Raw genomic sequence first — 57,671 nt, 5'->3', positions numbered from 1 at the left:
GTTAAATGACCGTCCGGTGAATACTGCGTGTGTGAATTTTCCTGGCGCCGCAGCGATTTTCTCAATGGCATCAGAAATTCGGCTAAATTGGCCTGTTTTTTGCTTACTTACAGAATCGAGAGCGCGGCAGAGCCGTGCAAATTTGAGAGGAGGACTTACTATGAGTACCCAATCCCCGAAAAGAGTAAAGCCCTGGCAAGCCCTTTTGATGCTGGCAGTCGGCATCGCCGTCATCATCGCAGGACTATTGGTTCTGAAGGTCAACAACCGCATCGTTCTGGCTCTGGACGGCGTCATTATGTGCGTGATGGCCGTCTGCTTCGGCATTCCCTACGGCGAGCTGCAAAAAGGTGTGAAAGACACCATCGCATCCATGATTGTGGCCATGCTTATTCTGCTGGTTGTGGGCGTTCTGGTAGGCACCTGGATGGCTTCCGGCACGGTTCCGGTGATGATCTATTGGGGCATGAAAATCATCACGCCCGGCCTGTTCCTGCCGATTACCTGTATCCTCTGTACGTTCATGTCTACCCTGGCGGGCACCTCCTGGGGAACCCTGGCTACCGTTGGCATTGCCTGCATGGGCGTAGCGCAGGGACTGGGCGTGCCTCTGCCTGCTGCCGCGGGCGCGGTGGTGGTCGGCGCCTTTTTCGGCGATAAGATCTCCCCGCTGTCCGACTCCCCTGTGATCACCTCTACCGTCTGCGATGTTCCCATGATGGAGGGGATTAAACACGCCCTCATCTCCACCGGCCCGGCTTATTTGGTTTCTCTGGTGTTTTTCCTGATCTATGGCCTGCGTTTTTCCGGCGGCACCGTTGGCGGCGAGGTCTATGAGGACATACTCTCCACGGTGTCCGGCAATTTCAGCCTGAACCTCTTGATGCTCATTCCTGTGGTGGTGGTTATTGTTCTGATTGTTCTGCAAAAGCCCACTCTGCCTACGTTCATAGCGGGTATTGCCGTGGGTGCAGTCCTTGCAATAGTCTTTCAGGGCATGGGGCTTACAGAGCTGCTGAATACGATGTATTCCGGCTATTCCATCTCTTCCGGATCTGAGGTTGTGGACTCCATGCTCAACCGCGGAGGCTTTACCAGTATGCTCTCCACCATCGGCCTTCTGATGGCTGCCGGTATTTTTGGAGCGCCTCTGCGTACTGCGGGCGTTGTGGACGTACTGCTGGACTTTGTGCGGAAGGTGGCCAAAAATTCCCGTACAATGGCCACCGGAGTAATGCTTCTGCACGCCCTGTTCTTCTGCATTACCGGCGCCTATTATGTGACCTATCCTGTAATCGGCGATATGACAAAGGATATGTTCCCCGAGTATGGTCTGGACAGGAAAAACCTGATGCGTACCATGCTGGATACCGGCACGGGTTTGGCGCCTCTGGTACCTTGGTCCACAACCGGTTCCTACACAGCCACCACGCTGGGCGTAGCCAATATCGGCTTTGCCGCGTTTGCGCCGATGCTGTGGCTTTCTATTGTCCTGTCGTTTATCTATAACCTCACCGGCATCGGTGTGGCGAAGCTGAAAGAGCAGGCGGAGACAAAAGATTAAGGCGTTGGGGGATGCCTAGGCACAGAACCGGCAGTCCATAACGAAAAGCCGGTTCTGTGCCGCCTTTTTCAGGTATGATTGTCCCCCATGAGGATATTACAAAAAAGACTGCCTCCCTCTTCGGGCGGCAGTCCTGACAAAATGGAGGCAGTTATGGAAAAAATCATTCAGCGATGGTATGACATGATCCGAATCAACTCAGTCAACGGCCATGAGGTCAATTTGGCTGACTACATCGCAAATCAGCTCCGGGCTATGGGGCTGGAGCCCCATTACAGCTACTTCCCCGAGGATGCGGAAAAGAAGGTTCGGCCCTCTGTCTGGACGGTTCTGGAAAGCGGCAGGCCGGGCAAAACGCTGATGCTGATCGGCCACATTGACACGGTGGCCGTTTCCGACAACTGGGATACCGATCCCTTTACGCCCACCCCCGGTGAGGACGGGGACCGGGTCTATGGCCGCGGCTCCATGGACATGAAAGGCGGTCTTGCCGCCATTTTGGAGACGCTGGAATATTACTGTGTCCATAGAGAGGCGTTCAGCGGCTCTGTTATGGCCTGCTTTGTATCTGACGAAGAGGGATTGTCCAAAGGCACCTATCAGCTGGTTGAAGAGGGGATCACCGCGGACTGGGCAATCATGGCCGAGTGCCGCTATGACAATGTGGCCATCGGATTCAGAGGACGGTTCAGCTTTGAGGTCACAGTCCATGGCGTTGCCGCTCACGCCAGCCATTACCCGAATGTAGGGGAAAACGCCCTGATCTCTGGCGGCCGGCTGGCGGCGGCAATCGAGGCCCTTCCCACCCTGAAGCACCCCACCTTGAAACACGGCACCTGGTGTGTGCGCTACATGGAGGGCGGCAATGCGGGAACCCTGGTAGTTCCCGACAGCTGTTACATCTTTGTGGATCGCTATGTGGTTCCCGGTGAGGATGATAAGCTCTGCATTCAGCAAATCCTGAATGCCGCCAAGGAGCTGGGGCTGGAGGGAAAAGTGGACGTGCGGCTAAAGCCCCGCTCTTCCCCGTATATGCGCTCGTTTGCTTTGGAGGAGAGCGACGTTCTGGTTACCACGCTCCAGGCGGCGTTTCAGTCTGTGACTGGAGAGGAGCTGCCGGTGGCCTATGACGCCTCGGTCTGCGACTCCAATATCCTCGCGGTAAGCCTGGGGATTCCCACGGTAACATTCGGTCCTTCCGGCGGCGGGATGCACGCCGATAACGAGTATGGCCACCCGTGGCAGGTCAAAAACTGCGCAGAGATTTACAGGCGCATGGTGACGGAGCTGCTGGGCTGAGGGTCAGATCCGAATCCCTTTTCGGGTCTTGATCCGGGAGATGATGAGATTGCTGTCGACATGTTCGATCCCGGGCAGCGCATAGAGCTTTTCCAGCATGAACTGCTCCAGATCCTGATTCAGCTCCAGCACCGCGTGGACGTGCAGCCTGCCGGAGCCGGTCATCAGATAAATATCCGTGACCGCTTTTTCGGCGCAGAGACTGTCCGCCACAGTCCGCAGATAGGCGGGAGCGACTTGAAGATCAAAAAAGACAGATACATTTCGCCCCATCTTTTCCGGGTTGAGCACCACGCTGTACTGTTCAATAACGCCGCTGCGCTCCAGCGCGTCGATTCGGTTCTTCGCGGCCGTCCGGCTCAGCCCCACTTTCTCCGCGATTGAGATAAGCGATTCGTGGGAGTTTGCGGTAAGCAGTTCCAAAATCTGCTGGTCAATGTGATCTAGGCTGTTTTCTTTCATCTCGTGCGGCCTCCATATTGTATTTGCGGCATGCTCTATGGGCCTATTATATCTTTTTTGCATACAAACCGCAAGATTTCCATCTCCGTTTTCCCTATGGGATGCGAGAAAAGAAATCTGATGTATTCCGCTGAACCAAATCAATAGCAAAAGGAGATCTTTTTTGTGTTTTCCAAATTGTTGGGTATCTATATTCTGTTTTTCCGCATGGGCGCCGTCACATTTGGCGGCGGGTATGCCATGCTTCCCGTTTTGCGGCGGGAAATTGTGCAGAGCCGCCAGTGGATGGACGAAGAGACCATCATGGATTTTTATGCCCTGAGTCAGGGTCTGCCCGGCATCATTGCGGTCAATGTGTCGGTTTTCATTGGATACCGCCGGCACAAGGTGCCGGGCGCAGCGGCGGCGGCCTTGGGAATGGTATCTCCGTGTATTATTATTATCTCTGTAATCGCTTTTCTGCTGGCCGGATTTCAGGATAATATCTATGTCCAATATGCCTTGGCAGGTATTTCGGTGTGTGTGGCCGCTTTGATCCTTGATGCGGTGATCAGCATGTGGAAAAAAGGGGTCAAAGACATATTTGGGATTATTTTGTGCCTTGTGATGCTGATCTTGAGCACGTTTACAAAAATCTCTCCTATTTTGCTGGTTATCGCCTGTGCCCTATTGGGTGTGGCGGCGAAACGGATGAAAAGGGATGCAGGCACGAGGGGGGATGCGGCATGATTTATCTTCAGCTTTTTTGGGAGTTTCTTAAAATCGGACTCTTCGCCGTAGGCGGAGGAATGGCTACCCTGCCGTTTCTCCAGCGCTTGTCGGAATCCAGCGGGTGGTTTCCACAGTCCCTTATTACGGATATGATCGCCATCTCTGAGTCCACACCCGGCCCCATCGGCATCAACATGGCCACATATGTGGGCTGCAACGTAGCCGGAGTCTTGGGTGGGATCACGGCCACATTGGGAACGATCCTGCCTTCCATCGTGATTGTTACTACGGTGTCCCGGTATCTGGAGAAATTCCGCGGCAGCAAAATTGTTGATTCTGCGTTTTATGGACTTCGTCCTGCCGTTACGGGGCTCATCGCCGCTGCAGGCATCAGTGTAGTTCAGGTATCCATGTTTCATATGGATATTTATCAGGAAACCGGTATGATTCTGGACATATTCGACTTTAAGAAGCTGGCCTTTTTCGTAATCGCATTTGCTGCCATCAAGAAGCTCAAACTTCATCCAATCGTCTATATTGCCTGTGCGGCTGTAATCGGGGTGCTGCTAAAATTCTGAATGGGGGAATCAGTAAGGCGCGATACAGCTGGCTGCGGTTCTTTGTGGTCTTGGCAAAGCGGCAGTGTCAGGAATGAAGCGCCAAAGGGAGACCGTCCGCGCTGCAAGGGGTGGCGGCGGGACGTCTCCCTGTGAAAGGCGGTCTGTCTCGGGCCGCCCATCCGCGGTGAAATGCTTGAAATCAAACGTGTGCCGAGCGGGACTTTGACATTATCCAGTTCGGCCAAAGCTACCCGGCGAAACGCCGGATATTATAGAGGCAAATCATGATAATCACACACAGCAAACCGGAAAAAAGATGATCTGTGGCTGCGGCAGAGATTTTCCTGTTCACGCCGGCTCCGATGAGACCGCCCATAATTCCCGCCGAGACCATAAAAAGCAGATATACCCGCGGGAAATCCGGCACGGTCTGCTGGATGCAGGAAGTCAGAAAGCTGGATGCCTGCGAGCACATGATGATGTACAAAGAGTTGGCGGCGGCCTTTTTCGCGTCAAAGGAGAAGGCAAAGTTCAGCACTGCCAGATTGATGGGGCCGCCGCCGATCCCAAGAAAAGCCGATAGCACGCCTAGCAGAGCGCCGATTGCAACGCATGCCGGCGCCTTATAGACGCGGCAGGACGGCGACCGTTTTTTTAGAAATTCATTGTAGAGCAGAGTCGTCAATGTGATAAGCGCCAGAACCAGCGCCTGGACCATCCCCACGAGGCGTTCGTCGCCCGCGGCGGTTTTCAGAGTGTGGAACACGGCGTTGCCCATGATTCCGCCCGCTGCGGCGCCCATGGCCAGCAGGCTTCCGATCCGAAGATCGACCAGGTGGAGCTCCCGCTGCTTGAAAACGGAAATCGCCGACATGGACAAAACCGTCAGACCGGACAGAAAACTGATGGCGCTCACGCTCATGATCCCTAATGCGTCCAGAACCGGCTTAATGATGACCCCGCCGCCGATGCCGCAGATACTTCCGGCCACGGAGGCCAGCAGGCAGACAGTAAAAATGAGGATCGCCATTTGGAATGTCACCTTATGTCACGATACATTTTTCCGTGGGCTTACGGATTTACCACGTTGCTGGGGGCGCCGCTCATGTAGGACTTCACGTTTTCCACGGTGCAGTCCATGATGCGCTGGCGGCTCTCCTTGGCCCCCCAGGACATATGGGGCGTGATGATGCAGTTCTTTGCCTTCAGCAGAGGGTTGTCCCCGCGGATGGGCTCGGTGGATACCACGTCCAGCGCGGCGGCTGCCACCTTGCCGGAGTTGAGGGCGTCCGCCAGGTCCTGTTCCACCACCATCTGACCGCGGCTGTTGTTGATGATGATGACGCCGTCCTTCATCTTGGCGATGTTCTCTTGATTGATAATCCCGGTGTTAAAGGGGAGCAGGGGCATTTGCAGACCCAGTACGTCAGACTGGGCAAACAGCTCGTCCAAAGAGACGTATTCCACACCCAGGGCGTGCGCGGCCTCGGTTTCCCGAGCGTCATAGGCAGCAACCCGCATACCAAGGGCCTTAGCGATCTCGGCGGTATGGATGCCGATGCTGCCGCAGCCCAGCAGGCCATAGGTCTTGCCGGCCAGCTCAACGAGAGGATAGTCCCAGTAGCACCAATCGGGGCAGTTCTCCCACTTGCCCGTGTAGACGGTATCGCTGTGGTGGCCGATGTGATGACAGACCTCCAGCAGCAGGGCAATGGCGAACTGGCTGACGGAGCGGGCCCCGTACACCGGCACATTGGACACGCAGATGCCCTTTTCTCTGGCGCAGGCGGTGTCGATGACGTTGTAGCCGGTGGCCAGCACAGAGATATATTTGATGCCGGGGCAGGCGTCAAAAATCCGGCGGCTGATGGGGGTTTTGTTGGTAATGACGATTTCGGCATCGCCAATACGGGCGATGATCTCCGCTTCGTCGGTGAGGCTGGTGCGGTCGTAGACCGTTAATTCACCCAGGTTGCCCAGGGAATCCCAGCTCAGGTCGCCGGGATTTTCCGTGTATCCATCCAGTACCACAATCTTCATAAACATGCTCCTTGATACCCTTTTTTATAGTCTTTGATGCAAAATTCTTAAAAGCGCGGCTCCGAAAAAGCGGCATACGCCTTCTCCGATGAAGCCTTTTTGCTGTTACACGCCGCTCAGATCATCATCGGCCATGCAGAGATGGACGGCGCCAACCTGGAAGGTTTTAGGCAGAGCCAGAATATTGGGATTGGGGCCGACGTATTTTCTCTTTGCGTCTGCCAGGGCCTCCTCAAAGGTGGCGCGGGTTTTCAGGCCCATGCCGCGGGCGATGCCGGGTTCCTGCGCGCCGACGATATAGATGGCGCTGGTGTTCATCTCGGCGATATGCGCGCAGGACATCATGGAAAAGCCATGGAAGGGATGGAAGGCATTGGCAAAGCGGTACTTGCGGATATACTCCTGGTTGGTGGCAAAGTACTCGCCGTAACGGTTCATGTCAGGCAGGATCTGCATATAGTCATGCTGGAAGAGCTCGTACAGCTCGCGGAGATATGGCCAGCGTTCGTCGTGAAAATAACCGTTGCAGACAGAAGAGCAGATGATGACACAGTTTTCCTTCATAACCCGCTTGTGGCGAATGACCTGAGCGGACAGGGCCTGCATCATCTGGATGGGGTTGGTGCCCATGCCGTTTCCGTAGTGGAAATCCTGGGGCATGCCGAACACCATCACGTCATACTTTTCTTTGGCAAAGGGGACGTAGGTGCGCTTGTTGGCTGACAGCCAGCTGACGGGCTGCATCTCTTTGGCGTAACCGCTGTAAATGGCGATCTGGCGGGAATGGGTGTCCAGGACTGCGTCGCAGCAGAAGAAGGGATGTCCCATCTTCTCCTCCATATACATGCCGATCTCATCGAATTTGGTACGCATGAGGGAGTGTCCGGAGACCGGCGTAAAGTCGGAACGGTGCATGACCTGCGGCACATGATGGCTGGCGATGGAGCGCCAATGGGTGATGCCGGTAGAGCAGTGCTTATAGCCGCCGGAATAGCCGCCGTAAGGATTGCCCTGTGTGTGGCCGATGAGAATGGGGACATCACACTCATAGACGTACTTGTTCATCAAAACAGGGTCGCCGTGGGGGGTTGTGCCCAGATTTACCATATGCGCATAGTCCTCGCTGTCGTGCGAGGTGATCTGGCCGGAATCGTAGAACTCGCTGAAGAGTTCATCGCCCAGGATCTTCTTCATTTCGGACGTGGTCGCCCGGGGATGAAGACCGTTGGAGATCATGAACAGAATGTCCTTTTTCTCCACGCCGGCGGCATACAGCTCACTTAAACAGGCCCGGACGGCGACCTTTCGGTGGCTGGTAGGCTGCACGCCGCCCTTAACAATATCGGGGATGACAAATACCACGGTGCTTCCCTTGTGAGCCAGCCTGCGCAGGGGTTCCATTCCAATGGGATTGCGGATGCTCTCCAAAGTGGCGTTGTACAGAGTATCCCAGTCTTGAGGCAGGCAGGGAGGGTCTTTGACTGTCTCGCCGGGAATGAACACGTCCGTGCGGTCCGGCAAATCGGCGCTCATCAGGCCGTGGCCATACTCAAAATGAAGTTTCATATGCCGTTCTCCTCTGTATTTGGATTGTATTGGGACCTGTCCTCAAAAGACGAAGGTGCGGATTTCCTCGAAAGCCGTGCGTTTGGGTTTTGTGAACAGGTCTTTGCGGCGGGGCGGTTTGCCGTCTCTTCGCACGGCTTGTCCGGCTTGGTCAAAAAAGATTCCCTTTGCTGTCAAAGGTCCAGCCGTACGGCTCTGTCAAGATCTCTAGTTGGGGATTTTGTTCAGCCTCCGCCAGAAGCGCCGTGGAGATCTCGATCTCTGCGATGTGCAGCGTATTGGGAATCCGGACCACGCGAATGCCCGTATCAGCGGTTTTGCCGCATGTATAGACCGCCGCCTTCAGCGCCAGCTCGTCGCTTCCGAGAATCACCGGTATTTTGCCGCCGGCGAGGGAACGGGAGGTAATGGAGTTGGGATACATGGCGTCCAAATCCAGCTTGTCAAACGCCCGCTTTGTGGAAAAATCCGCAAGTCCAATTCCGACCCCGTTGCCGTGGGTCTCGTCGCTCAGGTCCAGCACCACGCGCCGCTGTACGCGGGGTTTTAGTTTCAGGCGGGGGTTTCCGGATATTCCGGTGATGTTCGGGTCCATGCCCGGTCCGCTGAAATTCTTTCCGATCCTGTCGACCACAAGAACATCCAGATTGTCAAACGGGATTTTGGGCATGGACGCCTTGGCCTCCGCCTGAAGACGCTTCTCCCCCTCCGGAATCTCCTCCGCAGAGAGGGCGGCCACCGTTTTGATCCGATCCACGGCGTTTTCAACTGTGGCGATGCCAAAGAGGACGTTGGCGTTTTGCAAAACCGCCGAGCCGAAGGCGAGGACATTGTGGGGCATGTCATCCATGGGGAGCTTGTGGCATATCGCCGCGCCGATATTTTTTCCCAGACCGATGGTCATCATTTTCATGAGACCGCTCTCGTATTCGCCGCGAAAATTGGTATGGGGCTTCACCCGGTTTACAACAACAATGCCGTCCGCCTCTGCGGCATACCGGTCAATATAAACCGGATAGCCGTCCGTATTGGTCCCGATCCGCACCACCTCCATGGAAGAGCGAATCGGAGCTCCCACGGCTTCCTCGGTAATGCCCAGGCTCTCCAGCATTCCCGCCTGCCCCTCGGCTGTGCCGCCGCCGTGGCTGCCCATAGCCGGGATCAGAAAGGGGCTTGCTCCCATGGCCTTCAGTTCTGTTACGATTGCCCGCATCATCTCGGGATACCGGTCGGTGCCCCGGCTGCCGGCTGTGATCGCAATGTTCATGCCCGGCAGCACCTTTTGGCGGATTTTTTCCTGACGGAGCGCCTGGCGGACTGCCGCCGCAAGGTCCGCCACCTCTGTTTTGTCAAAATTCTGCCGAATGCGGACCATCGAGGGGAGTTCCGCATCTTGGATCAGCCTCCGGATAACGCCGTTTTTATCCCACCGGCTGTCTCTGAGTTTCCCGCTCATAACCATTCCTCCTCCGGCGCCAGACGCGGATCGTCCCGCACCCGCCTGCGGCCTTACTGATATTGTCCCTTCATGTACCGCGCGATCAGGTCGGGGTCGTTCGCTGAGGCCATCATGGACATCTTTTTTGCCTCCTCCCTGCTGAGGGTCCGGCACCGCTCCAGCACCTCCCGGAGGTGTTTTCTCGGAAACTTCACCGCGCCGTTCTCATCCATGTGGACGATCTCGCCGGGGCAGACATCCATTCCGCAGATCTCCACAGGGACGTTGACCGCTTTCACCGCCATGGGACCGTGACCGGCCGGCGTGCCTGTCAGCATATACTGCACGCCCAAGGAACGGATTTCGTCCACATCCCGGGAGGGACCGTCGGAGATAATGCCCACGCAGCCCACGGACTTAAATGCCGTGGCCATATTTCCGCCGCAGAGCCCGACTTTTCCCTTGATACGTTCCGGAAAATCCTGTTTGATGAGCAGGATCACCGGCTTGGGGGAGTCGTCAATCGCGTGAAGAATGTCTCCCAGAACCGGGCCGGCTTTGACTGCGGCGTCCGGCAGGCCGTAAACGCACGTTACAGCGAAGCCGCAGGTGCGTCCCAGTTCCGGATACATCACCCGCAGACGCTGGTCCGTGTACCAGCCGCACTCCCAGGGAGCATACAAATTCAGACAGGTGGGCGCGCCGGGATAGGTTGCCACCACGTTGGTGATTGTAGGCGTGTCAAATTCCTTTAGGGCCTCAATGATCTCCAGTTCTTCCCGCAGGGACGGCGTTTTACCGCTCATTTGGCTACGACTCCTCTCTATAATTTCAGAAAATATCTCAGCGCTTGTGTCCATAGCCTCGAACGCCGTCCGGCAGGAGCGCGCGGGAGGAAAACTATGCAAATAAGCTGCGGAGCATGATTTGCAGATCTGCTCGGAGCGCTTCTGTGAAAATTTTCCTTGACCGTCGGCCCTGCCCAGGCCGGCATTTTTTGGCATACATACAGGCTCTTACTTCAGGGAATCCGCCCGCTCACGCATCTTTTTTCCGTCGTTTTTCCAGAACTTCTCCAGCACCTTCAGCTGGTCGCCCAGAGAGAAGTGTTTCACGCCCAAAGAGATGTAATACTCTGCCGCCTCAGGCGTGGGGATCTCACAGCGGGGGTGAACGCCGTGCCGCAGCGCCGTCTCGATCATCTTCCGCTCGGCGGCCTTATACTCCGCCTCATACTCCGCGCGGTTTTTCCCGGCGCTCATGGAGTAATCCGATGGGCCAAACTGCACCATGTCCACGCCGGGAACGGAGCAAATCTCCTCGATGTTCTCCATGGCCTCTTCCTTCTCGATCATGAAGCACAGCACGATGTCGTCCAGCCGCTTTACGTGGTCCATCTGATCAATGTGAGACTGGGTTCCGATATACCGGCGGTTCGGATAGCCGAAACGGCCCCGGCCGAGGCAGTCCGGTTTCATCATAGCAACGCTCTCACGCACCTCCTCGGCCGTATGATGGTCTGCGAAGTTGATGGCCTGGAAACCCGCGGCCACCGCTTTTTGGGCGACATAGCCGCGGTTCTGAAAGTCCACCTTAATCATGGAGCCCATGCTTTTCAGCTCGGCTGCCCGGGCCAGATTTTCCAGGTCCGCGTGGGTAAAGGGGGCGTATTCCGCCACAAATTCCATATAGTCGAAATTGCCGGTCTCGCCGATGACCTCCGTATAGAACGGCCAGGTGCTCCAGATGCGGGTGGAGGTGGTGGGCTGCTGCCGGCTTAAAAGCTGTCTGATTTTGTTTTCTTTCATACTCTGTACCTCCGGTGTATCAATATAGGTTATCAGCAATATAGGGTCTTGTATGATAGATGGCGAAGAAGATCCTCGCTTGGGCGTTTCGCCATCTTTCAAATATGGCCCAAAAGGGCGTTCTCTTTATTTTACAAAGCAGTCGGCGAATTCCTCATGCAGCACTGCGTTCAGCTGTTCCCAGACCTCTCCGCTGGGACGGCGCAGGGGGCTGACCGGAGGACCGGCGTGAAGGCCGACGATATTGGCCGCCTCTTTGGCAATGGTAGGTCCGGGGGCCAGACCCAGGACCTTTTTGAATTTCATGAATTTTGCCTGATACCGTTCCGCCTCCTTAAGATTCCCCTCCACAAAATTTCTATAAATCCCCACCTGATTGCCCGGAAGCGCATTGGCGGGACCGGAGACCGCGGCGGCGGCGCCCAGCTTGAAAGCGTCCAGAAAAAGGCCGTCAATTCCCATGATGACTTGAAAGTCCTCGGAATTGTATGTCATGTATTGGCGGAACAGCTCCAGATCTCCGCTGGAATCCTTGATGCCCGCAATGTTGGGAAGCTCCTTCAGGCGGCCCAGCAGCTCCGGGGAGATGCACAGCCCCGTTCTGGGCGGAATATTGTAGAGCAGAATGGGCAGGGAGCAGTTTTCGGAGATGATACGGTAGTGCTCGTATATGTCATCCTGTGTGGGCGCAATGTAATACGGGGTGACCACCGCCGCATAATCGGCTTTTTTGCTCTCCGCCATTTTGCAAAGGCGCAGCACTTCCCGGGTGCTGGGAGCGCCGCAGCCGGCCACCACAGGGACCCGTCCGGCCGTCTGCTCCATAATGACATCCAGAATATGGGCCTTTTCCTCCAGAGTATACGCGGTAAATTCACCGCAGGAACCCAGAGCAAAAATGCCGCCGATCCCATTTTGAATGCCGTTTTCAATGATTTCACGGATGCCGTCGTCGTTGATGGAACCGTCCTCATGGACAGCGGTCAGCAGGGCGGGGATAATACCTCTCAGCTGTTTCATCTGTTCAACTCCTTTATTAATACGGAATTTTCGGGCTCAGATACAGCCCGTTATGGTAATCACACCGGAAAAGATCATAAATAAGCAGACGCAGAGTTTCATCATCTTCACATTGATGTATGCCAGCTGTCCGGTGCCCAGGCGTTTTCCGATCAGAGATGTGCCCATTCCCAAAAGCGCCAGCGGCACCATCTCCGCCGGCATGACGCCGCTGATAAACCGGGCGGAAATGGTAAAGAACATGCTGAGGCCGAAAAAAACCTGTAGCGTTCCGATGTATGCCTCTTTGTCATCTCCGGAAACAGAGAGGAAATAGAGCGCCATCGGCGGACCGCCGATACCAAATAGTCCGGTCCCTATTCCGGACAACACGGAGCAGACCACTGTGACCGCCCGGCTGCGGGGCAGGCGAATCCCTCCGGCCTTTAAGCCGCAGAGATGATAGAGTCCCAGGATGGCCAGAAAAAACGCGAAGCAGAGCTTCAGCTTCTGCGTATCCAGCGTTCCTGCGAATAATACCGCCGGCACACCGCTGAGCACGTACAGCAGCGCCGGCAGCCATACCTCTCCCCACAACACATGCCCGCGATACTGCCAGGCGAGAATCAGAATCCCCGCATAGACAATGATGCTGGACAAGCTGGATGCGTTCAAAAAGGGCAGAAACAGGGGGAGAAACTGCATCAGAAACACTGCGCCTCCAAAGCCGATGGTCGCGGTCAAAAATCCCGCGCCCACAGACAGGAGGGCTACCGCCAAATACAGCAGCGGCATAGTCACAGCGTGTCCCGAAGGGCGGAAAAACGGCTGCCCTGCTCCGTCCAAAAGTTCTTCAGAACTTTCATCTGATCGCCTACGCAGAAGTGCCGGACGCCCATGTTCAGGTAATAGGGCATCTCTTCCATGCTGTCGATGTGGGCGCGAGGCTGGACGCCCATCCTGAGCGCGGTTTCAAACACGTGCCGCTCTGCCTCGCGCCACGCATCCCTGTGGTCCGCCGGATTCCATCCGCGGGTGATGCAGTAATCATTTGCTCCGAATGTGACCATATCCACGCCGTCAATACCGCAGATCTCCTCAACCTGTTCCACGGCGCTCTGCTTTTCAATCATAAAGCAGAGAACAACGTCTTTTAGTCTTTGCACGTGGGACATACAGGGGATATGGGACTGCATTCCGATAAAGCGCGCGTTGGGATACCCAAAATGGCCCCCGCTGCCCGGACCCTCCGGACGGACCATGTTCACAGTCTCACGGACCTCATCGGCGGTGTGATGATCGGAAAACAGAACGGACTGGAAACCTGCCGCGACGGCCCGCTGGGCCACATAGCCCCGGTTCATGAAATCCACTTTAATCATGCTTCCCATACCATAGAGCTCCGCGGTCCGTGCCAGATTTGCCAGCTCCTCCTGAGCGAAGGGAACATATTCCGCCACAAATTCAAAATAGTCAAATGTCCCGATATTCCCCAACGACTCCAGGTAGCCCGGCCAGGTGCTCCACATTCGGGTGCTGATGGAGGGCTTCCCTGCATTCAAAAGCGCGCGCAGTTTGTTCTCACGCATCATAATCACATGACCTCCCTATGTATATACAGCCTGACACAGAATCAGCGGACTTGCTCTCCGACCTGCCTGTTCAAAACCTCGATCACATAGCCCAGCTCCTTCGTGGTGTCAAAATACGCCCAGGTCTTGCCCAGATTTTTGCCCACGGCGGAGCCGTACTGTATGCACGCGATCCCTTTGGATTGAAAGAAGTCCATGGCGTCGTTCAGGGAATCCACTTCGTATTTCAGGTGATGGATTCCCTCGCCCTTTTCCTGCAGGAAATCCTTCCATACGCTCTCGCCCTCCACCGGCTCAATGAACTCCACCTCGGAGCTGCCCATCTTAACAAAGCAGAAGCGGGCGGTAAACCAGTTTTTTTTGCCGTAATAATAGAGCTGAACATCCTCTTTTTTCATTTCCTTGGGCGGAAAATCTGTAATGCTGTACTCAGTAAAATCCTCGATGCGCTTCATCCGCTCCAGGGTCTTTTCAATACTGCGGACCACCACGCCCACGTGAATATAGCTGTTCAGATCAATCTTGCTCATAGCATATCGTCCCTTTCAAAACTATTAAATCAGTCCTCGCGAAGCTTGTCGAATTTTTTGTTCTTGCGCATTGCCAGAATAAGAGACAGTGCCGCAAGGATTAGGAATGCCAGACTGATGGGATTTGTGACAAAGATGGCGTAGCTGCCCTTGGACAGCATCAGCGCTTTTCTCAGGTATCTCTCCGCGGTGGGGCCCAGAACGAAGGCCAGCACCATGGGAGTCGTAGGATAACCGTTCTTCGTGGCGAAGAACGCGATGATGCCGAACAGAAGCATGACCCGCACGTCAAACATGGTATTCCGCAGCGCAAAGGTACCGGTGAGACACAGCACAGTCAGAATGGGCACCATCAGCCGCATGGGGATTTTGGTGACGTTGGAGAATGGCTTAATCAGCAGTTTTCCCTGGATCAGCATGAAAATATTGACTAGAAACGCGCTGAGGATCAGTGCGTAAACCAGATTTCCGTTCGTTTTGAACAGCATGGGGCCGGGTGTCAGATTCTGCATCATCAAGGCGCCCAGCATGACCGCGGTAACTGTGTCACCGGGAATGCCCAAGGTCAGCAGGGGAATCAGGGCCGCGCCGGTGACGCCGTTGTTGGCGGACTCGGAAGCGGCGACGCCCTCCAGACTCCCTGCGCCGAACAGCTCCGGATGCTTGGACCGCTTTTTGGCGGTGTCATAGCTCAGGAAGGACGCGATCACGGAACCTGTGCCGGGGATTGCGCCGATGACCACGCCGATCAGGCTCCCGCGGATAATAGAGGGAGCGCACTCGCAGAGCTCTTTTTTCGAGCAGTAGCCCCTGAGCGTATCTGTAACCTTTTCGCCCGCTTCGTCAATGCGAAGAACCTTAAATAAGATCTCGCCGATGGCAAAAAGGCCGATCAATGCGGTGACCAGGTCAATGCCGCCGGTAAAACCGCGAATGCCAAAGGTCAGCCGTTCAATACCGCCCACCGGGTCAATTCCGATGGAGGCCAGCACCAGGCCAATGCCTGCCATGGACAGGCCCTTCACCAGATCTTTGCTGCACAGTGAGACAATGATCGTCAGGCCGAACAGGCAGAGAGAGAACATGTCCGGCGCACCAAATTTCAGCGCATATTTCGCAATGGTAGGCGCGAAGAACAGCAGACAGGCGGCGCTGACGACTCCGCCGGCAAAGGAGGCTACCAATGCCATATCCAGAGCCTTGCCCGCTTTGCCTTGGCGTGCGAGGGGGTTGCCGTCCCACGCGGTGGCGGCGGAGGCGGGAGTGCCGGGCGTGTTCAGCAGGATGGCCGTGATGCTGCCGCCGTAGATGCCGCCGAAATAAACCCCCAGCAGCAGAACGATGCTGGGAACGGTGTCCATGGCAAAGGTCAGCGGGAGCATCAGAACAACGCCCATGGTGGCGGTCAGGCCGGGCAGCGCGCCGATGACGATGCCAAAAAACAGACCGAGGTTCGCGTACAGCAGGTTTGATATTGTAAATACATTCGGCAGCGCATGGAGAACATAGTCTGTCATAGCTTGCGTACCTCCTTAGAAAAGCGACGGCAGCGGAACATACAGGAATCTGGTAAATCCGATATACACTGCTGCGACCAGGGCGAAGGTAATCAGATAATAGTACCAGCGTTTCTCCCGAAAGAGCAGAAGCATGCCGGCACAGAGCAGACAGTAGGTGACGACATAGCCCAGATACTTCACAACGAATGTGGCCGCGAATGCCATGGCCATTACAGCCGCCAGCACCCAGTATTGCCTCGCCAGACGCTGACAGATCCCGCCGAAAGGCGGTCTTGCCGCACCGGAGGGAGGCTCTGGCGTCCCGGCATCCCGTGCCCTTTTGTTCCGCAGCGCTTTCATGCACATCTGCAGCAGATTCGGCAGCAGGACCAGCGCGCAGGCGGCATAGGGAACAAAGCGCGGGCCAAGCCGGTCGGCCTGAACTGAGTTGTCAATCTGGCCTGGGATAATGAGAATTATCAGGATCGAGACGGCAATCATAAAGATATTCGGTGTAATCGATTCTTTTTTCACTTTATCATTCATAAACAGCCCTCATTGCTGAATCCAAATATCACGATATATCGCGTTCAACGACATGAACTCGTTTCTCAAAGAAGGGCTGCACGGCGATATGCAGCCCTTCTCTGAACTGTACGCGTTTTGGGTTGGTTAACCAAACATGGTCTTGAACAGCTCGCTTTGATCCAGTACCGCCTGACGGAACTCCTCGCCGCTCATGGGCCGAACCTGATGGTTGGCGCCCTCGGCATATGTCATGTAGTTTCCGCCCTCCTCCAGAATTCTCAGGAAAGCGGCCTCCAGGTAGTCGCGGATAGCGGGGTCCAGGCCGTCGGGAGCGATGTAGCCCTCCAAAACGGCCAGCGTGAAATCGACGCCCTGCTCGCTGAATGTGGGCAGCTCGGGGAACTTTTCGGGACGCTCGCCGGTGGCGACGGCGATGATGGCAAAATCGTTGGAATCCATATAGGGCTTTGCCTCATGGGGGTGCATGAACGCGCAGTTTACTTCGCCGGAGAGCAGGGCGGGGATCAATTCACCGGAACCGTTGTAATTGACAATGTTGTAGTTGGAGAGGCCCTTTTCTTCCAGTTCGGGAAACAGTGCTTCGGCGCCGAAGGCAGGAATGGACCCGGCGGCGCCGGAAGTGCCGACGGTCACTTCAATATTGTTGGCTGCCACATAATCGAACCACTCCTGCAGGCTGCCGACACCCCAGACGGCGGGAACGGCGAGCGCCATGGGCTTTTCGCCAACGCCGCAGATGAAGGAGAAATCGTCGATGGAATACTCCACATCCCGCAGCAGAGGCTGCGCGGAGAAGACGCCGGAAGTGGAGTACAGCAGGTTATAGCCGTCGTTGGCATAGTCCACGGCCTCGGCAAAACCGATAGTGCCGCCGGCGCCGTCGCGGTTGGTGACGTTCATGTTGACGCCGATAAAATCAGGGGCGTCGGCGGAGATGGCGCGGGTCAGCAGGTCGGAGCCGCCGCCGGCGGGCCATGCGACCATCATGGTAATGGGCTGAACAGGATAGTCCAGCGCGGGCTCTGCGGACTGGGAGGGATCGGCGGAATTGCCGGCAGGGGCATTGGCGTCAGGCGCTGTCGCCGCGGGTTTGCTGCCGCAGGCGGCGAGGGAGAGAGTCATGGAGAGTGCTAAGGCAAGCGCAAATAACTTCTTCATTTTCTTTCCACCTTTTTGCATTTTTTATATTACGGGTCTCCCCGTCATACACATGCTGGTCAAAGGGTCACAATGTTTTCGCAAGGCGCCCCGGCAGCGACCGCCAGGATATTGTCGATGTTCATGCGCCCCATATTGTGCGTCGCGCCCTTGGAATGGCCGCCCAGATGGGGCAGAAGCACGGCGTTCTCCAGTTCAAACAGGGGACTGCTGCGGCAGGGCTCCTCCTCAAACACATCCAGACCGGCGCCGGCGATTGTTCCGGCTTTCAGCGCTTCATAAAGGGCAGCCTCATCCACCAGGGGGCCTCTGGCGGTATTGATCAGATAGGCCGTGCGCTTCATCATGGACAAAGTCTCGGCGTTGATGATGTGGAAGCGCTCCTTTGTCAGCGGGCCGGTGCAGACGATGTAGTCCGCTGCGCGGTAGATTTCCTCTGGTTCGCATTTCGCGGCGCCCAATTCTGCGATCTGCTCCCTGGAGAGGTATGGATCATGGGCCAGAATCTCCATCTCAAAGCCTGCCGCCCGTTTTGCGATGCGCTGTCCAATGGCGCCGAATCCCAGAATACCAATCGTTTTTGCATGGACATCGTCGGCCACGGCATAGCCCCAGCTTCCGCTGTGGACTGCCGCGTTCATGGGGATAATATGTCGGGCCAGCGCCAGCATCAGGGCAAAGGTACAGTCTGCCACCGCATCCGAATTTGCCTGACGGGTGACTGTCACAGTAATTCCTCTTGCGTTTGCGGCCGAGACGTCCACATTGTCGTATCCGATACCGTTCCGTGCCAGGATTTTCAGGCCGGCGGGGGCCTTGGCAATAAATTCGGCGTCCCAGCTTTCGACGCCTGCAATGACGGCGTCCGCGCCGTCCCACATTGCGGCGATCTCCTCCTGCGTCATGGTGCGGGCAAATGGGTTGAGGATTACCTCGTCAAAGCTCTGGTGCGCGTATTCCATGACATCTTTCATTTGGTCAGAGCAGTACATGGGTGCGGTAATTAATACTTTCAATTTTGTTCGTCTCCTTTTTAATGACACGCTCTTTTTGTACTTCTGCTGTGCTTTACTTATATATTACATGGCACAGTCCTGATCTTCAATGTGCTTTTTGGGAAACGATGCCCGTTTAATTTATTTTTATAAAATTTGCAATTTAGTTTGATAATCAGAAAAAAAGATTAATAATTTACATTATGCAGTCTAAAATTATAGAAAATTTTAATGAGCTGTAAATGGATAACGTTTTCATTTTTGTCGCTTTTTACACGCGCTTTTTTCGCGAATTTCATAATTTTATCTGATATATTGTTGAATTATTTCTATTTTATAGTATAATCTGTCTATATACGGAAAACGTGTTCCTTTTTGGGGGGCTGAACCATGCCTGTGACTTTGAATGATGTGGCCCGGCGTGCCGGCGTATCTCTGACCACCGCATCCCGCGTTATCAACAACGACTCCATTCATCGCGTCAGTCCGAAGACGGCAAAGAAGGTGCTGGATGCCGCTGTCGAGCTGCGGTATACGCCAAACGAGTTTGCCCGAAATCTGCGGCAAAAGCGCCGGGATACCAAGGATACCCTGCACATTGGCGTGCTGCTTACCTCGGCCATTGATTCCTATAACGACAATTTCTTTTACGATATTCTCTTGGGTATTCAGACCCAGACGGCGGATTCCGGACACTCTCTGAGCTTTACCTACTCGTTCAGCGATACCTCTCCGACAGCTATTCAAAACGCAATTGCTGCGAACGCCGTTTCTGGCATGATCCTTTTGGGGCGGATGACCGCAGACACGCTTCATTTTATTGCGAAGAACAACAAGCATGTTGTTTATGCCGGTTTGAACCCGGTTAACCACCAGTTTGACGAGGTGGTATGCGACGGTTTTCTCTGTGCCAAAACCGCTGTAAAGCATTTGGCCGCCCTCGGACATAGGCGGATCGGGTATGTGGGAACAGCCTCTCCCGGAGGCTCCTCCATGCTTTTGAACGAGTATCGCTACGACGGATATATCAAGACAATGGAGGAGCTGGACCTGCCTGTTAGCCGTGATTTTATTGTGGATACACCCTTAAATATAGAAATGGCCTTTCAGGCGGTAGATAAGCGGCTCGCCCACGGAAATATTCCTGACGCGCTTTTTTGCGCTAACGACTACTGCGCCATCGGCGCGCTAAAGGCGCTGCGTCTCCATAAGTTAAAGGTTCCTCAGGATGTGGCCATTGTCAGTATCGACGATATTGATATGGCGGCCTATTCCCGCCCGATGCTGAGCACCATCCAGATTCCCCGTCAGGAGATCGGCAAATACAGCGTCAAATTGCTGACCGATCAAATTCACAGCAGACGGAAATATCCCATCCGCATCTCGATGCCATTCCAGTTGATCGTCCGGGAGAGCTGCGGCGGAGATGTTCTCAAGCGTCCATCCGTTGTTCTCTAGAAAATAGAAGGATTTTTGTCCGCGGCAATTAGGCCCTGTTTGAAAAAAGTCAAAACGCCCAAACGGTGGATCTTGATCCGCCGCTCTGCGTAAAATGTTCTTGCCGGGCGTCAGCCCGCCTGCAAAAATTTGCCTTGATTGGCGAAAACATCTCTCGCCGTTGGGCATTCCGCCTTTTTTCAAACAAGGCCTAAGCGGTGCGGTTTTCACGCATACGGACTATACTGTACCCTTGCGGCGGCATATCATGCGCAGCACTTTTATGGGATTGCCGGTTATACTGCGCATGCAAAATGATTTGCCCCATGACCTGATCCGAAATGGGAAATCGCGGTATGAAATCGCCGGAATATCTGCCGCCAAAATTAAGCCGGGGGTTCGGGTTCTGTCCGCGCAGAAAAAGGTCCTGGAACCGAGAGGTTTCAGGACCTTTTCCTTGTTTTTTATTGAAATGGGCAGGTGGAAAATTTGCGCCGGCGCCCGGGGTGAATCGCGGCGGGCCATAGTCCGGTATCCCGGATCGGAGATATATACGCCGTCTTGCACGGAAAATTGCATTCACGTGAAGGTTGTGATATGATTCATGAAAAGCCGTCTGACAAATTGCCGCCGGATTTTGAAGAACTCAGACGGCGGCGGGCGGCCGGAATCCTTGCTGCGGATACGAAATCACCGGCGTGGAAATGAGGTCAATGATGAATCATATGAGGAAAATTGCGATCCTGACCTATCAGGACCGTTTGGAAAAGTACACAAACCAATTGCAAACCGAATTTGAAAATACCGAGGTCATACAATACGGCAGTGATTTCTCATATGAAATCCTCACTGAGCGGGCAAAAATGATTGAACAGCTGGGGTATGAAGCGATCATCGCCCGCGGCTATACTGCAGCGCTGATAAAGGCGGACGTGGACATTCCGGTGGCAACCGCGGAGCCGGACCTGCTGGATGTTTTGGAGGCGATGATCGACTACGGGATTAAAGAGCGTGATCCTGTCACAATCCTGTTTCAGAACAGCAATGTACTGCTGAAATGTGAGAAGTTAAGCAGCTATATCCATTCTCTCTTTGGCGTTTATCCGGAGATTGAAAGCTACTACGATATGAAGGAGTACTACGATAAGATCAATCAGGTCTATATGCGGGACCGGATTTTGTTCAGCGGACACAATGGGATTCAGCGGGCAAAGGAAATCGGTGGGCGCTGTGCCCCGCTGTATGTGGGCGAAAACGCAATCCGTACGGCAGTCATTGAGGCAATCGGCCTGATCGATACCCGGAGAAAGGACGCCGCGCGAAACGGAAAAATGGAGGCGGTGCTGAGCACGCGGAACGAGGGGATCATCAACATCGATGAGATGTGCCGGGTGGAGTGGATCAATGATTACGCCCGCCGCGTCCTCGGAATCCCTTACAACGAGGATGTCTCACGAATTGATCTTCCTGCCGCAATTCCGGGGATTCGCTGGGAAAAGGTGCTGTCCAACGAGCAGACAAATGTGATTGTCAATACAACGGCGTCCGAGGATATTATTATGGACACGAAGAATGTCTGCGGCGCCGACGGCGGCAGGGAAGCCTTTATTTTTTTCAGAAAGACGGACAGTGTGGTTGAAGAAGAGAAGAAAATTCGCGCGGAGATCCGCAGAAAGGGCCAATATGCCAAGTATACGCTGGAGGATATTTTAGGAAACAGCGAGAAAATGCGCATTTGCAAGGAGAAGACGAAGCAATGCGCAAAATTTGATGAAAACGTACTGATATACGGGGAGAGCGGCGTGGGTAAGGAGCTCTTTGCCCAATGCATCCACAACGAGAGCGGCCGGAGCGCAGGACCCTTTTATGCGATCAACTGCGCGGCCTTGCCGGAAAGTCTGCTGGAAAGTGAGCTCTACGGATACAGCGAAGGGGCGTTCACAGGGGCAAAAAGGGGCGGTAAGCCCGGTATTTTTGAACGGGCTCACACAGGCACCGTATTTCTGGATGAAGTCGGCGAGCTCTCTCCGGCCTCCCAAAGCGCGCTGCTGCGGGTTATCCAGGAGAAAGAGGTGCGAAGAATCGGATCTGATACGATCATACCTGTGGATGTGCGCATTGTAGCGGCCAGCAACCGGGACATCTATGAAGAGGTGGAGAAAAAGCGGTTTCGCCAGGATCTGTTTTACCGGCTGAACACCGTGTTTCTTACGATTCCTCCGCTGCGGGAGAGGCGGATGGATATTTTCCCATTGCTGGAGTCGTTTGTGGTCCAGCGGGGAAGGCAGTATAATCTCAAATGCACGGCTGTTTTCACCGAGGAGGCCAAAAGGCATCTCCTGAATTATAGCTGGATGGGCAATGTGCGGGAGCTGCAGAATTTTGCCAGCAGAATTTTCGCTTTGGGATACTATATGGGTACAATCGGTCCCGCGGAGGTCAAAACATTGTTGAGCAATTCTCCGCGGGACGAAGGTCCGGGCACGGCCGGAGCGTATCCGGGCGCAAAAGCGGCCCGGTCTGTCAGCGTGCCGGAAATTCAGGAGGCCCTGCGGCTGTGCGGGGGGAACAGGACGGAAGCCGCCAAACGGCTTGGGATCAGCAGGACTCATCTTTGGAGACTTTTGAAGAAGGAAGAGCAGGATATAGAACTGCATCTGTAAAAACAGCGGCCCCTTTGCTTCTATTGGCACATCCGGAGGCAAAGGGGCTTTTTCTCTGCACGCGGTTTCCGATCTGCCAGGCTGGGGCTGCATTCTGTGCGGGCCCGGTTCGTTGCATGTAACGTTACCTTGTTTGCTTTAGGAAACAAACGGGCGCGGGAGCGGATTTGAAATATTTGCGTTTACCACCCAAAAAGCGGCGGCTTTGGGCTTTTTCAGCAGATGTTTTGACAGTAAAATATGGCACGAATATTGCTTATATATTTTGCCATCTGGGAAGGAGGTCCCGCAAAATGAATAATCCATACGCCATTGAAAAAATTGCCGTGATAGGCGCCGGCACGATGGGTCCCGGCATTACACAGGCTCTGATTGCCAGCGGCCGCACAGTGAATGTCTGGGAGCCGGTGGAGGAGACCCGGGAAAAGGCCAGGACCCGCATTTATGACGGACTGAAAACCTCGGCCGAGCAGGAGCTGATCGCACAAGAGGATGTTGAGAATATCTTTGCGCGCGCGCGGTTTTCAGCCTGTCTGGAAGAGGCTGTCACAGGTGTGGATCTGATTATGGAAACCATCGTGGAAAAAGAATCGGTCAAGCGCGAATTTTACCGCAGCCTGCTGCCCTATATTCAGGAAAAGACAATCGTTGCAAGCAATACGTCCGCCCTGGATATTTTTAAGGTTGTTCCCGAGGACCTGCTGTCCCGCCAGCTGATCGCCCACTGGTATGGCCCCGCGCAGCTGGTTCCCCTGGTGGAGGTCGTAAAGAGCGAGGCCGCGCCGCAGGAAATGGCGGACGCGGTGATGCAGCTGCTGCGAGAGTGCGGGAAAGCGCCTGTCCAAATGAAGAAGTTTATTCGCGGCTATATTGTTAACCGGATTTTACAGTGCATCAACCGCGAGGTGTTCTACCTTCTGGATAACGGTTATTGCAGCGCGGAGGACGTGGACTATGCCGCCAGAATGAGCTTCATACCCAGGGCCATGGTACTGGGTATTTGCAAAAAGATCGACTTTGGCGGAGTGGATATGACCATCAACAATTATAAAAATGGCAGCTACCATCTGCCGCCCGAGGCAGGACTGCCGGAGATCCTGAAAAAGCTGGAGCAGGAGCAGGCCTTTGGAATCAAGGCGGGAAAGGGGTTTTACGATTACAGCGGCCAGGACGTGGACGTGCTGCTTCGCAAGCGGGATGCGCAGTTAGCGGAGGCATATAAATTGGCGGGGCGGTTTATGGCCGACTCCGTATAAGAAAACAGAGAGGAAGATATTAAAATGAGCTTCAAATTCGAGGAAGGAAAAATGTACACCATGCCGGTGGTCTTCGGCCCCTGCGTCACCCCCCGGCAAAAGCCCGAGGGAGGACGCTGGGTCTACGACTCGCCGACAAAAACAACGCATTATAAGGTGGTATGCGAGGTTTCCGCCCAATGCCTGGAGGCTATTCTGCCTGAGAAGTATGCGCTTCTCTCCCCCCATGTCGTCATCACCTTCTCCGAGCTGGAAAACATCGCCTGGCTGCAGGGCGGGGGCTATAATATCGTCCATGTGGAGATCCCCGTCTGGTTCAAAGGAGAAAAGGACCGGTTTGCCGCGATGTTTGAGCCCGTTCTCTGGGAGGATGTTGCCGATGCGATTCTCACCGGCAGGGAGCAGCTGGGCTACTCCAAGATTTTTGGATTCATCGAAACCATGAAGGAAGAGGACGGCATTGCCAAAGGCAGCATTGCCTCACACAAATTTACCTTCCTGGAGATGGTCGTGGATGTCAACGCCCAGCCGGAAGACCCGGAGACATTGAGGCTGATCCTTTGCAATCCTGAAAACAAGGGCAAGCTCCACTTCAAATATGTTCCCCGCACCGGCGCACCCTTCACCGAGGCGGACGCGTGCTATTCTGTGTTGGGTCCTGCGGACTGGAATCCGCCCGCTGACATGGATCAATCGGACTGCCCGCCCGCCGAGAGCCAATTCTGCCGCGGCCGGCTGGTGTGGCACCGCCCGGAGTGGAAGGACTCTCCGGCCCATGCCCGCATTATCCAATTTCTGTGCGATATGGATTTCAAACGTTATGTGGGGGCACAGAAGTCTGTCGTCTACTCCCATAACGACGTATATGCACAGCACATTGTTGAGTGATGACGTTAGGAGGCGCTCATGGCAAAATGGAAGCGTGATGTAATCTACGGCGTTGTTTTGATCGCCTGCTGTGCTTTTGGAGTGGTTGAGACCCTGGATATGCGGATCAGCGGCAATCCGGTTTTTATTACCCGACCGGATGTATATCTGTGGATATGGCTCGGCATTTTGGCGGCGCTGGCAGCGATCATGATTGTCAGGGCTGTTCTCAAAAGAGACATGGAGAAATGCGAGCCAATCTGGTGCAAAGACGGCGTTTTCACTGTGATAATGCTGTTTTTGTATCTCGTTTCCATGAATACACTGGGCTTTGCCGTCTCCACATTCGCCTTTGAGGCTATTTTGATTCTTGTGTACAGCAAGCGGATGGGTAAATTGGACTATACCGGGAGAGCCCTTGTACTTCATATCCTCATGTACGCGGCGGCGGCGCTGGTCACGACTGCCGCTACCGAACTGCTGTTTACCCGTGTTTTAAGCGTAAGGCTCCCCGCCGGCAAACTTTTTTGAGGCAAACGGACGCGCAATGTTTTGCCTGCACGGCAATTCATAAATAAAACAAAAGGAGAACGAATTATGAAGATGAAAAGAGTTGTCACGTTCCTGCTCGGTGTCCTCATGCTGCTGGCCTGTCTGCCCGGCTGTTCCGGAAATACGGGTCAGTCCGCAGCAGGCCCCAACGCCGATCCGGCTGCGCCCGATGCCGGTAAGCCGGCCCTCAATTTCCCTGTCGAATCCGTCAACTGCATTGTGCCCTATTCTGCCGGCGGCGGTACGGATCTGATGGTCCGCGCGGTTGCGGCGGAAATCGATCTGGGCAGGCAGACTATGGTGGTCACCAATATTGAGGGCGCCAACGCCCTGACCGGCAGTTATGAGTGCTTCAACGCCGACCCGGATGGCTATACCCTGGTATCTGTAGCGCCGGAGGCGTGGATTGCCCAGTATATGTCCGGGGCTTTGCAGGACGAGCTGTACGCCGAATTGACGCCTCTTTGCGTAGTGGCCGAGGACGCCAACGTTCTGGCTGTCGCCTCCGCCTCCAGCTGGCAGACCTTTGACGATTTTGTGGCCTATGCCAAGGAGGCCGGCACGAAGTGTACCGTAGCTTCCACCTCCAAGGGCGGTTCCAACGAATTTTTCGCCTTTGGCCTGGCCGATGTCGCCGGCTATGAGTTTACCTATGTCCCCTATGACGGCGGAAGCAAATCCCGCACCGCTGTTCTCGGCGGCGACAACGACGCGGTGATCTGTCAGGTTTCCGAGATCAAGGCGCTGGTAGATTCCGGCGATATGCGCGTTTTGGGCGTTTCCTCCGACGAGCGTGTGAGCTTTTTTGACGCGCCTACTTTCAAGGAGCAGGGCTATGACATCGAGTTTGGCCTGCATCGGAGCATCTGGACCACCGGGGGCGTCGACGAGGCCGTTGTCAGTTATCTCTCCGACGCCCTCCAGGCCGCCTGCGAGTCTCCGGAGTGCTCGGAGACGCTGCTGGGTCTGGGCTATACCCCGGCCTTCAGCACCAGCGCCGAGCTGAGGGACATCATTCCGGCCATCGTCAACGATCTGACGAAGTGGGCCGGCCTGGTAAAATAAGAGCTGAGCCTTGTTTGATAAACAGCGGAAAAAGAGCCGCCGCTTGGGCGTTTTGACATTTATCAAACACAGTCTAAATTCCGGCGAAGGCCGCACGGATAACATACGCTCTCTTGATCTGATGCGGTTTCCGGGCTTATGGCGCTTTGCCGCCCGCGGCGGGATCTCCCCGCCGCGGCGCGCCGGCTTTTCAGAAAGGAGATTGACGCATTGAGTGTTTTGCTGACTGGTATTCAGAGCTTTGTTCAAGAACCGCTGTTATTTGCGCTGTTGATTGCCGGCGTGTTTTTTGGAATGGTATTCGGCGCGATTCCGGGCCTGACCGCTGCGCTGGGAGTGTCTCTCATACTGCCCTTTACGTTTGCCATGACAGCGCACGAGGGAATTACAACGCTGATCGGCATTTATGTCGGCGGAATTTCCGGCGGTCTGATTGCGGCGGTGCTTCTCAACATCCCCGGCTCACCCGCATCGATTGTCACCTGTTTTGACGGCAGTCCGATGGCGCGGACGGGGCGCGCCGGGGATGCTCTGACCCTGGGGGTGTTCTCGTCGTTTATCGGCGGAGTGCTCAGCGCCCTGGCGCTGGTGATTATCGCTCCACAGCTTGCAAAGGCTGCGCTGATGTTCGGCGCATGGGAGTATTTTGCCATGGGGCTCATGGGCCTCTCTGTTGTGGTGAGCCTCTGCGCCAAAGACATGGTTAAGGGCCTGATCTCGGCAATTATCGGGATGGTGCTCTCCATGGTCGGTATGGACGCCGTAATGGGTACGCCGCGGCTCACCTTTGACATGTGGCAGCTCAACGGGGGCTTGGACAATTTGGACGTGCTGATGGGCCTGTTTGCGGTTACGGAGGTACTGACGCAGCTAAAGTCCATCAATCAGAAATTTGAGACCATTTCTCCGGGCAAAATCCGGGCGTTTCCCGGAAAGGAGCTGCTGAAGGGCACGGGAAAGACCCACATTCTCTCCTCGTTGATTGGAACCTTTATTGGAATTCTGCCCGGCATCGGGCAGGCCACCGCTTCAATGCTGTCCTATTCAACGGCCATGCAGACCTCCCCGCACCCCGAGGCGTTCGGCACCGGCACTCCGGAGGGGATCGTGGCGTCTGAGGCCGCCAACAACGCCTGCTGCGGCGGCGCCATCATTCCCATGATGACGCTGGGCATTCCCGGCGACCTGGTGACCTCCATTCTGCTGGGCGGCCTGGTCGTCCATGGACTTCAGCCAGGGCCTCTGCTCTTTACCGGCAGTGTGGACGTTGTGGGAATCATCTTCGCCGCCTATCTCCTGGCCAATGTGGTGATGTACATGATGGAGATGAGGCTGATGAGGGTATTTATCAAGCTTCTGGCTGTTCCGATGAACCTGCTGTTTCCCATTATCCTGCTGATGTGCGTGGTGGGAACGATCACGGTGAATAATCGCCTCTTTGACAGCTGGGTGCTGCTGGGCGTAGGTGTGTTGGGTTACTTTCTGGTGAACAACGGCTTTGCTCTGGCACCGGTTGTGCTGGGCTACATTCTGGGGAATATCATCGAGAGCAATATGCGCACGGCGCTGATTGCAAACCAGGGTAATTTCATCTCCCTGTTCAGCAAGCCCATTTCCGTCGGACTGCTGATTTTTTCCGTCCTGATGCTGGTTTTGCCCACGCTCTTAAAAAGGCGAAGCGAGCGCAGAAAGCAGGGGAAAAGGACAGGAGCCTGACGGCTTTCCCGGGAAAGTCCGCTGCTGCGGAAGGTTAGGCCATGTTTGAAAAAAGTCAAAACGCCCAAACGGTGGATCTTGATCCGGCACTCTGCGTTAAATGTTCTTGCCGGGCGTCAGCCCGCCTGCAAAAATTTGCCTTGATTGGCAAAAAAATCTCTCGCCGTTGGGCATTCCGCCTTTTTTCAAACATGGCCTAGTGAGACGGAAGCGCAGAAGATCAGTTTTGCCGGAGCCGTCCGGATATTTTCCGCGCGCTCTATTGGGCAGACGTAATGACAAGGAGGAGCGGCTATGCTCTCAAAATATGAATTAAAGCTGCCGGACACCGTGTACGGCGGCGAGGATGCGCTGGATAAAATCGGCCGCATACTGGCTGCCAACGGTGTGAAAAAAGCCGCGGTTTTTGCGGATAAGGGGGTTGAAAGGGCGGGTTTGCTGGACATTCCCCTGGAAAAAATCCGTGGAGCCGGTGCAGAATACTGTGTTCTGGACGATCTGCCGCCGGAACCGTCCTATATGGAGGCGCAGAAGCTGGTAGACCAATGCAAGGCCGCCAAAGCGGATTTTATCATTGCGGCCGGCGGCGGGAGCGTGATGGATACCGCCAAACTGGCAAGCATTTTGATGACCGAGGAATACGGAGTCAAGGAATTGCTGGACAACCCCGCCCGGGCCAGGAAGTGCCTGCGGACGCTGATGATTCCAACTACTGCAGGCACCGGCTCCGAGGCGACGCCCAATGCGATTGTCGCCGTGCCGGAAAAGCAGCTGAAAGTCGGCATTGTCAACGGGGATATGATCGCAGACTACGTGATCTTGGATGTGGCCATGGTAAAAGATCTGCCCCGGAAGATCGCCGCAGCCACAGGCGTCGACGCGCTGGCCCACGCGATTGAGTGCTTTACCAGCCGTAAGGCAAACCCGTTCAGCGACCTCTATGCGCTGGAGGCGCTGGATTTGATCCTCAACCATATCCAACCGGCCTGTGACTCTCCGGATGACATTGCTGCCAAACGCAGCGTACAGATCGCCAGCTTTTATGCGGGCATTGCCATCGCCGCATCCGGCTGTACGGCGGTGCATGCTCTGAGCTATCCCCTGGGCGGGAGATACCATATCCCCCACGGAGTTTCCAATGCGGTTTTGCTGGCACCGGTTATGCGGTTTAACGAGCCTGCCTGCCGCGATAAATTTGCGGAGGCCTATGACCGCTGTATTCGGGGCGGCGCGGTCACCGCGGAGGAAAAGAGCGAGGCATTGATTGCCCGTCTGGAGGAGATCGTGCGGCATTTGGATATTCCCACCAGTCTGACGGAGCTCGGCGTGCGGAGTGAGGACCTGCCGCAGCTGGTCTCCGGGGGAATGGAGGCCTCCCGGCTGCTGGTGAACAACAGGCGGGAGATCACTCCGGCAGACGCAGCGGAGATTTACCGGCAGCTTTTATAATCCAAGGAACTTGAAAAGAGTTAAAATTATTTTTAAGCGTGACGGCATATCCGCCGTTACAGGCCGCTGAAAGCGGCCATGGCTTGGATTTCATAGTCAGATCCGGTGTGTTTTATACGCCGGCGGGCTTTGCCCGCCCGAAAACAGCTCTGCTGTTTTTCAAGTTTAACTATAGAAGCGGAGAGGAGTGCGCACAGTGAATTACAGCTCGAAAGTCAAGCGTTGGGATGATATACAGATCGGCGACGAGGTCCGCTTTACCAAAACCATGACACAGACGGATGTGGTTTTGTGGGTCGGCCTGACAGGGGATATGAATCCCATCCATATCGACGCAGAGTACAGCAAAACGACCCGCTTTGAAAACATCGTCGTTCCGGGGCTGATGGTGGCCGGATTGATCTCTGCGGTTATGACAAAGGCGACGTTTGGAAACGTATACTCCGGACAGACTCTGAAATTCATCAAGCCGGTGTATATTGGCGACACGATTACGGCGGCGGCCACCGTCATAGAAAAGCTGGAGGAAAAGCGCCGTGTGAGGATCAGGACGGAGTGCTTCAATCAGAATCAGGAGCTGGTGATTACCGGAGAGGGACAGGAATACATCATGTGACCGCTTTGCGGACTGCGGATACCCATACAAATGATTTGCGGAGGCCATAAAATGAGCGTAAAAATTATCTCCTCGGCAGAGGCCGCCGGACTGATTGACTCCCATCAAACCGGCTGTTCTCAGGGCATGGGCGGAAACGATGTCGCCGAGGAATTGCTGCTGGAGCTGGAAAAGCGGTTTTTGGAGACGGGCGAGCCGAGGCATCTGAGCTGGATACACTCGTCGGGCCAGGGCGACAAAGGCGGCAAGGGGCTTAATCACCTGGCGCACGAGGGACTGCTGGACTGGATTGCCGGCGGACATTTCAATCCGGCGCCGCGTGTGCAGGATCTCATCACCCACGACAAAATCCAGGCGTATAACCTGCCCCAGGGCGTCATTTCCCATATGTTCCGGGACATCGCCGCCAAACGGCCCACGATCACCCGCATTGGGCTGGAGACCTTTGTGGACCCCCGGCTCGAGGGCGGAAAGCTGAACGGCGCAACTACCGAGGACTTTACTGAGATCATTGAGATCGGCGGCATGGAATATCTGCATTACAAGCATTTGAAATTGCCGGATTTTGCCTTTCTGCGGGGGACCTATGCCGACGAACGAGGCAACATCTCTATGGAGAAGGAGGCCTGTTATCTGGAGTCTTTGCAGGCGGCACAAGCCGTCAAAAACTGCGGCGGCCGGGTGTTTGTCCAGGTGAGAGCGGTGGTTCCCTACGGCAGTCTCGATGTGCGAAAGGTCCATATTCCCGGCACGCTGGTGGATTATGTGGTACCTGTGTCCAGCGCCGAAAACCACATGATGACATTTGACGAGCAGTTCAACCCGGGGTATTGCGGAGACTGCCGGATGCTGATCCGTACCGCCGCCGGAAAACGGCCTTTGGACGCGAAAAAAATTATCTGCCGCCGTGCCGCTATGGAGCTGATTCCGGATGCGGTAATCAACTTGGGAATCGGTATTCCGGAGGGAGTCGGCGCCGTGGCAGAAGAGGAGGGGCTGCGGGACCGGCTGACTCTCTCCATTGAGTCCGGCCCCGTCGGCGGAATTCCGGTGTCTGGGATCGGCTTTGGGGCGTCTTTGAACCCGGAGTGCATTTTGGACCAGTCCACACAGTTTGACACGTATGACGGAGGAGGACTTGATCTTGCTTACCTTGGATTGGCCGAGGCCGACAGGGAGGGAAATGTCAATGTCTCAAAATTTGGTCCCAGGATTGCGGGAGCAGGCGGTTTTATCAATATTACGCAGGCCACGCAGAATGTGATTTTCTGCGGAACGATGACTGCAGATGGATTAAAAGCGGCGGCGGCGGGCGGAAAGCTGCGGATCAAACAGGAGGGCCGGGTAAAAAAACTGGTGAACCAGGTCCAGCAGATCACCTTTTCCGGGCGCTTTTCCGGCAAGGCAGGGCAGCATGTTCTCTACATTACAGAAAGAGCGGTATTCAAGCTGTGCCATGAGGGCATGACCCTGATTGAAATCGCTCCAGGCGTGGATCTGGAGAGAGATATATTGGGGCAAATGGATTTTGCGCCCCGCATCTCCAAAGATGTAAAAGAGATGGATCCGCGGATATTCCGGCCGGAACGGATGGGACTGCGCTGGCAGGACATGAAGCGGTGAGTGTGGATGACTGGGGCCGCGGAAATGGGACGGCCTTCTATGGGACCTTGCTTGAGAAGTACCGGAGCGCCAAAAAAGGAGACACGCACCGCGTGTCTCCTTTTTTGAAGCAAGCGTCCGCTTTTGCGCCACCGGATGAAGCGTTGGTGAACACTGCCCCATTTCCCATAATCTGGCGGCAGGTCACGCCAGGCACTCCGGTGCGCAGTACCCCAAATACTGCATTGATAAAACGTCGGTTATCCTGGGTGATTCCTTCCCATTGGCCGCGTTGTCCAGGCAGATGCGGCTCCATCAGGGCCCGCACTTTGCCACTGATGTCATGGCGATGACACGAAGCTTCCATCTCTTCTCCCTCTTCTTTCTCTGAATGCATCCATTTACCATGTTCTTCCAATCTTGTGTAGACACTATCTTGAATATGAAGACTATTTTTTAGCGCATATGTCCCCAGCCTCCACACCTATTTCGAGCCTGAACGCTTTAGTTATCAAAACGAGTGGGATCATACCCTGCGCGAGTACATTGCAAGCTTTCCCCAGCCGGTTATTCTGGCTGGGGATTTCAACAACATAACTCGGAAGGCCATAGATAGTTATCGAAAAAATCAGAATGTAGATATGGACGGTATTCTTTCTATTTAAGCCAAAAAGCAAAGCCAACTTTGAGGAATTACTTTCTTCCGGCCTTGTTAATACATTTCGCGCTCTTTACCCGGAAAAAGAAGGGGCCAATATATGGTGGGGACAAAAAACAAAACCGCATAGAAACAAAGGGTCCAGAGTGAATTATTTCTTTGTATCTGCGGGACTGATTCCGTCTGTCCATTTCAGTCACCGGTCCGGTGCGGATTTTATGCCCGGTGAGAAGTCTGTCTTTTTCATCTCCGCCGCAAATCCGGGCCTTCTCCGGAGAATCCGGTGTCAAAGCATAGGAGGTATATTACGGCTTTAATTTGGCATCCTCATTTTAGAAAACGTAAAATAACAAAAGGTGGCGTGGCTTTTGAAGCCAGGCCGCCTTTACGTTAGAATTCAAATGAACTGAAAGAGAAACGGAGGTTTTCAAAATGGAGGATCACAAATTGACGGCGGAGATGATTGCAGAATATGACAAGCATCTGCGTTTGGAGGAACGTGCACCCGGTACAGTGGAAAAATATCTGCGGGACATCCGGCAGTTCGCCGTATGGCTGGACGGCAGAGCCATTACGAAAGAGCTTGCGGTCGCATGGAAGGAGTACCTGCTGTCCCAACAGTACGCGCCCTCTACCATCAATGGGGTGCTGGCTGCGTTGAATGGGCTGTTCTGCTTTTTCGGCTGGAATGAGTGCAGGGTGAAACCGCTGAAACGCCAGCGGAGTGTGTTCCGGTCCGGAGAACGGGAGTTGACAAGGGGGGAGTATCTGCGTCTGCTGGATACCGCGAAGCGGGCTGGTAATGAGCGGTTGTATCTGGTGATGGAGACGCTGTGTTCCACAGGGATGCGGGTTTCGGAACTGCGGTTCATCACCGTGGAAACGCTGGAGAGGGGCTTTGCGGCAGTGGACTGCAAGGGCAAACAGCGGACCGTTCTTCTAACGAAGCGCCTGCGGCGGACCTTGAAGGAATACTGTCTGCGGCGTGGCATTCGAAGCGGAGCAGTGTTCGTGACCCGGACCGGGCGGCCGCTGGACCGCTCCAATATTTGGCGGGAAATGCAGGCCCTGTGTGAGCGGGCAGGTGTGGATGCCAGTAAGGTATTTCCCCATAACCTTCGACACCTGTTTGCCGTCTTATTTTATAATGAGGAAAAGGATATAGCAAAGCTGGCAGACCTGTTGGGTCATGCCAGCATAGAAACTACTCGTATCTATATCATGGAGAGCAGCGCGGTGCATGCGCAGCGCCTGGAACGGCTGGGATTGGTGATATAGAAACAACGGAATAGTCGTTTTGTTGTAAAGCGGAGCCTGATTTAAGGGTGCAGGGCCCCTCTGGGGGGCTCCAGCATTCGTTATGGTTCTAAGAATACCACAACGTTTTTTAATTTGCAATACATTTGTAACATAATCGGATAGGGCACAGGCCATATTTTATACATATCAGTCTTTTGGCAGGCGCAAAAATCAGGCCGGGGAGGGTAACAATTCCTCTCCAGTCCAGTTTTTGTGCCTTTTTGCCGTCCAGTAGACAGAAAGCGTCCAGTTCCATGTGCAGGAACCAAACAGGTACAGGATATTTTACAACAAAACGACTATCCTGTTGTAAAGCCGAAAGGAGGGAATGAGATGGCCGGAATCCTGTATCCCCACAACGAAGAGGCGTACCAGTCTGCCGCGGCGATGCTGGCCGCGTACGGCAAGGCCGCCGTCATTCATCCCACCGGCACGGGCAAGTCCCTGATTGGCTTCCAGCTGTGCCTGGACCATCCATCCGCCCGTGTCTGCTGGCTGTCTCCGTCGGAGCATATCTTCCGCACCCAACTGGAAAACTGGCAGGCGGCAGGCGGTGGGGAACTGCCCAATATCAGCTTTTTCACCTATGCCAGGCTTATGATGCTGTCCGAAGAGGAGCTGTCTGTCCTCCGCCCGGATTACATCGTCCTGGACGAGTTCCACCGCTGTGGGGCGGAGCAGTGGGGGCGGGGGGTGCGGCGTCTGGAGGAGTTGTACCCGCAGGCAGGCTTGCTGGGTCTCTCCGCCACGAATGTGCGCTACCTGGATAACCGCCGGGATATGGCCAAGGAGCTCTTTGGCGGGCGGATTGCCTCCGAGATGACGCTTGGCGAGGCCATTGCCCGGGGCATTCTGCACCCGCCCCGATATGTGCTGGGCATGTTTTCCCTGGAAAGCGAATGGAGGAAATATGAGGCCCGCATCCGGCGCGCCGGGAGCGGGCCCGCAGGGGACCGAGCCAGAAAACTGCTGGATGCCCTGCGGCGGACGCTGGAGCAGGCGGACGGACTGGATGTAATGTTTGAAAAGCACATGCGGGAGCGGACGGGGAAGTACATCATCTTCTGCGCTAACGCAAAGCATATGGATGAGATGATTTCCCATGTGCCAGAGTGGTTTGGGAGAATCGACCCGGAGCCCCGCGTCTACCGGGCATACTCGGAGGACCCGGCCGCCGGCAGAGCCTTTGCCGGCTTCAAGGCGGATACCAGCCGGCATTTGAAGCTGCTGTTTTGCATCGATATGCTCAATGAGGGCATCCACGTGGAGGAGGTGTCCGGGGTGGTTCTGTTTCGCCCGACGGTTTCGCCCATCATATACAAGCAGCAGGTAGGGCGGGCCCTGTCGGCCAGCCAGGCCAGGGAGGCTGTGATTTTCGACGTGGTGAACAACATCGAGAACCTGTACAGCATCGGCGCCGTGGAGGCGGAAATACGGGAGGCGGCGGAGGACCTCCGGTTCTGCGGGGAGGGAGAGCGGATTGTCCACGAGTCATTCCGCGTTATCGACGAGCTGCGGGACTGCCGGAGTCTGTTCGAGGCGCTGGAGGACACCCTCTCGGCCTCCTGGGATTTGATGTACGGGTACGCGGCACAGTATTTCCGGGAGCACGGCAACCTGCGGGTTCCCCGGCGCTACAGAACACCGGAGGGGTATGCGCTGGGCAACTGGCTCATGACGCAAAGGAAGGTGCGGGCCGGGCAGCAGTACGGAAGCCTGTCCGAAGAGAGGATCGCCAGGCTGGACGCCATCGGCATGACCTGGGAGGACCGGCATACCGCGTCCTGGAACCGCTGCTACGGCGCCCTTTGCCTCTACAGGCAGCGGCGGGGGGATTTGGATGTTCCGGCAGACTATGTAACGGAGGAGGGACTCCGCCTGGGGGCGTTTGTCAGCAGCCTGCGCACGGCGCGTTCCGCAGGCAGCCGAAGCGGCTACCTGACGCGGGAGCGGATACAACAGCTGGATGCTTTGGGAATGATTTGGAATAAGTTGGATTACCTGTGGGAGAGGAATTATCTGGGCTGCGCGGCCTATTATCTGGAGCACCATGACCTGGATATTCCTGCGGCTTATGTCAACCCGGACGGGCAGAGGCTGGGCACCTGGATTCGCAGCCTGCGCCGGATGCGCAGTGGCCGGGGTAGGAATTCCCTGACGGAAGAGCAGATCCGGCGGCTGGACGCCATCGGCATGATCTGGGAGGACACCTACACCCGGAGATGGGAGTATGGCTATGGGCGGGCTGTCAAGTGGTACGAAACCCACCGGAATCTGGATATCCCCGCCAATTATGTGGATGAGGACGGCTTTGCCCTAGGCAGATGGCTGTGGCGGCACACGGAGCGGGACCCTAAAACGGGCCGCCTGGCCATCCGCGTCACGCCGGAGCGCCGGGCGAAGCTGGACGCGCTGGGAATGCGCTGGGAAAAGGAGGACTCCTGGGAGCGGCGGTACCGACTGGCGGAGCGGTACTACGAGGAGCACGGAAACCTGGATGTTCCGGGAAACTATGTCTCGGAGGGGGTCTGGCTGCACAAGTGGCTCAACGAGCAAAAGCAGATTTACCGGGGCAGCCGCCCCGGTAAGCGCCTCAGCGGGGAGCAGGTCGCCCAGCTGGAGCGGATTGGCATGACCTGGCGCTCGAAGAATGAGGAGGTCTGGGAGGCGAGGTATGAGGATGCGCGGCGGTTCTTCCTGGAGCACGGGCACCTGGACGTTCCCAAGGGCTGCTTGGGCGGCAGTGGAAAGCGGCTGGACAGCTGGCTGCAGCTCCAGCGGCGGGCCTGGAGGAATGGTGAGCTGTCGGAGTGCAAGGTGAGGCGGCTGAAAGAGCTTGGCTTTGACCCGTACCCCGGCGGGGCCGGACAGGAGACGGCCAGAAGCACCGCGTAAGCGCAGGCGGGGGAATTGTTATGTATGTGCGTTACATAAAAAGGCTTTTGGACATCGCAGTTGCTCTGACGGCCCTCTTCCTGCTGCTGTTTCCCATGCTGGCGGTTGCCGTTCTGGTGAAACTGGATTCCCCAGGCCCGGTGCTCTTCCGCCAGAGGCGGGTGGGCATCCACCGGAAGGAGTTCCAGATGCTGAAATTCCGAACCATGTCCGTCACGGCCCCCGCTAGCATGCCGACCCACCTTCTGAAGGACGCCGCGGCCTACTCCACGCCGTTCCAGTCGTTCCTGCGGAAGTACTCTATAGATGAACTCCCGCAACTACTCTGTATCCTGCGGAACCAGATGTCCTTTATCGGTCCCCGCCCAGCGCTGTGGAACCAGTATGACCTGCTGGCGGAGCGGGACAAATACGGCGCCAACGATATCCGGCCAGGCCTCACCGGCTGGGCCCAAATCAATGGCCGTGACGAGCTGCCCATTGAGGTGAAGGCCCGCTATGACGGGGAATATGTGGAACATATGAGCTTCCTGTTTGACTGTAAATGCTTTTTCGGCACCATCGGAGCGGTTCTGCGGCACGACGGTGTGCGGGAGGGCGCGGAGAAGCCGAAGGAGCTGGCAGAGCGATGAAGGTTACCATCATTAACTGCTTTGATGTATATGACCGCCGTGTGGAACTGCTGAGGGCATCCCTGCGGGGGGAGGGACACCGGGTGTCCGTGCTGGTGCCAAACTTCCGGCATATGCAGCGGTGCAGGCGCACCCACTGCCCGGCGGGATTTGAAATGCTGCCGGTGATTCCCTACTACGGCAGGTTTTCCCCGGCGCGGATTCGGTCCCATATGCGCTTTGCCAGGGACGCACTATACCGGGCGGAAGAGCTGCGGCCAGACCTGCTGTGGGTGCTGGTGCCGCCCAATTCCCTGGTCAGGGAGGCGGCGCTCTACAGAAAGCGGCGGCCAGACATGAGGCTGGTGCTGGATTTCATGGACCTGTGGCCGGAGTCCATGCCGGTACCGGGATTCGCTTCCACGCCGCCTGGGTGTCTCTGGCAAGGCTTGCGGGACCGCTATGCGGACGGGGCGGATATTGTTGTAACGGAGTCCAGCAAATATTGGGCAGTCCTGCAAAAGAGCTGCGAGAAAAAGAAGCTGCATACGCTGTTTGTGCCGAGGAAGGACGGGTTCCGATACCTGGAGGCGCACCCGCCCAGGGACAGGATTGCCCTGTGTTTCCTGGGACAAGTGAACGGTGACATCGATTTCCAGGCGGTGGGCAGGCTGCTGCAAAGGATGGGTCAGGCTGCGGAGCTGCATGTGATTGGGGCTGGGGACGGGGAGACGATGCTGCGCCGGACGGTGGAGGACGCTGGGGCCCGTGTGGAATTCCATGGCAAGGTCTATGCCCCGGAGAAAAAGCGGAGGATTTTTGAGCGCTGCCACGCTGGGCTGAACCTGCTGAGAAACGGGCCGCGCTCCGGGCTTTCAATGAAAAGCGTGGATTACCTGGAGGCGTCCCTTCCGGTCATCAACAACGTCCCGGGGGACACCTGGGATTTCATCGAGAGGTATCCTGTAGGGCTCAACTGCGACGGGAGTATGGAGGTTACCGCGTCAAAGCTGCTGGCCCTGCAGAGCCGGCGGGAGCAGATTCAGGCGGTTTACCATACATACTTTGCCGAGAGGGTCTTTTCCACGAATCTGCGAAAGATTATGGGAGCTGAGAGATGAGGAGCATCCTGGTGACCGGCGCCAACAGCTACATCGGAAGAGCTTTCTCCCAATATATGGGAGCGTTTTCCGGCGAGTATATGGTGCATTCTGTCAGCCTGCGCCATGGGAGCTGGCGAGAGAAGGACTTTTCTCCATATGACGCGGTTTTGCATACCGTGGGGCTGGCACATATGAGGGAAACCGCAGGGAATCGGCCGCTGTATGGCCAGATCAACCGGGATTTGGCTGTGGAGACAGCCCGAAAGGCCAGGGCAGAAGGCGTTGGGCAGTTTTTGTTCCTGAGCTCCATGAGCGTCTATGGGATGGACGAGGGGGTCATTACGCCGAAGACGGTTCCACGGCCCCAAAGCAGCTACGGAAGGAGCAAGCTGGAGGCCGAGCAACTCCTTTGGGGGCTGCGGACGGAGACCTTCCGCGTGGCCATCCTGCGGCCGCCTATGGTCTACGGGGAGGGCTGCCGGGGGAATTACCGGGCGCTGGTGAGGCTGGCGGGGCTTCTGCCGGCCTGTCCGGAGTATGAGAACCGGCGCAGTGCAATTTCCATTGAACATCTCTGCGCCTATATGAAGGAAACGATAGACAGTGGTGCGGAGGGGGTCTTCTGCCCCCAGGACCCGGAGTATTTCTGTACCTGCCGGATGATCTGCCGGATCGCGGAGGCGCAGGGGCGGCGTCTGCCGCAGACAAGGCTTTTGAATGCTGGGCCGGCGCTGCTGAGGCGGTTTACCAGGGCGGGCAGGAAGGCGTTTGGGGATTTGGTGTATTGGGATGAAGGTCAGTGTAGTGATGCCTGCATACAATGCGGAGAGGTACATCGAGGCGGCGGTCCGGTCTGTGCTGCGCCAGACGTGGAGGGATTTTGAGCTGCTTATCATCGACGATGGCTCCCAGGATGCCACGGCGGAGATTGCGGAGAGGCTGGCGGAGGAGGACGGCAGGATTGTCCTGCTGAGGAACCGGAAAAACGCCGGCGTCTCCGCCAGCCGGAACCTGGGCGTGGCAGAGGCAGGGGGCGAGTGGGTTGCCTTTTTGGACAGCGACGACCTCTGGCGGGAGGACAAGCTGGAGAAGCAGTTAGCGGTGCTGGAGGCGCACCCGGACGCCGTTTTAGGCTATACCGCCTCATCGTTCATGGACGGGGAGGGACGGCCCTATGGCTACATCCAGGAGGCGGAACGAAAGACGGACTATAGGACGCTGCTGCGGAGGAATCTGCTGTCCTGCTCCTCCGTGATGGTGCGGCGGGAGGTGATGCTCCGCCACCCCATGGGCGGGGACCGGATGCACGAGGACTACGCGGCGTGGCTGGAGATCCTGCGGGAGGCGCGGTGCGCCTACGGGCTGAACGAGCCGCTGCTGGTGTACCGGATGCACGGGCAGTCCAAATCGGGGAACCGGATGCGGTCCGTGGGCATGATGGTTGGCTCCTACCGCCATGTGGGGTATTCGCGCCCTGCCGCGGTGCTGCTGACGCTGCGCTATGCCGTCCACAGCGTTTGCAAAAGAGGAAAAATCAGGAGATCCGAAGGAAGGGGCGCGTATGCGGGAACTGGTACATCTTTTAAAAAAACTGGTGATGCGCGCCTTGCTGCTTCCGCTGCGGCTGTTTCCGGTGAGGAGAAACCGGGTGGTCCTGAACAACGGCCTCTCCCATAATTATTCGGACAACCCCAAGGCCGTGGCGGAATTCCTCTGCCGCAGCTACCCCGGCTGCTTTGAAATTTTTTTTGCGGTTCGTGATGTAGAAAAGCATCGTTTTTTGCGGGAGAAGGGGATACAGCCTGTCAGGTTCCGCTCCCTCCGGTATTTTTACTGCGCCATGACTGCGGCGGTTTACCTGACCAACAACGGCGGCTATTCCTATTTTCCTTCGCGGAAGGGGCGGCTTGTGATAGATACCTGGCATGGCGGGGGGGCCTATAAGAAGTGCGGATTATGGGGATACAAATATCCCAAGATTGGAAGAGCGGAAATGAAGCTGGCGGCCTCCAATCTGGATTTGTTTTTGTCGACATCGGTATATACCAGCGAGGTTTTCGCAGAATCCTTCCTGATTCCCCGCCGCCTGTTCTGGGAGATTGGGATGCCGCGGAATGACAGCCTGCTTCATCCGGACGCCATCCTGCGGAAGGAGGTCCGGGAGCGGCTGGGGCTGTCCGAAGGCGAGCGGCTGGCGCTGTTTGCGCCCACGTTCCGGCGGCTGGGAGGCGTCTGCACGGAGGAGCCCGCCGCGGTTTCGTACGGCATGGACCGCGCGTGCCTGTGCGGGGCCCTGGAGCGGAGGTTTGGCGGGACCTGGCGGCTTGCGTTCCGGTTTCACCCCGAAATCAAGCGGCGGGAGGAAAGTCCGATGCTGGGAGTGCTGGATGTCTCCGGCTATGATGACATGCAGGAGCTGCTTTGCGCGGCGGATGTGCTGGTGACGGATTTTTCCTCGTCCATGTGGGACTTCATGCTGACGGGCCGTCCGTGCTTTTTGTTCGCGCTGGACTTTGAGCGCTATCTTCAGACAACGGAGGTGTACACGCCGGTGTCGGAGTGGCCGTTTCCAAAGGCATCCAGCCTTGAAGAGCTGGAGCAGAGCATCCTGAATTTCTCCATGAAGGATTACAAAGAGGCCTGCGTAAGGCACTACCGGGAGCTGGGCGGCTGCGAGACGGGAAGGGCCGCCCGGCTGGTTGGGGAACGGATTTATGAGCATGTTTTCAGCTGTGGTGCTGGAACAGAAGAGAATCCGCGAATACAGGGACAGAGAAGGGCGCGGAAGAACGTGACCGGAAAGAGGGCGGAATTATGGCTGCAAAGGGAAAAGTAGAATTAAAAAATAAACTTGCAAAAAAACTTGCCGCCAGGCTGAAAAAAACGGTGAAGTATGTTGGGTACAAATGGCTTTTACCGGTGGTCTATCGATGGCACAGCCGGAAACCGATCAACGATAGACTGGTGGTGTTTGCAGACCTCCGCGACAGGGATATGCCGGATAATTTTTTGAGTTTATATGAACTTTGTGAACGGGATGGATATCAATGTGAAGTCCTGTCGGGTAGATCTTTTTCGAACAAGCTGCCGAATTGGCAACGCAGAAAAGCGAAGCTGCGGTTCCATTTTCAATTTATAAAGCTGTACGCGCAATGCCGGACACTGTTTTTGGTGGAGCATTTTCCGCTGTCGGATATTGCGAAACCGCGGCCGGGGACACAGGTGGTACAGCTGTGGCATGGCTGTGGACTCATGAAAAGAATGGGATATGCCGTAACAAGCGAGGCTTGGGGGGCCGGAGCGATGTCTGAGCGGGAGAAGAAACGCTATCCCATGCATACGGCATATACATTGGCCAGCATATCATCTGCGGGAGAAAGGGAAATCGCGGGTTATTGTGAAGCGTTCCACAGCAGTCCGCAGATTGTAAAACCGCTGGGTGTTCCCCGAACGGATATTTACTTTGATGACGGCTTTCGAAAGAGAGCCGAAGAAAAGGTGCGCTTGCTGTTCCCGGAGATCGGCGGACGAAAGGTTATTCTGTATGCGCCGACGTTTCGTGGAAAAAGCATCGCCAAATCCTACATCAAGTATGATTTGAATTTTAAGAGGCTGAAGGAGTGCCTTTCGGATCGCTATGCGTTGATCACCAAGTTTCATCCCCTGATGGCCAAGAGCGGACTTCCTGAGTCCGGCCGTCTGCAGGGGCGCGGATTTGTTTTCGATGGAACAGAGCTTCTGACGCCGGAGGAGGCTCTTTGTGCTGCTGATATTCTGGTTACGGATTATTCGTCCATCATATTTGAATATTACCTGCTGGAGCGTCCGGTTATCTCCTACATCTATGATATCGACAAATATGATGAGGATCGGGGGCTGTTTTTTCCCTATGACCAACTGGCGCCGGGGCCGTACGTATTTGACCAGGAGGAGCTGACGGAGAAGCTGCTGACAGTGGAGGAGTGGTTTGACGTGGAACGAGTCCGGGCCCTGAAAAACAGATTCATGTCGGCGTGTGACGGGCACAGTACCCAGAGAATCTACGATTACGTGTTTCACCGGCCGTCAGAAAAAGGAGGAAAACCGTCATGAATATTGCGATTTTGATTGCCGGCGGCAGTGGGCACAGGATGAACCAGGATATTCCCAAGCAGTTTTTGAACGTATATGACAAGCCGGTCATTGTGTATACGCTGGAGGGTTTCCAGCGGCACCCGGAAATCGACGCCATCGGGGTCGTATGCCTGGATGGGTGGCATGAGGTGCTGCGGGCATATGCCAAGCAGTTCGGGATCAGCAAGCTCCGCTGGATTACTTCCGGCGGTGAAACTGCGCAGGAATCAATCCGAAACGGCGTATTCCGCCTGCGGGACGAATGTGCCCCGGATGATATTGTCATCATCCACGATGGAATCCGGCCCATGGTGGAGGACTTTGTCCTGTCGGACATTTTGATTCAATGCAGACTGCATGGAAATGCGGTGACATCCCTGCCCTACAACGAGCAGATCTTTGTGGCGGATAACGAAGTGTCCACGACGAAATATATCCCCAGGGATACGCTCCGCCGGGTATCGACGCCCCAGGCGTACCGCTATGAAAAACTGCTTTGGGCGTATGAAAAAGCGTTTGCGGAGAATATTGGCATCCAGGCGTCTACCTACGCAAATACCTTGATGGTAGATCTTGGAGAGCGGCTCTACTTTGCGGCCGGCTCGGAGAAGAACATCAAGCTGACCACAAAAGATGACTTTGAGCTGTTTAAGACCTACATGAAGATGGAACGGGATTCCTGGCTGAAATAGGGGAAACATATGCGAATCACAGAAAATAGACGATACCTAGACATGGTGGACAAACTGCATGAGGCCTTTCCGTACTGGGAGCGGATGGAGGGAAAAACCCTGTTCCTCTCCGGTGCGTCCGGTATGATAGGAAGCCTTCTGGTGGACACCATCATGCGATACAACAGACGCCTGCCGCCGGAAAGGCGATGCAGAATCATCGCGGCAGGCCGGAATCGATTTGCCGCGGAAGAGCGCTTTGAACCGTGGATTGGCGCAGAGGAATTCACGTTTCTGGAGTATGATGTCAGGATGCCGGCGCCGCCGTTTGCCAGCAAAGTGGATTATCTGATCCATGCGGCCAGCACAACGCATCCGCTTGCCTATTCTTCGGAGCCTGTGAACACGGTCCTTGCCAATGTGCAGGGAACCTGTCATCTGCTGGAACTCGCGGCACAAAAGCCGGGAAGCCGGTTTTTGCTGCTCTCCAGCGTGGAGATATACGGGGAGAACCGAGGCGACGTAACGTATTTCCAGGAGGACTACTGCGGATACCTGGACTGCAACACGCTCCGCGCGGGCTACCCGGAGGGAAAGCGGGCTGGCGAGGCGCTGTGCCAGGCATATATTCAGCAGTACGGTGTGGACGCCGTAATTCTCCGGCTTCCAAGAAGCTATGGCCCTACAATGCGGATGACTGACAGTAAAGCTGCCGCGCAGTTTATCAAAAAGGGCATTGACAGGGAAAATATTGTGCTCAAGAGCGAAGGAAATCAACTGTATTCTTATGCACATGTGTATGATGTGGTTTTGGGAATACTGTGGAGCCTTCTTTGCGGAAAAACGGGCCAGGCCTATAACTTGGGCGACAGCGGATCGGATATCACGCTGAAGGTGCTGGCAGAGATGATTGCGCAGTATGCCGGGACACAGGTTGTATTCGAGCTGCCGAATGAGTGGGAGCGGAGGGGATTTTCCACCGCGACGAAGGCACTGATGGACGGCGGACGGCTGAAGGAGTTGGGCTGGTGCCCGGGATATGATATTGAGACAGGAATCCATGAGACCATGGACATTTTGTGGGAATTGAGACAATAGCAGGTATTTATCATGTGGCAGAGATTGAAAAAACACCAGTTCCTCTTTGAGGAACTGGTGAAGCGGGACTTCAAAAAGAAATATAAGCGGACGGTTTTGGGCATGGCCTGGAGCATTCTGTCACCATTGCTGACGCTGTTGGTGATGCGGCTGGTATTTACCCAGTTTTTCGGACGGGACACGCCCCACTACACCACCTACCTCTTTTGCGGTAACCTCATATTTTCCTATTTTCGGGAATCAAGCAATGAGGGCATGTCCTGTCTGCTGGGAAATTCCAAGATCTTTTCCAAGGTTAATGTGCCCAAATACCTGTTTTTGTTTTCCAAAAATGTGCAGACTTTGATTAATTTCGGGCTGACGCTGTGCGTCTTTTTCTTGTTCTGCGTCATCGACAATATCACATTTACCTGGAAATTCATCTTTCTGCTGTATCCAATCGCCTGCCTGGTGGTTTTTAGCCTTGGGATCGGGCTGATTCTGTCGGCACTATTCATATTCTTTCGGGATATTCGGTACCTTTGGACGGTTTTTCTGCGGCTGTTATCGTATTTGTCCGCCATTTTCTATACGATTGACCAGTACAGCAAGATGGGGCAGTATGCCTTCTATCTGAATCCGATTTATGTGTTCATCCGGTATTTCAGGAAGATTGTCATTGAGGCGACGATTCCGACGCTGGAGTTCCATCTGCTGCTGCTGTTTTATACGGCGGCCGCGTTTGGCCTGGGCTGCTGGATGTACGTGAAGTATAACCACAAATTTTTGTACTATGTTTGATGGAGACAGAAATGAGTGTTTTAAGGCTTGAAGATGTGTCCATCCGGTATATTACGGGGGATTTCAAGGACATTGGCCTGAAGGACTTTGTGTTGCAAAAGCTTCGTGGGAATTACCGAGTGAGGGAATTCTGGGCGGACCGGCATATCAGCTTTACGTTGGAAAGGGGAGATATGCTGGGCATCATCGGCACCAACGGCGCGGGAAAGTCAACGCTTCTCAAAGCGGTTGCGGGAATCATGGAACCGACAGAGGGGAAAGTGACCCGTCGGGGAACCATTGCGGCATTGCTGGAGCTGGGCAGCGGCTTTGATGGGGATCTGACTGTACGGGAAAACACGTACCTTCGTGGCGCGATGCTGGGCTATACCAGGAAGTTCATGGATGAGGCCTATGGGCGGATTATTGAATTCGCAGAATTGGAGGAGTTTCAGGACCGCCCCTTTAAGCAGCTGTCCTCTGGAATGAAGTCCCGGCTGGCTTTCTCGGTCGCCAGCCTTGTGCAGCCGGATATTCTGATTTTGGATGAGGTATTGTCTGTTGGTGACGGGGCCTTCCGCAAGAAGAGCGAGGAAAAAATGCGGGAGATCATCGCAGGCGGCGCAGCGACCATTTTGGTTTCCCATTCGCTGCCCCAGGTCCGGGAGATGTGCGGAAAAATACTGTGGCTGCATAAGGGAGAACGAGTGGAATTCGGAGACGATGTGCAGGGGATCTGTGACCGATATGAGGCTTTTTTAGAAAAATGCTGAGAAGAAAGCCGTTTAGCAGACTGGGTACCCAGTCTGCTGTGCTTGCGCAACGTGCAAGCACAATAGCTTTGAACATAAAAATTGAGAATAGAAGGGAAATGAGAGCGAGATGTATCAGGCAGAAGAGGATCCCCAAGAGGCGAAAGCATCCAAAATTGTTAAGTCAATTCTGTTTCTTGTGATCTTCTGTGGAATTTTAATATCGGTTGCGAAGATGCTGACAAGCCCGGGGGATTATCGGAACTACCAATGGGTCCATGGATTTTACGAGGAAGAGGAGGACACATTGGACGCAGTATATATCGGTTCCAGCGCGACCTACGCATTTTGGCAGGCGGCCTTGGGCTGGGATTCCCATGGGATCGCGGTATGGCCCTATGCGGCAAACGGTCAGCCTCTGAAAGCGGTTCGCTTCATTCTTGAGGAGGTTCAGAAAACGCAGCCGGATGCCCTGAAGATCATCAACATATCATCCGGCGATATAGGTGAATGCTCAGTCAGTCAGATTCACTGGCTGACTGACTATATGCCCTGGTCCCTGACAAAGCTGAAGCTCATCCATTACCTCTGTGAGACGGGAGACTATGAGCTGGCAGACCGCCTGGAGTTCTATTTCTCCTTATACCGCTATCACAGCAGATGGAGCGAGCTCATCAGGGAGGATCTCTCCTACGAGCTGGACGGGACGAAGGGAGGAAGCCAATATGACAGCTTCCTGAAAAACACAAAAGATGTTTCCAAATCATACCGGGAGACAGACCGGCTTGGGGAGCTGTCAGATGAGGCGGAGGCATACCTTGAATCGCTTTTTGACTATATCGACCAGGAAAATATCCAGGTCCTGTTTGTGTCCAACACCTCTGTGACGACCAGTGAAATTGCACTCGCCGAGGTCAATCAGATTATGGAGATGGCCGAAGCGCGGGGATATTCTACGCTGAATATGAAGAATCAGCAGGAAGAAATCGGAATCAATACCGCGACAGACTATTACAACACTGGGCATGCAAATGTTCACGGCTCCATCAAGTATACAGAATATCTCTCCGATTATCTGGTGGAGCACTATGACTTCCAGGACAAGCGAGGACAGGAGGGCTATGAGAGCTGGGACCTTGCCGCCGAAAAGTACAAGAATATCCTCGCGCCCTACGTAGTTGCGGAAGAGCTGAATGCCGACGCCTATGACAGCAGCCTCCAGGCGCCGGAGCTCTCAGCACTGAAAGTCAACGGCACGAAGCTGACGCTGCAATGGAAAGAAGTCGAGGGAGCCGACGCCTACCATATTTACCGCAAGCAGGGGGCATCCCAGCCCTGGAAGCTGCTGGCAGAGGTCACAGCGGATACGCTGAGCTATCAGGATACGGATCTGGCTCTGTTTCGGGAGTACACATATACTGTCGTTCCCCAAAGAGAGACCGACGGAAAAAACTGGCACGGAAACTATCAGTTTGCCGGAATCAGCGCCACGACTATCCCCCGCGCGCCAAAGCTTCTGGAGCTGACAGGGGACAGCCAGTCGCTGACGCTGACCTGGAAGACGGTTTCGAAAGCGGACGGTTATGCGGTCTTTCGGAAAATTTGCGGCGGAAGCTGGATCGAGGTTGCCGATGTTGGCAAAGAGACGCAGTATACGGATACGAACCTCTTTGGCGGCGAAGTGCCGTTCCAGTATACTGTGAGGGCGTATATGCGGGATAAAACAGGGGCCCGTATTTTGGGCAGCAGCGATGCCAACGGTCTTCTCTGGCTGCCGCAGCTCCAGGATATTGGGCTGACTGCCTCCGCCGAGAGCGGGCGAATTGTCGTTTCCTGGGAACCGGTGTCCGGTGCTGGCAAGTATTATATTGAGCGCCGGACCAAGGGAGGTGGATGGACCGAGATTGCGGAGCTGATTTCCGGAGAGGCGGCCTCGCTTGAGGACCTCACGGCGGAAAAAGGTGTGGCGTACCAGTACCGTGTTACAGCTGCGCTGACTTATTCTAAAGAGGAGTACCGATTTGCGTCTCAAGAGACAGATGCGTGGCACTGTCCGACACAGGACAGTGTAGTGGCAGACAGTCCGGAAATCGTATTTGCCCGGCAGATTGGACAGGGGATTGAGCTCGTCTGGACCCCGGCCTCCAACGCCGGCGCATACCGGATCTATAAAAAGACAGAGACCTCGGATTGGACGGTTTTGAAGGAGTCCGCCGCCGGGAACGCCTATTTCGATAGTTTGACTGCGGAGGGGGAGAGCGCAGTCTCCTATATCGTTCAGGCGCTGTATGGATCCGGCGGGGTTGTCTTCGGCGGTGAATTTTCAGAGGACATGGCTGTGACTGTGCTCCTGGAACAGGAGGGGTGAGACGATGTCATACCTGAGCTTAAAGTTTGCTGTCTTCCTGGCGGTTCTCCTGTGCCTTTATTATCTGGCGCCTAAGCTCTGGATGAAGCAGGGGATTCTATTGGCGGGAAACATCGTCTTTTGCTGGAGCGCCGGGCGGTCCGCGCTGATCATCGTCATGGGGACCACTCTGGTGGCCTATGGGGCTGCCAGGCTGATTGAACGGAAGTATGCAGGATATGAGAAGGTGAAAGCGGAGCTTCCGCTGAAAAAGCGGATTGAGCTGTTCAACGCCTACAAAAAGAGGTGCAGGATTTATCTGTATGCGGCAGTCCTCCTTATGGTGGGAATTTTCACCTATGTTAAGATCGGCAGGTATTTGGGATGGAAGGTCAGCGGATTCCATGGGTTTTCCTTTGGAAAATCCGTGATTGTACCGATTGGCATCTCCTACTATACATTCATGCTGATCGGTTATGTTTTGGACGTGTACTGGGACCGGGGGAAGGTACAGCACAATTATCTCAAATTTCTGCTGTGCGTGACCTACTTTCCTCATATCGTGTCAGGTCCGTTCGGCAGGCTGGACAAGCTTGCAGAGCAGTTCGACCAGCTCCCGAGGTTCGAATACAGGCGCTTTTGCTTCGGGATGCAGCTGGCCCTGTGGGGGCTGTTCAAAAAGCTGATTATCGCGGAGGGACTGCATATTTATATCAGCACGGTGACTGCCTCCATAATGGATTACGCGGGGCTGGAAATCGCGATTGCGCTGATTTTCAGTGTTATATACAGCTTCACAGATTTCAGCGGATGTATGGATATCGTCCGGGGAATCTCCCAGGCCGTCGGCGTGGAGCTGGATGAAAATTTCCGGCAGCCCTTCTTTTCCAAAAATATTTCCGAGTTCTGGCGGCGCTGGCACATTACCCTTGGCACGTGGATGCGCGATTACATTTTTATTCCCATCACACGGGACAGACGATTTCGGAGGAAGGGTCAGGCCATCGCACAAAAGAGCCGGGTCGCGGGTATCTTGTTCAATGTAGGCATTCCGTCTGTTTTAGCGTGGCTGTTCTCGGGAGCCTGGCATGGGACAGGAATCAGCTTTTTTCTTTGGGGCGTATATTATACGGTCCTGTTGGTATTCTCTCAGATTTTGGAACCTGTGTTTGACACGTTATGCGTTCGGCTGCATATCGACAAGGCAAGCCGGAGCTTCTCCGCCTGGCAGTCTATCCGAACGGTAGGACTCTTTTGCATCGGCAGTTCCCTGACCTTCGACGGCTCGGTCAGCGGTTTTGTAACGCTTTGGAAACAGCTTCTTTCAGAGGCGAGACTGTGGGTGCTCTTTGACGGAAGCCTTTTCAACTATGGACTTAGCCGCCAGAAATTTTTGATGGTTTTGGTCTGCTTTGCAGTCTTGATGCTTGTAGAGACGCTCAAAGAAAGAGGCGTCTATCTTCGTAAAACAATCGCCGCAAAGCCGGTAATCCTGCGGTGGTGCATCTATTATGCGCTTATTTTCGCAATTATAATTTTTGGCTTTTACGGACCGGGTTATGACGCGGCGGATTTTATCTATGCGGGATTCTAAGTTTTTTAGGGAGGGTGTCGGAAAATGCAGAAGAACGTAACAGAATGGCTGGACCGGACAGCGGAGCGGTTTCCGGACAAAGCGGCCATTGTAGACGAGTGGGAGATGCTGTCTTTCCGGGAGTACCGGCAGAAGGCTTTGGCGATTGCCGCAGAACTGATCTCCAGCGGCGTCGGCCCGCGGGAGCCGGTGGTGGTTTATATGGAAAAGAGCGCGAAGGTGTTGGCCTCTTTCATGGGAATTGCTTACAGCGGGAACTTTTATTCTCCAATTGATGAGGAGATGCCGGCATCGAGAGCAAACAAAATCCTGGAAATATTCCAGCCCAAAATAGTAATCACGACGGCAGAGCTGAAGGAACAGTTTGCGGCTTTTGGTTACAGCGGAAAATATCTTATCTATGAAAATATCCAGCCATCGGAGGAGAACGAAGATATTGTTCGCTCTGTGGCGGAGAAAATCCTGGATACAGATTTGCTTTACGTTCTGTTTACCTCTGGTTCCACGGGTATGCCCAAAGGTGTGGGGATTCAGCACCGGGCGGTCATTGATTATATCGACTGGGTAGTGGAGGAGTTCGGTGTTACGGAGGCGGATTCCTTCGGCAACCAGGCGCCGTTCTACTTTGACAATTCCATTCTGGATATTTACTCTGCCATAAAGAGCGGCGCCTCCCTTTATGTTATCCCCAAAGAGCTGTTTTCAAATCCCGCGCGGCTGCTGGAATACTTAAAGGAAAACAGAGTTAACACGATCTTCTGGGTCCCTACCGCCCTAATCGTGGTGGCGCGGCTCCGGGTGCTGAAAAAGGTAGATATGACCGGGACCATCAAGCGTGTGCTGTTCTGCGGCGAGGCAATGCCGAACAAAGAGCTGAACCGGTGGAGGGAGGCCGTGCCTGGCGCTGTGTATGCCAACCTTTACGGTCCTACGGAGATTACAGACGCGTGTACTTTTTACAGAGTGGACCGGGAGTTTCAAGACGATGAGCCGCTCCCTATCGGCAAACCCATGCGGAACACGGAAATCCTATTGTTGGGTGAAGACGGCAGACGAATCCGCCCGGAGGAACGGGGGTCCGTCGGCGAGCTGTGTGTGAGGGGCACCTGCCTTTCCGTGGGGTACTACAAAAATCCGGAGAAGACACAAGAGGCATTCGTCCAGAATCCGCTGAATGACCGGTATGAGGAGAAGATCTACAGGACGGGAGACTTGGCCTCCTACAACGAGTACGGTGAGCTTGTCTATGTCGGCCGGAAGGACTTCCAGATCAAGCACCTTGGATACCGCATTGAACTGGGGGAGATTGAGACTGCTGTTTCTTCCCTTGAAGATATTGACCGCTGTTGCTGTGTCTACGATCAAAAGCGCAGCCGGATTGTGCTGTTCGTGGTATCCCAGCATCCGATTGCCAGAGCGGAGATGCAGGAGCGCCTGTCCGGGCTGCTGCCGGTGTATATGATTCCGGAGAAGGTAGTCCAGCTGGAGGAGATGCCGCTGAACGCCAATGGAAAGATCGACCGGACCCGATTGAAGGAGATGGTTTGAGAGGAGGCGGGAACGATGAGCGAGTGGGTATTGCTCAGAAATGAAACGGAGCTGGAGGCAAAAGCAAAGACGCTGAGGCGGAAATGCCGGGGGCACTACTATACGAATTATTATTTTCTGCACAGCACCCGGAACGATGACCTCCGATATACGGAGATGTTTTATCGAGAGGATGGCGACAACATTTACGCCATTGAACGGATGGACGAGTTCTATCAGCTCTTTTATTTCATAGGCGACGCAGATCATATCAGGCTGGAGCTTCCCCCCAGTGTAGAACGAGGTGTGCTGACATGCGAAATCGATGAAGAGGAAGGGAGGGAGAAGCAGGGAGCTGTTTTGGAAAAGCTGTACACAGAGGGGTTTACCGACTATAAGACCTACCATTTCTATGATCGAAAGAGCGGGCAGGATTTCCGGCGTTTTCACTTGAAGGGCTTTGACCTCACATATCAGGCCAGCGTGGAGGAGCTGTCCGCCATGTATGACATCTTTGACCCATACAGCGATGCCCTGCCTCTGCGGAAAGCCTTTCCTGAGTATCTAGAAACGATGAGCATCCTGTCCTGTGCGGTAGACGGGAAGCATGCCGGCAGCAGCATGGGGAAAAAAGACGGCTGGGGAAACGGATTTGTATTCGTCTATGACGAGTTTCCCGGCGTGGGAGCATATTTGCTTTCTGAGGGTTTAGAGCGGGAACTTCGGGAACACCCCAATAAGATATTACGGGCGACCATTGAAGACCAAAATACCAGCTCTATCCGGCTGCACAGGTCGTTGGGTTACGAGCGAACGAAACAGTATCACAAAATTTTGATTAGGAGGGCATGAACATGGAAGAGAAGGTTTTAAAGATTTTGGCGGAGACCAATGAAGAGCTCCTCACCTACACGGGCAGCAACATGCTGGAGGACGGGCTTGTAAACTCGCTGTCATTTGTCACGATGATCGGTGATCTGGAGGACGCCTTCGAGATTGACTTTGATCCGGCTCTGTTGGAGGAGGAGTATTTCGGAAACAAGGACCGGATTATCCAGACGATCAAAGAGCTTCTGGCGTGACTGGCCGGTGTGCGGTAAAGGAGTGCAGGGATGGGGAAAATCGCGATTCTTTTTTCGGGCCAGGGGGCGCAGTGCCCCGGTATGGCAAAGGAGCTGTATGACAACAGCCCTGCCGCCCGGTCTGTGTTCGAGCTTGCGGCAGGCGTTTTGAAGCGGAATCTTGCGGAGATCTGCTTCCGCGGTTCGCAGGAGGAGCTGAACCTGACCCGCAATACACAGCCGTGTATGCTGGCGGCGGACCTGGCCGCTTATGCGGCGGTCACCGAGAGAGGGCTGCACCCCGATGCGGCCGCCGGGTTTTCCCTGGGGGAATACGCGGCGCTGGCCGCCGCGGGCGTGCTGACAATGGAGGATGCCTTCCGCGTAATCCAGATTCGGGCGGACGCTATGCAGGACGCTGTGCCGCCCGGCCAGGGCGCTATGGCCGCCGTCATGAAGCTGCGCCCCCAGGAAGTGGAGGCGCTGTGTAGCGAGGCAGGAGGCTATGTCGTCCCGGCGAATTTCAATTCCCCGGCGCAGACTGTGGTCTCCGGTGAGGCGGAGGCTGTGGACAGGCTTTTGATGCTTGTAAAAGAGCGGAAGATCCGGGCAATGCGGCTGCCGGTGAGTGTGCCTTCCCACTGCGGACTGATGGAGCCGGCACGGGTAGCGTTGGAGGAGGCCTTTCAGTCTGTGCGATTTCGGAACGCGTCAATTCCCGTCTATATGAATGTGGATGGGCGGCCCCACAGGGAGGCGGAGGAGATCAGGCAGTGCGTTCTGCGGCAGCTGGTGTCGCCGGTGCGCTGGGTGGACACAGTGAACGCCTTGTCGGAGCTGGGAGCGGATACGTTTCTGGAGCTCGGCGTGGGGAAGACCCTGGAGAGCTTCGTAAAAAAGATTGTACCCCAGGGAAAGGCGTATCATGTGGAAGATATGGAAACGCTGGAGGCTGTGCTCCGGCATGCGGCGGACGGCTGATGAGGAGAGAGTGTGCTTATGATTCCGAGTCTGACAGAGGATATGAAGCTGACAGGAAAGACGGTGCTTGTTACCGGCGCCTCCTCCGGAATTGGCCGGGCGGCAGCGCTGCGCTGTGCCCAGCTGGGGGCAAGCGTGGCAATTACCGGACGTGACAGCACTCGCCTGGCGGAGACGGAGCGTCAGTTGGCGGCGGCGTGCTGCGCGTCCATCACACAGGACCTGGCCTGCCCAGAGGGGTTGGACTCTTTCTTTCAAACAATCGTTTCGAGGACAGGAAAACTGGATGGGCTGATCCACTGCGCCGGGATTCCCGGCGTCATCCCGCTGAGGGCATTGACCAGATCGCGGCTGGAGGAGGTCATGGCCGTCGATTTCTACTCTTTTGTGGAACTTGTCCGTCAGTTCGGGAAAAAGCGGTATAGCCGGGACGGGGGTTCAATTATTGGGATATCTGCGGTCTTGGCTCGCCGTCCCCGCCCGTATGAGCTGGCTTACATTTCGGCTAAGGCTGCGTTGGAAGCCGCCGTGGCGGTTATGGCCATGGAGCTGAAAGATCGGAAAATCCGCGTTAACTGTGTGAGCCCCGGGGCGGTAAAGACGGAGATGCTGGAGCGTCTTTCGGAAGAACTGGGCAACCATGATTTTTTTGAGCGAACTGCGCAGACATCGCTTTCAGGCTGGCAGTCCCCGGAGGAGATTGCCCGCATATGTGCCTTTTTGATCTGCGATGCCTCCTCAAGCATCAACGCAAAAAACATTCAGGCCGATGGCGGGTGGATTTGAGAGACATCATTGCAGAATGTAACAAATAAGGAGAAAACAAACATGGAGAATGTGGAACTTTTCAAGACCGCCTGCGGCTGTCCATGGAGGCGGGAGGACGTGTTGGAGCAGCTCCAGACGGTCGGCGCGGATCGCTGTGATATCCTGTTCATTCATTCGGATCTGATGTTTGGACGGCCAAACCGCTCTTTGGGGAGGACGGGATATTTGCAGGAGCTTTATCAGATATTTCTGGATTTGAAGATTCCCACATTAGTGTTTCCAGGATTCTCATTCAGCTTTGCAAACCATGAGATCTATGACGTGCGAAAGAGCCGGACCAGTATGGGGATACTCGCTGAGTATTTCCGCACACAGCTGGACGTGCGCCGCTCTCTGGACCCTCTGCTCTCGCTGCTGGTGAAGGGGGAACGGACGGATCTGGCATCCGGTGATCCGACGGCCCATTGCTTTGGCCCGGATTCCGGCTTCGACCGGCTGCACCGGGCGGGAAATGTAAAGTTCTTATTCTTTGGGGCGGAGTTCGCGGAATATTTCACATATATCCACTACATCGAGAAGGTATTGGATGTTCCGTATCGCTTTGATATGCGATTTTCCGGTACCATCATAGATGAAAACGGACAGGCTTTCCAGCATACGCACGCGATTCATACGCAGTGCGGAGGCGTGGAGCTGATGAGCTTTGCGGAGCTCAAAGAGGATCTCTTTCGAGAGGGAGCTCTGAGGATTGCGCCGTTGGGGGATGGGGAAATAGCCTGCATCACGGAGGAGGACATCTTCCAGGCGGTCACTGACCGGATCAGGAGAGACCCTTTCAGCTTCACAGCTCCCTATGCGGAAAAGGATCTGACCCATGAGTATACGTTTGGGAAAAACGGAGAACGGGTCACACACTGCTGAAATATACAGAAGGTAATATTATGATTAAAAATATTCTGGAGTATTTTGAAAGGACCTTGGCGGAGGCGCCGGAAAAAACGGCCGTCATAGATGGTGAAAGGGAGATCACGTTTGCGGAATTATCCGGGAACGCCCTGGCTTTAGCGGCACAGCTGCGGCGGAAGAGTCACGGTCAGATCCGCCAGCCCGTGGCGGTGTATCTCCCCAAGAGCATCGAGTCGATCACAAGCGATCTTGGGATCGTCTATTCCGGGAATGCCTACATGAATCTGGATGTAAAGACGCCGGGCCGGCGGATCGCAAACATCCTGGATCTGGTAGACCCGCTATTCGTAATTACGGACGGGAAGCATCAGGCGGCCTTGTCCGCCGTCTGGCCGGAGGACCGGACCGTCCTTGTGGATGGACAGATTCCCAGGGCCGGCGCGGAGGAGGAGCTCCAAAGGGCGCTGGAGGATGTGATCGACACGGACCCGCTGTGTCTCATCAACACATCCGGCTCCACAGGAACGCCCAAAAGCGTTGTCCTGAACCATAGGAGCTTTATCGACTATACCACCTGGGCGATTGAGACCCTGGGCCTTAGACAGGATGATATCGCCGGCAGCATTGCCCCCATTGTGTTTGACCATTTCAGCTATGAATTTTGTCTGATGTTGGTTCGGGGCTGTACCTTGCTACTTATTCCGGAAAACTATCCAAGCTTTCCGGCAAGGCTGCTGCAATTTTTGCAGGAAAGGCATGCGACCTATCTTTTCTGGGTGCCGACGATCATGGTAAACATTGCGAATATGGACCTGCTTTCCCGAATTCCCCTGCCAGAGGTCAGAATGGTCTGGTTTGCCGGAGAGGTCTTTCCGACCAAGCAGTTTAATTATTGGCGAAGACAACTGCCGCAGGCAACGTTTGTGAATCTGTACGGCCCGACTGAAATTACAGTGGACTGTACCTATTACGTGGCAGACCGTCCGCTCAGAGACGACGAGCCAATTCCCATCGGAAAGCCCTGCCGCAATACGGATATCCTGATTTTGAACGGCGAGAACCGGCTGGTTTCTCCGGGCGAGGAGGGAGAACTCTGTGTCCGAGGTTCTTCCCTGGCCATGGGCTATTACAACAACCCGGAGAAAACGGCTGCTGTATTTGTCCAGAATCCGCTCAATACCGCATATCCGGAGCTGATTTACAGAACAGGCGACATTGTTTACATCAATGAAGAGGGCGAGATTGTATACAAGGGGCGAAATGACAGTCTCATTAAACACATGGGCAAACGGGTTGAGCTGGGCGAGATTGAGCATGTCATCGTCAATACGCTCCAGCTGGTCAGAAACGGCTGCGCCGTCTACGATCACGGTAAAAAGGAGATCGTGTTCTTTTACGAAGCGCCAAAAGAGCTGGAGGCGGCTGTTTTGCGGCGGGAGATTGGGAGACAGCTGCCCCAATACATGGTCCCGGGAAGGTTTATCCATATGGAGCTTCTTCCCAGGAATACCAATGGCAAGATCGACCGGCTGAGGCTGAGAGAGGGAATATAGACGAGAGTAGAACGATGAGTATTAATTTGAGAAAAGCGAATAGCTTGGCTGTGTTCGGCTCAGGGACCATTGCGGCGCGCTGTGTAAAACTGCTTAGAGATATGGTTGATGCAGAAATTTATGTTTATGAAAAAAAGCAGAGCAATGTCTCTATTTTGGAAAGATCCCTGTCCCACATAGCCGGCGTGCATTATGGCGAGGTTGGAGAAGGGCTTGAAGCGGAAATCCTGGAAGTAAATCCGGCTGTCATCTTCAGCATCAATAACGTCTATTTATTTCCCGGCAGTCTGGCAGAGAGGGTTCCAATTCTGAATTATCACAATTCCCTGCTGCCGAAACATCCGGGCAGAAACGCGGAAGCGTGGACCATTTTTTCGCAGGATCAGACAGCCGGTGTAACATGGCACTTTGTGGATGCCCATGTGGATACCGGAAATATTGTTGCGCAAAGAGAGATTCTTTTATCGCCGCATATCACGTCGATTCGGCTGTTGTCTCTCCAGACACAAACTGCATTCAATATGTTCCAGGAAATTTTGAATGATCTATGCCGCGGAGAGGAGCTTCCGCGCCGAAAGCAGGAGGAGCGGAAAGACATCAAATTTCATTTTTCCTGGGAAAGACCCAATGACGGTATGCTGTCTTTGGCCTGGGATATCTCTCAGACATATGCTTTTTTACGCGCCATGGATTATGGAAAGCTGGCGTTATTGGGGGTTCCGCTCCTTGAATATGACGGGATTCGCTATAGCTGGGAACGGTACGCACTCGAGCCTTCCCCAGGGGACGCTGCGTTTTCCCTGGATTTGCTCCATGACACATGCACGATATCCAGAGACGGAGAGTCTGTCAGGCTGTTTGGCCTGAAACAAGATACTTCTCAAAAATGCGATCAGGAGAAGGGAGAGGAGTCAGCCATGTTTGATATGCAGGAGCTGTTGGCCCGGAAGGAAGGAAGGAAGGAAGGAAGGAAGGAAGGAAG

General features: G+C 55.0%; 52 protein-coding genes and 1 pseudogene. 37 read left to right on the top strand and 16 right to left on the bottom strand.

Annotation, left to right across the window (positions count from 1 at the left end; translation table 11 throughout):
- The first annotated feature begins 160 nt into the window (after nucleotides 1–160).
- Both nhaC and C816_RS18890 read left to right on the top strand, forming a co-directional pair.
- Nucleotides 161–1,564, top strand: coding sequence for a Na+/H+ antiporter NhaC (gene nhaC / locus C816_RS18895; RefSeq protein ID WP_016324015.1), 1,404 nt, complete (start codon nucleotides 161–163; stop codon nucleotides 1,562–1,564).
- A 153-nt stretch (nucleotides 1,565–1,717) separates the two neighbouring features.
- Nucleotides 1,718–2,863 (top strand): M20 family metallopeptidase, encoded by a 1,146-nt coding sequence (locus C816_RS18890; RefSeq protein ID WP_016324014.1) that lies wholly within the window; start codon nucleotides 1,718–1,720, stop codon nucleotides 2,861–2,863.
- A gap of 3 nt (nucleotides 2,864–2,866) precedes the next feature.
- Here C816_RS18890 and C816_RS18885 read toward each other — a convergent pair whose 3' ends face one another.
- Nucleotides 2,867–3,325 (bottom strand): Lrp/AsnC family transcriptional regulator, encoded by a 459-nt coding sequence (locus C816_RS18885; protein ID WP_016324013.1) that lies wholly within the window; start codon nucleotides 3,323–3,325, stop codon nucleotides 2,867–2,869.
- 165 nt (nucleotides 3,326–3,490) lie between these two features.
- Here C816_RS18885 and C816_RS18880 point away from each other — a divergent pair, with 165 nt between their 5' ends.
- Together C816_RS18880 and C816_RS18875 are read left to right on the top strand one after the other, a co-directional pair.
- On the top strand, nucleotides 3,491–4,054 hold the full coding sequence (locus C816_RS18880; protein ID WP_016324012.1) for a chromate transporter: 564 nt from the start codon (nucleotides 3,491–3,493) through the stop codon (nucleotides 4,052–4,054).
- Complete coding sequence (locus tag C816_RS18875; RefSeq protein ID WP_016324011.1) at nucleotides 4,051–4,614, top strand: chromate transporter; 564 nt, start codon at nucleotides 4,051–4,053, stop codon at nucleotides 4,612–4,614. The genes C816_RS18880 and C816_RS18875 overlap by 4 nt, the downstream gene beginning before the upstream one ends.
- 229 nt (nucleotides 4,615–4,843) lie before the next feature.
- On the opposite strand, the gene C816_RS18870 is transcribed toward C816_RS18875, so the two are convergent.
- From C816_RS18870 to C816_RS18805, 14 genes are all read right to left on the bottom strand, one after another.
- Entirely contained in the window at nucleotides 4,844–5,626 is a 783-nt protein-coding gene (locus tag C816_RS18870) for a sulfite exporter TauE/SafE family protein (protein WP_016324010.1), read from the bottom strand.
- Nucleotides 5,627–5,667: 41 nt separating this feature from the next.
- Nucleotides 5,668–6,636, bottom strand: a complete 969-nt coding sequence (locus C816_RS18865; protein WP_016324009.1) for a D-2-hydroxyacid dehydrogenase — start codon at nucleotides 6,634–6,636, stop codon at nucleotides 5,668–5,670.
- Between the two features lie 105 nt (nucleotides 6,637–6,741).
- Nucleotides 6,742–8,202: a lactate racemase domain-containing protein gene (locus tag C816_RS18860; protein ID WP_016324008.1), complete on the bottom strand. Its 1,461-nt coding sequence runs from the start codon at nucleotides 8,200–8,202 to the stop codon at nucleotides 6,742–6,744.
- A 151-nt stretch (nucleotides 8,203–8,353) separates the two neighbouring features.
- Nucleotides 8,354–9,658, bottom strand: coding sequence for a nickel pincer cofactor-dependent isomerase, group 22 (locus C816_RS18855; protein WP_016324007.1), 1,305 nt, complete (start codon nucleotides 9,656–9,658; stop codon nucleotides 8,354–8,356).
- A 53-nt stretch (nucleotides 9,659–9,711) separates the two neighbouring features.
- Nucleotides 9,712–10,446 carry an RraA family protein gene (locus tag C816_RS18850; RefSeq protein WP_016324006.1) on the bottom strand — a complete coding sequence of 245 codons (735 nt, stop codon included), beginning with the start codon at nucleotides 10,444–10,446 and terminating at the stop codon, nucleotides 9,712–9,714.
- Between the two features lie 210 nt (nucleotides 10,447–10,656).
- Entirely contained in the window at nucleotides 10,657–11,448 is a 792-nt protein-coding gene (locus tag C816_RS18845) for an HpcH/HpaI aldolase family protein (RefSeq protein WP_016324005.1), read from the bottom strand.
- Nucleotides 11,449–11,574: 126 nt separating this feature from the next.
- Nucleotides 11,575–12,468: a dihydrodipicolinate synthase family protein gene (locus C816_RS18840; RefSeq protein ID WP_016324004.1), complete on the bottom strand. Its 894-nt coding sequence runs from the start codon at nucleotides 12,466–12,468 to the stop codon at nucleotides 11,575–11,577.
- Nucleotides 12,469–12,504: 36 nt separating this feature from the next.
- Complete coding sequence (locus C816_RS18835) at nucleotides 12,505–13,242, bottom strand: sulfite exporter TauE/SafE family protein (protein WP_016324003.1); 738 nt, start codon at nucleotides 13,240–13,242, stop codon at nucleotides 12,505–12,507.
- A 2-nt stretch (nucleotides 13,243–13,244) separates the two neighbouring features.
- Nucleotides 13,245–14,039, bottom strand: coding sequence for an aldolase/citrate lyase family protein (locus tag C816_RS18830; RefSeq protein WP_016324002.1), 795 nt, complete (start codon nucleotides 14,037–14,039; stop codon nucleotides 13,245–13,247).
- Between the two features lie 41 nt (nucleotides 14,040–14,080).
- Entirely contained in the window at nucleotides 14,081–14,569 is a 489-nt protein-coding gene (locus C816_RS18825; RefSeq protein ID WP_016324001.1) for a VOC family protein, read from the bottom strand.
- Between the two features lie 29 nt (nucleotides 14,570–14,598).
- The gene (locus C816_RS18820) at nucleotides 14,599–16,086 is read right to left on the bottom strand and encodes a tripartite tricarboxylate transporter permease (RefSeq protein ID WP_016324000.1); all 1,488 of its coding nucleotides are present in this window, start codon (nucleotides 16,084–16,086) and stop codon (nucleotides 14,599–14,601) included.
- A 15-nt stretch (nucleotides 16,087–16,101) separates the two neighbouring features.
- Complete coding sequence (locus C816_RS22105) at nucleotides 16,102–16,614, bottom strand: tripartite tricarboxylate transporter TctB family protein (RefSeq protein WP_016323999.1); 513 nt, start codon at nucleotides 16,612–16,614, stop codon at nucleotides 16,102–16,104.
- A gap of 126 nt (nucleotides 16,615–16,740) precedes the next feature.
- Nucleotides 16,741–17,775, bottom strand: a complete 1,035-nt coding sequence (locus C816_RS18810) for a tripartite tricarboxylate transporter substrate-binding protein (RefSeq protein WP_016323998.1) — start codon at nucleotides 17,773–17,775, stop codon at nucleotides 16,741–16,743.
- Between the two features lie 59 nt (nucleotides 17,776–17,834).
- Entirely contained in the window at nucleotides 17,835–18,791 is a 957-nt protein-coding gene (locus C816_RS18805; RefSeq protein ID WP_016323997.1) for a phosphoglycerate dehydrogenase, read from the bottom strand.
- Between the two features lie 369 nt (nucleotides 18,792–19,160).
- Here C816_RS18805 and C816_RS18800 point away from each other — a divergent pair, with 369 nt between their 5' ends.
- The 11 genes from C816_RS18800 to C816_RS18750 all read left to right on the top strand — a co-directional run bounded on the left by C816_RS18800 (nucleotide 19,161) and on the right by C816_RS18750 (nucleotide 32,014).
- The gene (locus C816_RS18800; RefSeq protein WP_016323996.1) at nucleotides 19,161–20,228 is read left to right on the top strand and encodes a LacI family DNA-binding transcriptional regulator; all 1,068 of its coding nucleotides are present in this window, start codon (nucleotides 19,161–19,163) and stop codon (nucleotides 20,226–20,228) included.
- Nucleotides 20,229–20,932: 704 nt separating this feature from the next.
- Nucleotides 20,933–22,870 carry a sigma 54-interacting transcriptional regulator gene (locus C816_RS18790; protein WP_196803668.1) on the top strand — a complete coding sequence of 646 codons (1,938 nt, stop codon included), beginning with the start codon at nucleotides 20,933–20,935 and terminating at the stop codon, nucleotides 22,868–22,870.
- A 293-nt stretch (nucleotides 22,871–23,163) separates the two neighbouring features.
- Nucleotides 23,164–24,126, top strand: coding sequence for a 3-hydroxyacyl-CoA dehydrogenase family protein (locus tag C816_RS18785; RefSeq protein ID WP_016323994.1), 963 nt, complete (start codon nucleotides 23,164–23,166; stop codon nucleotides 24,124–24,126).
- 24 nt (nucleotides 24,127–24,150) lie between these two features.
- Entirely contained in the window at nucleotides 24,151–25,014 is an 864-nt protein-coding gene (locus C816_RS22100) for an acetoacetate decarboxylase family protein (RefSeq protein ID WP_016323993.1), read from the top strand.
- 18 nt (nucleotides 25,015–25,032) lie between these two features.
- Complete coding sequence (locus C816_RS18775; RefSeq protein WP_016323992.1) at nucleotides 25,033–25,524, top strand: tripartite tricarboxylate transporter TctB family protein; 492 nt, start codon at nucleotides 25,033–25,035, stop codon at nucleotides 25,522–25,524.
- A gap of 66 nt (nucleotides 25,525–25,590) precedes the next feature.
- Complete coding sequence (locus C816_RS18770; RefSeq protein WP_016323991.1) at nucleotides 25,591–26,610, top strand: tripartite tricarboxylate transporter substrate binding protein; 1,020 nt, start codon at nucleotides 25,591–25,593, stop codon at nucleotides 26,608–26,610.
- Between the two features lie 210 nt (nucleotides 26,611–26,820).
- The gene (locus C816_RS18765; RefSeq protein ID WP_016323990.1) at nucleotides 26,821–28,326 is read left to right on the top strand and encodes a tripartite tricarboxylate transporter permease; all 1,506 of its coding nucleotides are present in this window, start codon (nucleotides 26,821–26,823) and stop codon (nucleotides 28,324–28,326) included.
- Nucleotides 28,327–28,367: 41 nt separating this feature from the next.
- Entirely contained in the window at nucleotides 28,368–28,526 is a 159-nt protein-coding gene (locus C816_RS24640) for a hypothetical protein (RefSeq protein ID WP_155979101.1), read from the top strand.
- 94 nt (nucleotides 28,527–28,620) lie between these two features.
- A complete protein-coding gene (locus C816_RS18760) occupies nucleotides 28,621–29,775 on the top strand; it encodes an iron-containing alcohol dehydrogenase (RefSeq protein WP_016323989.1) in 1,155 nt (384 codons plus the stop codon).
- Nucleotides 29,776–29,971: 196 nt separating this feature from the next.
- Entirely contained in the window at nucleotides 29,972–30,391 is a 420-nt protein-coding gene (locus tag C816_RS18755; protein WP_016323988.1) for a MaoC family dehydratase, read from the top strand.
- Nucleotides 30,392–30,442: 51 nt separating this feature from the next.
- Nucleotides 30,443–32,014 carry an acyl CoA:acetate/3-ketoacid CoA transferase gene (locus C816_RS18750; RefSeq protein ID WP_016323987.1) on the top strand — a complete coding sequence of 524 codons (1,572 nt, stop codon included), beginning with the start codon at nucleotides 30,443–30,445 and terminating at the stop codon, nucleotides 32,012–32,014.
- Between the two features lie 116 nt (nucleotides 32,015–32,130).
- Here the strand turns inward: C816_RS18750 and C816_RS25170 are convergent.
- Nucleotides 32,131–32,360, bottom strand: a pseudogene (locus C816_RS25170) (transposase); the annotation flags it as partial.
- Nucleotides 32,361–33,083: 723 nt separating this feature from the next.
- On the opposite strand from C816_RS25170, the gene C816_RS18735 reads away from it, so the two are divergent.
- From C816_RS18735 to C816_RS22095, 22 genes are all read left to right on the top strand, one after another.
- Nucleotides 33,084–33,929, top strand: a complete 846-nt coding sequence (locus tag C816_RS18735) for a tyrosine-type recombinase/integrase (protein ID WP_016323986.1) — start codon at nucleotides 33,084–33,086, stop codon at nucleotides 33,927–33,929.
- Nucleotides 33,930–34,283: 354 nt separating this feature from the next.
- Nucleotides 34,284–36,845 (top strand): Helicase associated domain protein, encoded by a 2,562-nt coding sequence (locus C816_RS18730; protein ID WP_016323985.1) that lies wholly within the window; start codon nucleotides 34,284–34,286, stop codon nucleotides 36,843–36,845.
- Nucleotides 36,846–36,865: 20 nt separating this feature from the next.
- Nucleotides 36,866–37,477, top strand: coding sequence for a sugar transferase (locus C816_RS18725; protein WP_016323984.1), 612 nt, complete (start codon nucleotides 36,866–36,868; stop codon nucleotides 37,475–37,477).
- Nucleotides 37,474–38,577 (top strand): glycosyltransferase family protein, encoded by a 1,104-nt coding sequence (locus C816_RS18720; RefSeq protein ID WP_016323983.1) that lies wholly within the window; start codon nucleotides 37,474–37,476, stop codon nucleotides 38,575–38,577. Before C816_RS18725 ends, C816_RS18720 begins: the two co-directional genes overlap by 4 nt.
- Nucleotides 38,574–39,443 carry an NAD-dependent epimerase/dehydratase family protein gene (locus C816_RS18715; protein WP_016323982.1) on the top strand — a complete coding sequence of 290 codons (870 nt, stop codon included), beginning with the start codon at nucleotides 38,574–38,576 and terminating at the stop codon, nucleotides 39,441–39,443. The genes C816_RS18720 and C816_RS18715 overlap by 4 nt, the downstream gene beginning before the upstream one ends.
- The gene (locus C816_RS18710) at nucleotides 39,349–40,236 is read left to right on the top strand and encodes a glycosyltransferase family 2 protein (RefSeq protein ID WP_081646419.1); all 888 of its coding nucleotides are present in this window, start codon (nucleotides 39,349–39,351) and stop codon (nucleotides 40,234–40,236) included. The genes C816_RS18715 and C816_RS18710 overlap by 95 nt, the downstream gene beginning before the upstream one ends.
- Nucleotides 40,121–41,395, top strand: coding sequence for a CDP-glycerol glycerophosphotransferase family protein (locus tag C816_RS18705; RefSeq protein ID WP_196803666.1), 1,275 nt, complete (start codon nucleotides 40,121–40,123; stop codon nucleotides 41,393–41,395). The genes C816_RS18710 and C816_RS18705 overlap by 116 nt, the downstream gene beginning before the upstream one ends.
- Nucleotides 41,374–42,651 carry a CDP-glycerol glycerophosphotransferase family protein gene (locus C816_RS18700; protein ID WP_016323979.1) on the top strand — a complete coding sequence of 426 codons (1,278 nt, stop codon included), beginning with the start codon at nucleotides 41,374–41,376 and terminating at the stop codon, nucleotides 42,649–42,651. The genes C816_RS18705 and C816_RS18700 overlap by 22 nt, the downstream gene beginning before the upstream one ends.
- Nucleotides 42,648–43,364: an IspD/TarI family cytidylyltransferase gene (locus tag C816_RS18695; RefSeq protein WP_016323978.1), complete on the top strand. Its 717-nt coding sequence runs from the start codon at nucleotides 42,648–42,650 to the stop codon at nucleotides 43,362–43,364. The genes C816_RS18700 and C816_RS18695 overlap by 4 nt, the downstream gene beginning before the upstream one ends.
- A 42-nt stretch (nucleotides 43,365–43,406) precedes the next feature.
- Complete coding sequence (locus C816_RS18690; RefSeq protein WP_196803665.1) at nucleotides 43,407–44,441, top strand: NAD-dependent epimerase/dehydratase family protein; 1,035 nt, start codon at nucleotides 43,407–43,409, stop codon at nucleotides 44,439–44,441.
- Nucleotides 44,442–44,453: 12 nt separating this feature from the next.
- On the top strand, nucleotides 44,454–45,221 hold the full coding sequence (locus C816_RS18685) for an ABC transporter permease (RefSeq protein WP_016323976.1): 768 nt from the start codon (nucleotides 44,454–44,456) through the stop codon (nucleotides 45,219–45,221).
- Between the two features lie 11 nt (nucleotides 45,222–45,232).
- Nucleotides 45,233–45,973: an ABC transporter ATP-binding protein gene (locus C816_RS18680; RefSeq protein ID WP_016323975.1), complete on the top strand. Its 741-nt coding sequence runs from the start codon at nucleotides 45,233–45,235 to the stop codon at nucleotides 45,971–45,973.
- 214 nt (nucleotides 45,974–46,187) lie between these two features.
- A complete protein-coding gene (locus C816_RS18675) occupies nucleotides 46,188–48,320 on the top strand; it encodes a fibronectin type III domain-containing protein (protein WP_207636961.1) in 2,133 nt (710 codons plus the stop codon).
- 4 nt (nucleotides 48,321–48,324) lie between these two features.
- Nucleotides 48,325–49,893: an MBOAT family O-acyltransferase gene (locus C816_RS18670; RefSeq protein WP_016323973.1), complete on the top strand. Its 1,569-nt coding sequence runs from the start codon at nucleotides 48,325–48,327 to the stop codon at nucleotides 49,891–49,893.
- Nucleotides 49,894–49,917: 24 nt separating this feature from the next.
- Entirely contained in the window at nucleotides 49,918–51,441 is a 1,524-nt protein-coding gene (locus tag C816_RS18665) for an amino acid adenylation domain-containing protein (RefSeq protein ID WP_016323972.1), read from the top strand.
- Between the two features lie 15 nt (nucleotides 51,442–51,456).
- A complete protein-coding gene (locus C816_RS18660) occupies nucleotides 51,457–52,272 on the top strand; it encodes a GNAT family N-acetyltransferase (RefSeq protein WP_016323971.1) in 816 nt (271 codons plus the stop codon).
- 2 nt (nucleotides 52,273–52,274) lie between these two features.
- On the top strand, nucleotides 52,275–52,502 hold the full coding sequence (locus C816_RS18655) for a hypothetical protein (RefSeq protein ID WP_016323970.1): 228 nt from the start codon (nucleotides 52,275–52,277) through the stop codon (nucleotides 52,500–52,502).
- 30 nt (nucleotides 52,503–52,532) lie between these two features.
- A complete protein-coding gene (fabD, locus tag C816_RS18650) occupies nucleotides 52,533–53,462 on the top strand; it encodes an ACP S-malonyltransferase (protein WP_016323969.1) in 930 nt (309 codons plus the stop codon).
- Between the two features lie 18 nt (nucleotides 53,463–53,480).
- Nucleotides 53,481–54,248 carry an SDR family NAD(P)-dependent oxidoreductase gene (locus C816_RS18645; protein WP_016323968.1) on the top strand — a complete coding sequence of 256 codons (768 nt, stop codon included), beginning with the start codon at nucleotides 53,481–53,483 and terminating at the stop codon, nucleotides 54,246–54,248.
- A 42-nt stretch (nucleotides 54,249–54,290) separates the two neighbouring features.
- On the top strand, nucleotides 54,291–55,151 hold the full coding sequence (locus tag C816_RS18640) for an AAC(3) family N-acetyltransferase (RefSeq protein WP_016323967.1): 861 nt from the start codon (nucleotides 54,291–54,293) through the stop codon (nucleotides 55,149–55,151).
- Between the two features lie 20 nt (nucleotides 55,152–55,171).
- The gene (locus C816_RS18635) at nucleotides 55,172–56,689 is read left to right on the top strand and encodes an amino acid adenylation domain-containing protein (RefSeq protein ID WP_016323966.1); all 1,518 of its coding nucleotides are present in this window, start codon (nucleotides 55,172–55,174) and stop codon (nucleotides 56,687–56,689) included.
- A 14-nt stretch (nucleotides 56,690–56,703) separates the two neighbouring features.
- Nucleotides 56,704–57,671, top strand: a 968-nt coding sequence (locus tag C816_RS22095) for a formyl transferase (RefSeq protein ID WP_016323965.1), incomplete at its 3' end; no start/stop codon positions are given.

The organism is Oscillibacter sp. 1-3 (assembly GCF_000403435.2).
GTDB lineage: Bacteria > Bacillota > Clostridia > Oscillospirales > Oscillospiraceae > Oscillibacter.
Note: the sequence above shows the minus strand (reverse complement) of the source record. Positions and strands in the feature narration are given on the sequence as shown.

What these genes read in the sequence shown, in the direction of transcription:
- nhaC (WP_016324015.1), top strand. Translation starts at nt 161, where the DNA reads ATGAGTACCCAATCCCCGAAAAGAGTAAAGCCCTGGCAAGCCCTTTTG.
- C816_RS18890 (WP_016324014.1), top strand. Translation starts at nt 1,718, where the DNA reads ATGGAAAAAATCATTCAGCGATGGTATGACATGATCCGAATCAACTCA.
- C816_RS18885 (WP_016324013.1), bottom strand. Translation starts at nt 3,325, where the DNA reads ATGAAAGAAAACAGCCTAGATCACATTGACCAGCAGATTTTGGAACTG.
- C816_RS18875 (WP_016324011.1), top strand. Translation starts at nt 4,051, where the DNA reads ATGATTTATCTTCAGCTTTTTTGGGAGTTTCTTAAAATCGGACTCTTC.
- C816_RS18870 (WP_016324010.1), bottom strand. Translation starts at nt 5,626, where the DNA reads ATGGCGATCCTCATTTTTACTGTCTGCCTGCTGGCCTCCGTGGCCGGA.
- C816_RS18865 (WP_016324009.1), bottom strand. Translation starts at nt 6,636, where the DNA reads ATGAAGATTGTGGTACTGGATGGATACACGGAAAATCCCGGCGACCTG.
- C816_RS18860 (WP_016324008.1), bottom strand. Translation starts at nt 8,202, where the DNA reads ATGAAACTTCATTTTGAGTATGGCCACGGCCTGATGAGCGCCGATTTG.
- C816_RS18855 (WP_016324007.1), bottom strand. Translation starts at nt 9,658, where the DNA reads ATGAGCGGGAAACTCAGAGACAGCCGGTGGGATAAAAACGGCGTTATC.
- C816_RS18850 (WP_016324006.1), bottom strand. Translation starts at nt 10,446, where the DNA reads ATGAGCGGTAAAACGCCGTCCCTGCGGGAAGAACTGGAGATCATTGAG.
- C816_RS18845 (WP_016324005.1), bottom strand. Translation starts at nt 11,448, where the DNA reads ATGAAAGAAAACAAAATCAGACAGCTTTTAAGCCGGCAGCAGCCCACC.
- C816_RS18840 (WP_016324004.1), bottom strand. Translation starts at nt 12,468, where the DNA reads ATGAAACAGCTGAGAGGTATTATCCCCGCCCTGCTGACCGCTGTCCAT.
- C816_RS18835 (WP_016324003.1), bottom strand. Translation starts at nt 13,242, where the DNA reads ATGCCGCTGCTGTATTTGGCGGTAGCCCTCCTGTCTGTGGGCGCGGGA.
- C816_RS18830 (WP_016324002.1), bottom strand. Translation starts at nt 14,039, where the DNA reads ATGATGCGTGAGAACAAACTGCGCGCGCTTTTGAATGCAGGGAAGCCC.
- C816_RS18825 (WP_016324001.1), bottom strand. Translation starts at nt 14,569, where the DNA reads ATGAGCAAGATTGATCTGAACAGCTATATTCACGTGGGCGTGGTGGTC.
- C816_RS18820 (WP_016324000.1), bottom strand. Translation starts at nt 16,086, where the DNA reads ATGACAGACTATGTTCTCCATGCGCTGCCGAATGTATTTACAATATCA.
- C816_RS22105 (WP_016323999.1), bottom strand. Translation starts at nt 16,614, where the DNA reads ATGAATGATAAAGTGAAAAAAGAATCGATTACACCGAATATCTTTATG.
- C816_RS18810 (WP_016323998.1), bottom strand. Translation starts at nt 17,775, where the DNA reads ATGAAGAAGTTATTTGCGCTTGCCTTAGCACTCTCCATGACTCTCTCC.
- C816_RS18800 (WP_016323996.1), top strand. Translation starts at nt 19,161, where the DNA reads ATGCCTGTGACTTTGAATGATGTGGCCCGGCGTGCCGGCGTATCTCTG.
- C816_RS18790 (WP_196803668.1), top strand. Translation starts at nt 20,933, where the DNA reads ATGAGGAAAATTGCGATCCTGACCTATCAGGACCGTTTGGAAAAGTAC.
- C816_RS18785 (WP_016323994.1), top strand. Translation starts at nt 23,164, where the DNA reads ATGAATAATCCATACGCCATTGAAAAAATTGCCGTGATAGGCGCCGGC.
- C816_RS22100 (WP_016323993.1), top strand. Translation starts at nt 24,151, where the DNA reads ATGAGCTTCAAATTCGAGGAAGGAAAAATGTACACCATGCCGGTGGTC.
- C816_RS18775 (WP_016323992.1), top strand. Translation starts at nt 25,033, where the DNA reads ATGGCAAAATGGAAGCGTGATGTAATCTACGGCGTTGTTTTGATCGCC.
- C816_RS18770 (WP_016323991.1), top strand. Translation starts at nt 25,591, where the DNA reads ATGAAGATGAAAAGAGTTGTCACGTTCCTGCTCGGTGTCCTCATGCTG.
- C816_RS24640 (WP_155979101.1), top strand. Translation starts at nt 28,368, where the DNA reads ATGTTTGAAAAAAGTCAAAACGCCCAAACGGTGGATCTTGATCCGGCA.
- C816_RS18760 (WP_016323989.1), top strand. Translation starts at nt 28,621, where the DNA reads ATGCTCTCAAAATATGAATTAAAGCTGCCGGACACCGTGTACGGCGGC.
- C816_RS18750 (WP_016323987.1), top strand. Translation starts at nt 30,443, where the DNA reads ATGAGCGTAAAAATTATCTCCTCGGCAGAGGCCGCCGGACTGATTGAC.
- C816_RS18735 (WP_016323986.1), top strand. Translation starts at nt 33,084, where the DNA reads ATGGAGGATCACAAATTGACGGCGGAGATGATTGCAGAATATGACAAG.
- C816_RS18730 (WP_016323985.1), top strand. Translation starts at nt 34,284, where the DNA reads ATGGCCGGAATCCTGTATCCCCACAACGAAGAGGCGTACCAGTCTGCC.
- C816_RS18725 (WP_016323984.1), top strand. Translation starts at nt 36,866, where the DNA reads ATGTATGTGCGTTACATAAAAAGGCTTTTGGACATCGCAGTTGCTCTG.
- C816_RS18720 (WP_016323983.1), top strand. Translation starts at nt 37,474, where the DNA reads ATGAAGGTTACCATCATTAACTGCTTTGATGTATATGACCGCCGTGTG.
- C816_RS18715 (WP_016323982.1), top strand. Translation starts at nt 38,574, where the DNA reads ATGAGGAGCATCCTGGTGACCGGCGCCAACAGCTACATCGGAAGAGCT.
- C816_RS18710 (WP_081646419.1), top strand. Translation starts at nt 39,349, where the DNA reads ATGAAGGTCAGTGTAGTGATGCCTGCATACAATGCGGAGAGGTACATC.
- C816_RS18705 (WP_196803666.1), top strand. Translation starts at nt 40,121, where the DNA reads ATGCGGGAACTGGTACATCTTTTAAAAAAACTGGTGATGCGCGCCTTG.
- C816_RS18700 (WP_016323979.1), top strand. Translation starts at nt 41,374, where the DNA reads ATGGCTGCAAAGGGAAAAGTAGAATTAAAAAATAAACTTGCAAAAAAA.
- C816_RS18695 (WP_016323978.1), top strand. Translation starts at nt 42,648, where the DNA reads ATGAATATTGCGATTTTGATTGCCGGCGGCAGTGGGCACAGGATGAAC.
- C816_RS18690 (WP_196803665.1), top strand. Translation starts at nt 43,407, where the DNA reads ATGGTGGACAAACTGCATGAGGCCTTTCCGTACTGGGAGCGGATGGAG.
- C816_RS18685 (WP_016323976.1), top strand. Translation starts at nt 44,454, where the DNA reads ATGTGGCAGAGATTGAAAAAACACCAGTTCCTCTTTGAGGAACTGGTG.
- C816_RS18680 (WP_016323975.1), top strand. Translation starts at nt 45,233, where the DNA reads ATGAGTGTTTTAAGGCTTGAAGATGTGTCCATCCGGTATATTACGGGG.
- C816_RS18675 (WP_207636961.1), top strand. Translation starts at nt 46,188, where the DNA reads ATGCTGACAAGCCCGGGGGATTATCGGAACTACCAATGGGTCCATGGA.
- C816_RS18670 (WP_016323973.1), top strand. Translation starts at nt 48,325, where the DNA reads ATGTCATACCTGAGCTTAAAGTTTGCTGTCTTCCTGGCGGTTCTCCTG.
- C816_RS18665 (WP_016323972.1), top strand. Translation starts at nt 49,918, where the DNA reads ATGCAGAAGAACGTAACAGAATGGCTGGACCGGACAGCGGAGCGGTTT.
- C816_RS18660 (WP_016323971.1), top strand. Translation starts at nt 51,457, where the DNA reads ATGAGCGAGTGGGTATTGCTCAGAAATGAAACGGAGCTGGAGGCAAAA.
- C816_RS18655 (WP_016323970.1), top strand. Translation starts at nt 52,275, where the DNA reads ATGGAAGAGAAGGTTTTAAAGATTTTGGCGGAGACCAATGAAGAGCTC.
- fabD (WP_016323969.1), top strand. Translation starts at nt 52,533, where the DNA reads ATGGGGAAAATCGCGATTCTTTTTTCGGGCCAGGGGGCGCAGTGCCCC.
- C816_RS18645 (WP_016323968.1), top strand. Translation starts at nt 53,481, where the DNA reads ATGATTCCGAGTCTGACAGAGGATATGAAGCTGACAGGAAAGACGGTG.
- C816_RS18640 (WP_016323967.1), top strand. Translation starts at nt 54,291, where the DNA reads ATGGAGAATGTGGAACTTTTCAAGACCGCCTGCGGCTGTCCATGGAGG.
- C816_RS18635 (WP_016323966.1), top strand. Translation starts at nt 55,172, where the DNA reads ATGATTAAAAATATTCTGGAGTATTTTGAAAGGACCTTGGCGGAGGCG.